Source organism: Nostoc sp. (assembly GCF_036917355.1).
Classification (GTDB): Bacteria; Cyanobacteriota; Cyanobacteriia; order Cyanobacteriales; family Nostocaceae; genus Nostoc.
Genome location: NZ_JBALDP010000106.1, coordinates 1 through 51,483, shown reverse-complemented (window position 1 = coordinate 51,483; position 51,483 = coordinate 1). Strand labels below are relative to the sequence as shown.

Annotated in this window: 43 protein-coding genes and 5 pseudogenes; 25 read left to right on the top strand and 23 right to left on the bottom strand. The window is 40.5% G+C overall.

Going from position 1 to position 51,483, the window contains the following annotated elements:
• Positions 1-111: 111 nt before the first annotated feature.
• Positions 112-273, bottom strand: a complete 162-nt coding sequence (locus tag V7K53_RS31635; protein ID WP_335201431.1) for a hypothetical protein — start codon at positions 271-273, stop codon at positions 112-114.
• 98 nt (positions 274-371) lie between these two features.
• On the opposite strand from V7K53_RS31635, the gene V7K53_RS31630 reads away from it, so the two are divergent.
• The 3 genes from V7K53_RS31630 to V7K53_RS31620 all read left to right on the top strand — a co-directional run bounded on the left by V7K53_RS31630 (position 372) and on the right by V7K53_RS31620 (position 1,166).
• Positions 372-527: a hypothetical protein gene (locus V7K53_RS31630; RefSeq protein ID WP_335201430.1), complete on the top strand. Its 156-nt coding sequence runs from the start codon at positions 372-374 to the stop codon at positions 525-527.
• 98 nt (positions 528-625) lie between these two features.
• Positions 626-769, top strand: coding sequence for an antibiotic biosynthesis monooxygenase family protein (locus V7K53_RS31625; protein WP_335201429.1), 144 nt, complete (start codon positions 626-628; stop codon positions 767-769).
• Positions 770-965: 196 nt separating this feature from the next.
• Positions 966-1,166 (top strand): hypothetical protein, encoded by a 201-nt coding sequence (locus tag V7K53_RS31620; RefSeq protein ID WP_335201428.1) that lies wholly within the window; start codon positions 966-968, stop codon positions 1,164-1,166.
• Between the two features lie 110 nt (positions 1,167-1,276).
• On the opposite strand, the gene V7K53_RS31615 is transcribed toward V7K53_RS31620, so the two are convergent.
• From V7K53_RS31615 to V7K53_RS31600, 4 genes and pseudogenes are all read right to left on the bottom strand, one after another.
• Positions 1,277-1,786: a GNAT family N-acetyltransferase gene (locus V7K53_RS31615; RefSeq protein WP_163937302.1), complete on the bottom strand. Its 510-nt coding sequence runs from the start codon at positions 1,784-1,786 to the stop codon at positions 1,277-1,279.
• Between the two features lie 108 nt (positions 1,787-1,894).
• Positions 1,895-2,131: a hypothetical protein gene (locus tag V7K53_RS31610; RefSeq protein ID WP_335201426.1), complete on the bottom strand. Its 237-nt coding sequence runs from the start codon at positions 2,129-2,131 to the stop codon at positions 1,895-1,897.
• Between the two features lie 312 nt (positions 2,132-2,443).
• Positions 2,444-3,001: pseudogene (locus V7K53_RS31605) on the bottom strand (Y-family DNA polymerase); the annotation flags it as partial.
• A 68-nt stretch (positions 3,002-3,069) separates the two neighbouring features.
• Positions 3,070-5,574 carry a PAS domain-containing sensor histidine kinase gene (locus tag V7K53_RS31600; protein WP_335201425.1) on the bottom strand — a complete coding sequence of 835 codons (2,505 nt, stop codon included), beginning with the start codon at positions 5,572-5,574 and terminating at the stop codon, positions 3,070-3,072.
• Positions 5,575-6,229: 655 nt separating this feature from the next.
• On the opposite strand from V7K53_RS31600, the gene V7K53_RS31595 reads away from it, so the two are divergent.
• The 3 genes from V7K53_RS31595 (at position 6,230) to V7K53_RS31585 (ending at position 10,793) form a co-directional block, all read left to right on the top strand.
• On the top strand, positions 6,230-6,400 hold the full coding sequence (locus V7K53_RS31595; RefSeq protein WP_335201435.1) for a CopG family transcriptional regulator: 171 nt from the start codon (positions 6,230-6,232) through the stop codon (positions 6,398-6,400).
• A gap of 198 nt (positions 6,401-6,598) precedes the next feature.
• Positions 6,599-7,711 (top strand): histidine decarboxylase, encoded by a 1,113-nt coding sequence (locus tag V7K53_RS31590; protein ID WP_335201424.1) that lies wholly within the window; start codon positions 6,599-6,601, stop codon positions 7,709-7,711.
• A gap of 250 nt (positions 7,712-7,961) precedes the next feature.
• The gene (locus V7K53_RS31585; RefSeq protein ID WP_335201423.1) at positions 7,962-10,793 is read left to right on the top strand and encodes an ATP-binding protein; all 2,832 of its coding nucleotides are present in this window, start codon (positions 7,962-7,964) and stop codon (positions 10,791-10,793) included.
• 248 nt (positions 10,794-11,041) lie between these two features.
• Here V7K53_RS31585 and V7K53_RS31580 read toward each other — a convergent pair whose 3' ends face one another.
• A complete protein-coding gene (locus V7K53_RS31580) occupies positions 11,042-11,530 on the bottom strand; it encodes a GNAT family N-acetyltransferase (RefSeq protein ID WP_335201434.1) in 489 nt (162 codons plus the stop codon).
• A gap of 41 nt (positions 11,531-11,571) precedes the next feature.
• Between V7K53_RS31580 and tnpC the strand changes: the two genes are divergently transcribed.
• The 3 genes from tnpC to V7K53_RS31565 all read left to right on the top strand — a co-directional run bounded on the left by tnpC (position 11,572) and on the right by V7K53_RS31565 (position 13,853).
• Complete coding sequence (gene tnpC, locus V7K53_RS31575) at positions 11,572-13,044, top strand: IS66 family transposase (RefSeq protein WP_335201421.1); 1,473 nt, start codon at positions 11,572-11,574, stop codon at positions 13,042-13,044.
• Positions 13,045-13,369: 325 nt separating this feature from the next.
• The gene (locus V7K53_RS31570) at positions 13,370-13,702 is read left to right on the top strand and encodes a hypothetical protein (RefSeq protein WP_335201436.1); all 333 of its coding nucleotides are present in this window, start codon (positions 13,370-13,372) and stop codon (positions 13,700-13,702) included.
• Positions 13,650-13,853 carry a CopG family transcriptional regulator gene (locus V7K53_RS31565; RefSeq protein WP_335201420.1) on the top strand — a complete coding sequence of 68 codons (204 nt, stop codon included), beginning with the start codon at positions 13,650-13,652 and terminating at the stop codon, positions 13,851-13,853. The genes V7K53_RS31570 and V7K53_RS31565 overlap by 53 nt, the downstream gene beginning before the upstream one ends.
• On the opposite strand, the gene dinB is transcribed toward V7K53_RS31565, so the two are convergent.
• The 3 genes from dinB to V7K53_RS31550 all read right to left on the bottom strand — a co-directional run bounded on the left by dinB (position 13,824) and on the right by V7K53_RS31550 (position 16,186).
• Positions 13,824-14,906: a DNA polymerase IV gene (gene dinB / locus V7K53_RS31560; RefSeq protein WP_335201419.1), complete on the bottom strand. Its 1,083-nt coding sequence runs from the start codon at positions 14,904-14,906 to the stop codon at positions 13,824-13,826. The two genes, V7K53_RS31565 and dinB, sit on opposite strands and share 30 nt — an antisense overlap.
• Before the next feature lie 390 nt (positions 14,907-15,296).
• The gene (locus V7K53_RS31555) at positions 15,297-15,782 is read right to left on the bottom strand and encodes a transposase family protein (RefSeq protein ID WP_335201418.1); all 486 of its coding nucleotides are present in this window, start codon (positions 15,780-15,782) and stop codon (positions 15,297-15,299) included.
• Positions 15,782-16,186 (bottom strand): helix-turn-helix domain-containing protein, encoded by a 405-nt coding sequence (locus V7K53_RS31550; protein ID WP_335201417.1) that lies wholly within the window; start codon positions 16,184-16,186, stop codon positions 15,782-15,784. Before V7K53_RS31550 ends, V7K53_RS31555 begins: the two co-directional genes overlap by 1 nt.
• A 61-nt stretch (positions 16,187-16,247) precedes the next feature.
• On the opposite strand from V7K53_RS31550, the gene V7K53_RS31545 reads away from it, so the two are divergent.
• Together V7K53_RS31545 and V7K53_RS31540 are read left to right on the top strand one after the other, a co-directional pair.
• Positions 16,248-16,694 carry a helix-turn-helix domain-containing protein gene (locus tag V7K53_RS31545; RefSeq protein ID WP_335201415.1) on the top strand — a complete coding sequence of 149 codons (447 nt, stop codon included), beginning with the start codon at positions 16,248-16,250 and terminating at the stop codon, positions 16,692-16,694.
• Positions 16,695-16,741: 47 nt separating this feature from the next.
• Positions 16,742-17,098: pseudogene (locus V7K53_RS31540) on the top strand (transposase); the annotation flags it as partial.
• Between the two features lie 347 nt (positions 17,099-17,445).
• Here V7K53_RS31540 and V7K53_RS31535 read toward each other — a convergent pair.
• Entirely contained in the window at positions 17,446-18,768 is a 1,323-nt protein-coding gene (locus tag V7K53_RS31535; protein WP_335201414.1) for a hybrid sensor histidine kinase/response regulator, read from the bottom strand.
• Between the two features lie 18 nt (positions 18,769-18,786).
• The gene (locus tag V7K53_RS31530) at positions 18,787-21,591 is read right to left on the bottom strand and encodes a hybrid sensor histidine kinase/response regulator (RefSeq protein WP_335201412.1); all 2,805 of its coding nucleotides are present in this window, start codon (positions 21,589-21,591) and stop codon (positions 18,787-18,789) included.
• Positions 21,592-21,908: 317 nt separating this feature from the next.
• On the opposite strand from V7K53_RS31530, the pseudogene V7K53_RS31525 reads away from it, so the two are divergent.
• Both V7K53_RS31525 and V7K53_RS31520 read left to right on the top strand, forming a co-directional pair.
• Positions 21,909-22,760, top strand: a pseudogene (locus V7K53_RS31525) (ISLre2-like element ISCst1 family transposase); the annotation flags it as partial.
• 140 nt (positions 22,761-22,900) lie between these two features.
• Complete coding sequence (locus V7K53_RS31520; protein ID WP_335201411.1) at positions 22,901-23,035, top strand: hypothetical protein; 135 nt, start codon at positions 22,901-22,903, stop codon at positions 23,033-23,035.
• 215 nt (positions 23,036-23,250) lie between these two features.
• Here the strand turns inward: V7K53_RS31520 and V7K53_RS31515 are convergent, their stop codons facing one another.
• From V7K53_RS31515 to V7K53_RS31505, 3 genes are all read right to left on the bottom strand, one after another.
• The gene (locus V7K53_RS31515) at positions 23,251-25,752 is read right to left on the bottom strand and encodes an S-layer family protein (RefSeq protein WP_335201410.1); all 2,502 of its coding nucleotides are present in this window, start codon (positions 25,750-25,752) and stop codon (positions 23,251-23,253) included.
• Positions 25,753-26,339: 587 nt separating this feature from the next.
• The gene (locus V7K53_RS31510; protein WP_335201408.1) at positions 26,340-26,510 is read right to left on the bottom strand and encodes a hypothetical protein; all 171 of its coding nucleotides are present in this window, start codon (positions 26,508-26,510) and stop codon (positions 26,340-26,342) included.
• Between the two features lie 359 nt (positions 26,511-26,869).
• Complete coding sequence (locus V7K53_RS31505; RefSeq protein ID WP_335201406.1) at positions 26,870-27,781, bottom strand: IS982 family transposase; 912 nt, start codon at positions 27,779-27,781, stop codon at positions 26,870-26,872.
• Positions 27,782-27,934: 153 nt separating this feature from the next.
• Between V7K53_RS31505 and V7K53_RS31500 the strand changes: the two genes are divergently transcribed.
• Positions 27,935-28,192 (top strand): transposase, encoded by a 258-nt coding sequence (locus V7K53_RS31500; protein ID WP_335201404.1) that lies wholly within the window; start codon positions 27,935-27,937, stop codon positions 28,190-28,192.
• Positions 28,193-28,365: 173 nt separating this feature from the next.
• Here V7K53_RS31500 and V7K53_RS31495 read toward each other — a convergent pair whose 3' ends face one another.
• From V7K53_RS31495 to V7K53_RS31485, 3 genes and pseudogenes are all read right to left on the bottom strand, one after another.
• A complete protein-coding gene (locus V7K53_RS31495) occupies positions 28,366-28,560 on the bottom strand; it encodes an IS4/Tn5 family transposase DNA-binding protein (RefSeq protein ID WP_335201402.1) in 195 nt (64 codons plus the stop codon).
• Positions 28,561-28,731: 171 nt separating this feature from the next.
• Positions 28,732-29,262, bottom strand: a pseudogene (locus V7K53_RS31490) (GTP-binding protein); the annotation flags it as partial.
• Between the two features lie 173 nt (positions 29,263-29,435).
• A complete protein-coding gene (locus V7K53_RS31485) occupies positions 29,436-32,387 on the bottom strand; it encodes an NHLP bacteriocin export ABC transporter permease/ATPase subunit (RefSeq protein WP_335201433.1) in 2,952 nt (983 codons plus the stop codon).
• A 359-nt stretch (positions 32,388-32,746) separates the two neighbouring features.
• On the opposite strand from V7K53_RS31485, the gene V7K53_RS31480 reads away from it, so the two are divergent.
• Positions 32,747-33,904 (top strand): FIST signal transduction protein, encoded by a 1,158-nt coding sequence (locus V7K53_RS31480; RefSeq protein ID WP_335201401.1) that lies wholly within the window; start codon positions 32,747-32,749, stop codon positions 33,902-33,904.
• A 7-nt stretch (positions 33,905-33,911) separates the two neighbouring features.
• Entirely contained in the window at positions 33,912-34,979 is a 1,068-nt protein-coding gene (locus V7K53_RS31475; RefSeq protein ID WP_335201400.1) for a sensor histidine kinase, read from the top strand.
• Positions 34,980-35,904: 925 nt separating this feature from the next.
• On the opposite strand, the gene V7K53_RS31470 is transcribed toward V7K53_RS31475, so the two are convergent.
• The gene (locus V7K53_RS31470) at positions 35,905-38,292 is read right to left on the bottom strand and encodes an EAL domain-containing protein (protein WP_335201399.1); all 2,388 of its coding nucleotides are present in this window, start codon (positions 38,290-38,292) and stop codon (positions 35,905-35,907) included.
• 626 nt (positions 38,293-38,918) lie between these two features.
• Between V7K53_RS31470 and V7K53_RS31465 the strand changes: the two genes are divergently transcribed.
• The 3 genes from V7K53_RS31465 to V7K53_RS31455 all read left to right on the top strand — a co-directional run bounded on the left by V7K53_RS31465 (position 38,919) and on the right by V7K53_RS31455 (position 41,622).
• Positions 38,919-39,473, top strand: coding sequence for a pentapeptide repeat-containing protein (locus V7K53_RS31465; RefSeq protein ID WP_335201398.1), 555 nt, complete (start codon positions 38,919-38,921; stop codon positions 39,471-39,473).
• A gap of 504 nt (positions 39,474-39,977) precedes the next feature.
• A complete protein-coding gene (locus V7K53_RS31460) occupies positions 39,978-41,033 on the top strand; it encodes a sensor histidine kinase (protein WP_335201397.1) in 1,056 nt (351 codons plus the stop codon).
• A 256-nt stretch (positions 41,034-41,289) separates the two neighbouring features.
• Entirely contained in the window at positions 41,290-41,622 is a 333-nt protein-coding gene (locus V7K53_RS31455; RefSeq protein WP_335201396.1) for a hypothetical protein, read from the top strand.
• 826 nt (positions 41,623-42,448) lie between these two features.
• On the opposite strand, the gene V7K53_RS31450 is transcribed toward V7K53_RS31455, so the two are convergent.
• Together V7K53_RS31450 and rpaB are read right to left on the bottom strand one after the other, a co-directional pair.
• Positions 42,449-43,105: a hypothetical protein gene (locus V7K53_RS31450; RefSeq protein ID WP_335201395.1), complete on the bottom strand. Its 657-nt coding sequence runs from the start codon at positions 43,103-43,105 to the stop codon at positions 42,449-42,451.
• A gap of 164 nt (positions 43,106-43,269) precedes the next feature.
• The gene (rpaB, locus tag V7K53_RS31445) at positions 43,270-44,037 is read right to left on the bottom strand and encodes a response regulator transcription factor RpaB (protein WP_335201394.1); all 768 of its coding nucleotides are present in this window, start codon (positions 44,035-44,037) and stop codon (positions 43,270-43,272) included.
• 297 nt (positions 44,038-44,334) lie between these two features.
• Here rpaB and V7K53_RS31440 point away from each other — a divergent pair, with 297 nt between their 5' ends.
• Positions 44,335-44,628 carry a hypothetical protein gene (locus V7K53_RS31440; protein WP_335201393.1) on the top strand — a complete coding sequence of 98 codons (294 nt, stop codon included), beginning with the start codon at positions 44,335-44,337 and terminating at the stop codon, positions 44,626-44,628.
• A gap of 20 nt (positions 44,629-44,648) precedes the next feature.
• Here V7K53_RS31440 and V7K53_RS31435 read toward each other — a convergent pair whose 3' ends face one another.
• Positions 44,649-46,295, bottom strand: a complete 1,647-nt coding sequence (locus V7K53_RS31435; protein WP_335201392.1) for a mechanosensitive ion channel family protein — start codon at positions 46,293-46,295, stop codon at positions 44,649-44,651.
• A 220-nt stretch (positions 46,296-46,515) separates the two neighbouring features.
• Between V7K53_RS31435 and V7K53_RS31430 the strand changes: the two genes are divergently transcribed.
• The 5 genes from V7K53_RS31430 (at position 46,516) to V7K53_RS31410 (ending at position 49,941) form a co-directional block, all read left to right on the top strand.
• Entirely contained in the window at positions 46,516-47,112 is a 597-nt protein-coding gene (locus V7K53_RS31430; protein ID WP_335201391.1) for a hypothetical protein, read from the top strand.
• Between the two features lie 392 nt (positions 47,113-47,504).
• Positions 47,505-47,747: a hypothetical protein gene (locus V7K53_RS31425; RefSeq protein ID WP_335201390.1), complete on the top strand. Its 243-nt coding sequence runs from the start codon at positions 47,505-47,507 to the stop codon at positions 47,745-47,747.
• A 2-nt stretch (positions 47,748-47,749) separates the two neighbouring features.
• Positions 47,750-48,769, top strand: a complete 1,020-nt coding sequence (locus tag V7K53_RS31420; RefSeq protein WP_335201432.1) for a tyrosine-type recombinase/integrase — start codon at positions 47,750-47,752, stop codon at positions 48,767-48,769.
• A 3-nt stretch (positions 48,770-48,772) separates the two neighbouring features.
• Positions 48,773-49,240, top strand: coding sequence for a hypothetical protein (locus V7K53_RS31415; protein ID WP_335201389.1), 468 nt, complete (start codon positions 48,773-48,775; stop codon positions 49,238-49,240).
• 2 nt (positions 49,241-49,242) lie between these two features.
• On the top strand, positions 49,243-49,941 hold the full coding sequence (locus V7K53_RS31410; protein ID WP_335201388.1) for a hypothetical protein: 699 nt from the start codon (positions 49,243-49,245) through the stop codon (positions 49,939-49,941).
• A 312-nt stretch (positions 49,942-50,253) separates the two neighbouring features.
• On the opposite strand, the gene V7K53_RS31405 is transcribed toward V7K53_RS31410, so the two are convergent.
• Together V7K53_RS31405 and V7K53_RS31400 are read right to left on the bottom strand one after the other, a co-directional pair.
• Positions 50,254-50,403: a hypothetical protein gene (locus V7K53_RS31405; RefSeq protein ID WP_335201387.1), complete on the bottom strand. Its 150-nt coding sequence runs from the start codon at positions 50,401-50,403 to the stop codon at positions 50,254-50,256.
• A 154-nt stretch (positions 50,404-50,557) separates the two neighbouring features.
• A pseudogene (locus V7K53_RS31400) lies at positions 50,558-51,376 on the bottom strand (IS1 family transposase).
• Between the last annotated feature and the right edge of the window lie 107 nt (positions 51,377-51,483).

Here is a 51,483-nt window from a genome sequence, read left to right as displayed (position 1 = left end):
ATACTGGACGAATACATTCTGGGATGCGAGTATCCATAGTCAATAAACCGCATTACCTTTATTTTTAGTCTTGCGCTCACATTTAATAATAAGACCACCTTCGTTAGCGGGCTATTCGGCATCGCGCTCCGCTCCCGTCCCTAAAAAGCAATCCACGCCCATACAACTAACTTTCTGGCAAAATGTCTCTGATTCGCTGGTAAGTTCTTGTATTCTGGGATATCCGTTCTTGGTAGAAAGCCGAATGATTCCTATAGATATGAAACGACTCATCAAAAAAAAACCCTAACCCAGTTCGCAAGAAAGCAGAAGTAACCCCACCACCGGCTGAACCCATTGAGATTTCTGAGAGCCAAAATATTCTTGAAACAGTGATTGAACCAAATCCACCTGTATACATTGAAGACTACGTTTCCGAATCCGAATATATTTCTGAACACTATCGCCCCCTACGCTCCGTGGGTAACTCCGGGTGGCAATCGTCTGATGTGTGGCGCGAGTTGAGAGTTGATGATTTTTGTCGGTGAGCAGCATCTAAAACTTGTATAATCTTACTATAAGTACATCCCAGCTTCTGTTTGAAAATGCTATCGTCTAGCATGAGAGAGTTTAAAAAACAGCCTTTATGGATTCACCTGTGGTACTGATCAATGTCTTCTCTGTTCTTCAAGGTTTGGAAGATGAGTTTCTTCAGAAATGGAATCAGACTGCTCAGTTGATGAAAAATGAGCCAGGGTTTATAGATACTTGCGTTACATCGCAGTCTTGACCCAACAGAGAGATTTCAATTTATTAATATTGCAAAATGGTCTAGTAAAGAAGCTTGGAAATTGGCATTCTCTAAACGCATTTCTCAAAATGAGATTTTTGAACAACAATTACCCATTGAAGCTAATCCTGCTCTTTATCAAATTGAAGCAGAGTATTAATCTCAAAACAGAATTTAGAGGAATCGTAATTCAGCTATGATTACTGAAAATGATGATTCAGTCGATGCAGTTAATGAACTGGTGAGAAAAATATCTATTAAAGAAACTCAGCTAAAAATAGCCCAAGAGTCGAATCTCATTCAGACTGCTGAAGCGTTAGAAAATCAACTATCCCAATTACAACAAGAATTGGGAGATAATTCAGACATACAATTGCAGTCATTGATGATCTTGTGAAATGCTTTTGACGGTAACTGAAATTAGCGGCATAACGGCTGCGGTCAGAGGTTGCTATAAAAGTCCAACTCAACACGAGTGGCTTTCTTAAATCCGCTGCACCATAGTTGTTAGACATCAGAAATGAACAAACTAACACTTTTACTATCATCAGATAGTTTAATCATTCGCTCAAAGCTTAGTCCTAGTTTTTTGAGCAGCTTTGCTGAACCATAATTGTCCGGTGTAGTGATAGCGACAATACGAGTTAAGCCGAAGGTTCTTCTCCCATACATGATGACAGCAGAAGCAGATTCATAGGCGTATCCTTTTCCCCGAAACTTAGGAAGAAAGGCAAACCCAACATCCACATCCTCCAAGGAATCTCTTTTTATCAAACCGCAAATTCCAATCGAGACGCTCTTTCCCTTTAGCTCAACCAAATACAATCCGAAACCGAGACGCTCATACATAGCAACCAGATTCTTCAAAATATATTCACGAGCATCATCAAGAGTTCTCACACCTTTATCACCAATAAAGCGCAACCACAAAGGGTCATTCAATATCTCAAGAATGAACTCGCTATCTTCAACTGTCAACCGACGAAGAACTAAACGCTCTGTTTCAAGAACTTTCATAGTCGAACACCAAGTTATTGATGTCTAACTATTTATTATGCTGATGAAATTGGGCTGATTGTTCCTATTGCTTCCTGGGTACTGCATGAAACTTGTTGTCAACTTAAACTAAATTTGATTTACAACAGCTTTCAAACGCTTTAAGCGCTGATTCTGTTCTGACCACTTTTTGCAAGCATCTTTAACGATTTCTATCTCTGAGGGTGATAAATGCTCATCCTTTTGCCCAGAAGCTATAATTTTAGCTGCTATAACCGCTTTTTCATACTCCACACCGTACTTAACTAGTTCTGTGCAAAATATTTTTTCTCTTTCTTGTATTGATGTAAAGTAACTACTTGGCATTGTTCAACAGATAATATAAGTCTTATTTTGAAACTACATTAACTAAAATAAGTTTCCGTTTAAAATCCTACAAATTTTATAAATTTATAAGTTCTACCTAAAGATACTTGAGAGGAAATAGTTAATTTGTATCTAGAGTAATAAGGGGCTGTGAGGGTTTGAGGGCATCAGCTAATGGGAATATTAAAAAATAATTAAAAAATTTTTCCAAGTCAGGGAAAAGTAAATAAATCGTTTTAGCAAGGCAATGAGTTATTCATCTCAATAGAATATATAAATTTATTGGCACTGCTCAATGGCAGCAATTGCAACCTAAGAGACAATCAACTTCTCATTTTCGCCTTTGTATACAGAGAAGAAAAAATGGTCGTTTTGAGCAACTATTACCTGAATGGGTGATTGGGGGGTATAGCGGTCGAGTTGTATCAATGCCAAATCAAACTGGCTCCCGTCCCTAAAAAGCAATCCACGCCCATACCACTTTCTGGCAAAATGTCTCTGATTCGCTGATAAGTTCCTGTATTCTGGGATATCCGTATTTTGACCGGATGCCATTTTTGCAAGAAACTTGTTAATTGACACACCTGCGGTTGCCGTCAACTGGGTTTCCTGGAAAATTGCAGTTTTGATGTGTCTTGCGATAGTAGAAGTGTAGGTGATGTTTTGCTTGTTCTCAGTAACATCCAGGTATGCTTCATCTAGTGCAACCCCTTCCACTAAACCACTGTAACGTTTAAAGATAGCGTGGATCGCTGCGGAAATCTCTCGGTAAACGTCGAATCTCGGTCTGACAAAGATAAGCCCAGGACATTTCGCAAAAGCGGTTACTGAAGGCATTGCGGAATAAATGCCAAACTTACGGGCTTCATAGCTGGCTGCTGCAACTACGCGTCGTTGATTGGGGCTGCCACCGACTACTAACGGTTTACCGGGGGTAGCTAGGGTTGTCTTTGTTGCCGGAGAGGAATCCGAATAATAAACTCAGTTCCTACTCCGGGGGTTGAGAAGCACTCCAGTTTGCCGCCATGTCTCTCTGTCACGATTTGATAGCTAATAGACATACCCATTCCGGTGCCTTTCCCAATCGGCTTGGTGGTGAAGAAAGGATCAAATATTCGGTGTTTAATCTGTTGAGGAATACCGACCCCATTATCCCTGAGTGCTACTTCTACCCACACAGCATCGATAACTGATGTCCGAATTGTAATTTGATTTGGATTTTTCTCAATCTGCTTATAAGTGCAATTAGCATTCCTCTCTTCTATCGCATCAATTGAATTGGTCAAGATATTCATAAATACTTGGTTGATCTGTCCGGCATAGCATTCTACGAGCGGTAGTGCCGCATAGTCTTTGATGATCTCAATTTCTGGTCGTTCGGGTCTGGCTTTGAGGCGATGTTGCAGAATCAGCAGTGTGCTGTCAATGCCTTCGTGAATATCAACCGCCTTGAATTCGGCTTCGTCCATCCGAGAGAAGTTCCGCAGCGACAGCACAATTTGGCGAATGCGTTCCGTTCCCAAGTTCATAGAAGCCAGTATTTTCGGTAAATCTTTCTGCAAAAACTCCAGATCGATATCGTCAGCAACAGCTTGAATCTCAGGGGCGAGGTTGGGGTTGTATTGCTGATACAACTGCACAAATCCTAATAAATCCTGAACGTATTCCTGCACATGAGCTAGGTTGCCGTGAATAAAGTTAACTGGATTATTAATTTCATGGGCTACACCAGCGACCAACTGCCCCAAAGACGACATTTTTTCATTTTGCACTAGCTGAGTCTGCATTCGCTTCACTTCTTCTAAAGTATTTTTTAGGGCGGTTGCTTGCTGGCGCAACTGGGCTTCTGACTGTCGTAAAGCTTCTTGGGCTTGTTTTCGATTACTAATATCACGAGCAATTTTAGAAATACCGATGATTCTACCTGTTGTATCTAAGACTGGAGAAATGGTTAGGGAAATATCAATCAGCGTTCCATCTTTGCGTTGACGCAAAGTTTCTAAGTGTTCAACCTGTTCTCCTCGCTTCAATTTCTTCAAAATTTGGGCTTCCTCATCAATGCACTCCGCCGGCACAAGCAGCGTCATAGGTTGACCGATTACTTCTTGCGCCTGATAGCCAAAGAGTTTTTCTGCTCCAGCATTCCAGCTAATAATCACTCCATCCAAGGTTTTGCTGATAATTGCATCTTCACAGAATTCCACAATTGCTGCCAAGCGAGACGAATCTGCTTCGGCTTGTTTACGCTCAGTAATATCACGACAGACAACAACCCCTCCTTGTAACACTCCACGAGCATCTATTAATGGTCTACCACTAACCAGTACCCATAACCCGTCAGGTACTTGAGCATGACGCACAAACATTTCTTGATTGTCTACTGTATCTCCTCGAACTGCCCGTGTTAATGGCAAGTCTTGAGCAGCAATTGGTGTTACTTGGTCTGGTAAAAAAAGTCCATATTGCTGTGACCAATCCTGACTTTTTGTATTGGTGGCACCACTTCCAAACATTCGTTTTGCCACCACGTTAAAGACGAGAAACTTCTCTTGTTCATCAGCAACAATCACTGCCTCACTCATTTGGTCAAGGATCATCTGCAAAATATTAGTTTGTTGTTGCAGAGAGTTTTCCATGAGTTTATACTCACTAATATCATGAAAAATTCCTTGAAAGCCTACAATACTTCCAATCTGACTCTTAATAGGTGAAATGTTGGTTTTAAACCAACAAAAACTTTTATCCTTCAGTTGGCATCTCAATTCTAGTCCTAACTTTTTCTCCCCAGTTTTCAGAAGGCAATTGAGGAAGCTATAACACTTGCGTAAATCATGGGGATGAATGAAACGAAAAAATGAGTCTCCTATCAAATCTGAGGTAGGATAACCAAAAACTTCAGTAAATTGGGGAGATAAATAAGTAATAATTCCTTGAATGTCAAAGGAGTAAATAATATCATTAGCATTTTCTACAAGATAGTGAAAATTGGTGGCACTGTTGACATCATGGACTTTGGGATTAGTAATAGGTATCAGTATACCGTTGAAAATAATCTTGTCAGTCAGTGCCTGGTCTATTTCAGAGATGGCTTGAAACCACTTCAATTCACCATTAGGTAAAGTTAGCCGTCCTGACCAATGCCAGTTCTGTAAAGAATGGATGGCGAAATTCAGTGAGTCCTGAAAACTCTTTTGGTCTTCTGGATGAATAATTGAAATTAATTTGTGAATATCCCCTTGCAGTTGGGATGATTTGATTGCTAGGATACTGTCACAATTTGGACTAATAAAGGTACAAGCATTAGCTCTTTGTTTGTCAGCAATAATTTGATATATTATGGCTGAGATTTTTTGACTAATTTGTTGGAGTTGTTTTTCAAGATACTCACTATCTGGCTGAATTGTCCCAGAAATAATTGAGTCAATCAATACCAAATCTTCCATAGAATATCAGTCCTAAATTAATGGCTAGTTTCCATACGCAAAATTTTGCTTATTAAATAATAATTGATAAATTAAATAATATTTATTTAATTTATAATTTAAGGATAAAATAATTATAAATAACACAGTAAAAGCACTGAAATTTAGGAGTTGCTTATCCTGGTTTTTAAAATATATGAATTAAATTCCACCATTAAGGAGAGCCAAAAAATAAAATGCCTAGCCGTCTCCAAAGGAGACACTAGCGCGAACGATGAAAGCCCTTCTCCGAAAGGGGGACGCACTCGTGTTCGGGGCGAAAGCGCCTATATACCTGCTTAGTGGTATGGTCAAGTCTTTGTCTAGTGATTGAAACTATAATAGATGATGATTTGGCTAATTAGTAGGAACACAGTGGCTATTAAGCTCTGGTATAGTTACCAAGTATTTCCACTGAATGATTAATTACAGAAAAACTTTTAGCTTATGCTCTATTCATAATTGTTATTTATAAAATACTTAAAATTCATAATTTAAGCTAGATTTTAACTCTTCACTTCGACTTCAAAGTTAGTAGTGTTTCCTTTACAGCTTCTTGAAGCTAATGTCATTAATTTTATCATTGTGATAACATCTCGAATGATTGATACTAAATAAGTAGTTTCAAGTAGAGTTAATTGAATCAGTGAATAAGAAATGGGCTATCAAACGCCTGACAATCAATCTGACATCAAGCGAAGCAGAGAGGTTAGAGAAATACTGCTCAATAACAGGACGACCAGCAACGGATATAATTCGAGAGTTAATCCGCTCTTTAACTGTTGAATCAACACCAAATGCAAACTGAAAAACATGGTTGTAGAGCAGAGTTACTCAGTAATTAAATGTACAAGTAAATGTTAACTTTCAAGAAGTCAATGTCCAAACTGGTGGTTTTGGTACAAAAGGTGCTGATGCAGAAATGCGCTTAGTGCTTCTACACCTACTTGAGATTATTTGAACACGTTTAAAAGAATTACTTAACAACAAAATTTGGGATAATAAAATGGATGTTGACTTTCTTTCTGAATATCAGCTAATTCTTAATGAAGCATCTGAGTTTCATTTAGGGTATCCCTATAACTTAAAACACGATCATACATTTTTATTACCTTTTCTTAAATACTCAATTAATAACCTTGGAGGAGATTGCTTTACTAAATCGCATTATCGAATTGATTCACGAGAATTTGAAAAGGAAGTGTTGCAATTTTTTGCAAATTTGTACCACCTTCAAGATTGGTGGGGATACGTAACTACCAGTGGAACTGAAGGTAACTTATACGGAATACTCTTAGGCAGAGAAAACTATCCTAATGCTATTTTGTATGCCTCAGATGCTTCACATTACTCTGTGAGTAAAGCAGCTAGTTTTTTTAGAGTTCCGTATTGCAAGATTGGTGTACAAACACCATCGGAAGAAATGGACTATAGTGATTTCTATAAGCAACTTGTACCTAATCTGCCTGCGATTATTTGCCTGAACCTGGGTACTACTTTTACAGGGGCAATAGACGATATTGAGCAGATTCTCAATGTTTTGGAGATGAAACAAGTCAGCCAATTTTATATTCATGTTGATGGCGCTTTAGGGGGAATGCTTCTTCCCTACTTGCGTTTGAACTGGATTGATTTCAACAGACCTATCAGTTCGCTGTCAATCTCAGGACATAAATTTATTGGTAGCCCTTTCCCTTGTGGCATTGTTATTACTAAAAAACATTTGGTTGAAGCTCTCACATCTGATATTGAGTATATCGGCGCTCAAGATATGACTATTGGAGGTAGCCGCAACGGACATACTTCACTTTGTTTATGGCATGAAATCTCTAAAAGGCGTTCAAACTTTGGATTAGAAGTAGCTGATTGTGTAGCCAAAGCAGAGCATTTGTATATACAACTGAAGTTAAGAGACTTCAATCCATTTCTCAACCCTTATTCAAATACAGTTGTTTTCAATAAACCCTCCGATAATCTGGTGAAAAAGTATCAACTTGCAGCCAGGGGAGATTATGCACACGCAATTATCATGCAAAATCACTACATTGAATTTCTAGATTATTTTGTTGAGGAACTTGTTACAGAAAAGTTTGATTTGGCAAAAATAGGTAAAGACTAAAGTAATTCGCCAGTAGCCGGAGTAGAAGTAATATACGATGCTATTGGCAAAGTTGACTTTTTTCTAAAAATCTGGAAAAGCCGAGAGGCGCTAAATCTAATAAGTTATTTATCAAATAAATCTTCAGATAAACCGGAATTTATTATTGATTCGCGGATAATTCATCTTCAATAAAAGTCTACCTTCAGAACAATTATGAGGTGGAAACTCTAGCTAATAAGGTTAACCAAAAAGCTTCGCATTGCCTATCATGCTCAAACAAGACAATACATCTGTAAGTCAATCTTCATACCCTCGCTTAACTAGAAGCCTAAGTGCTGTTGAAAGCTGGGGCTTCGGTTTGACAGCTCATATTTCATGGGTAGCATTAGTTCCTGCAATTCATGCTGCTCTTGGTTCACAAGCTATTTTTGTTTGGATACCTGCTGTAATTGTCGGGATGCTGATTAACTATCAGGTCAAGCGTTTAGGAATGCATTTTATTAATGTGGCAGGAGGAACGCCGAACTATGTCAGCCATCTGCTCAAACGCTACCCTGGACTAGCTCGCTATGCTGCTATTGGATACCTTCTTAACTGGGTTTCCTACTTATCAGTTAATACTCTTGTTCTTACTGATTTAATTAGAGTGAATTTAGAATCGCTAGGCATTGCCTGTCCTAAATTATGTTTGGACATTGGCTTTACGCTACTGCCGTTTGCAGTAGCGTTTAGTGGTACTCGTGCGCTGAGTATTTTGCATTTATTTTTTGCAATTCCAGCTTTTGGGCTACTAACTACCTTTTGTGTACAAGGTCTTGGTTGGTTAACTTTCTCTAGTGCTAGCCCTGGGTTTTTTCCTAACAGTTGGTCATCTTTGAGCTTCGTGGATTGGGGAAAGTGGTTCTTTTTCGTTTCCTACGCTACTTACAGTTGTGAAACGGCTTCTTCCTTTGTCGCAGATAGCCGTCATCCCAAGCAAACGCTGCGCTTTCTGGATATTGCTGCTTGGATGATGCCACTTATTTTTATCGGCGGGTCTTGGGTGATGATGCGATTAGCAACAGCGCCAGGTCTGGATGATAATGCTTTTTTGAATCTTGTGGCGGCTTCTAAACCCTTTTGGGGAAGCTGGGCCCAAATTAACATCACCTTTCTATTGGTGTCTGCCTCTCTGTTAGGTTCTGCAACAGTAGTTTCTAATTGCCCTAGAATTTTGTATCAACTTGCCTTAGATAACCATATCTCACCAGTCTTTTCTGCTGTGTCGCGTCGGGGCGTATTTGTGCCTGCTCTGAGCTTAACTTTGGTGCTTTGCTCCTTTTATCTGATTTGGGCAAATGTAACCCAAATTGTAGCAGTGGGAAATATCGGTTGGTTTGCCTCCTTTATGTTATTGCATTTAGGGCTTTGGTTGGGGCGCAATCGTCCAGAAGTTTTGTTTCCTCGAATATCCTTGGGCATTCTGCTGTTAGAAATTGTGGTTTTATTGGTGGGGGGGGTTGCCTGGGGTTGGATAAATTTCCTGATTGGTCTAGTATTTCCAATTGGGATTATCGGAATTGATGCGCTAATCCGCCACGTTAACTTCCCGCCTTTTCATTTAAGTTGGTGGAGGCGACATTACCGCACACGCTCTTCGGTAATTATTAAGGATTCTGTCATACTCCAGGTAAGCATCCTAATTATTTTAATATGCAGTGCAGTTACAACGGGCTGGTTATTTGGTGCTAACCTTAACACGGCGACAAAAGCTACAGATGAAAATTTATTCGTTGTGCTGCTGATGACAGCGGCATTTATAGGAGTAGCTGTGGCCTGTTGGACAACTTTACCCCAAGTAGTAGCCATTGCAGAGGCACGAGAAGCTGCCGAACACCTGTTTACTGTTGCCCAAGATGGTATTTTGGTCTTGGATGAGCAGGGTACTATCAGGCAGGCAAACCCAGCAACTGAATCTATTTTTGATATCAAACCATTTGAGTTGCTAGGAAATCACCTCAGCAAATGGATATTTGAATTTCCTGACTATCCACAGCAATGGACAAAGCGAAGTGAACACACCCTATTCCACAAAACTGATGTGCGAACTTTGGAAGTTTCTATTTCCGACCGACCGCATCAAGATTTTCAAGAATATGTCGTTATTCTCCACGATATTACTAAACGCAAACAAGCAGAGGAAAGATTACGACAATCACAAGCACAATTACAACAAGAAGCAAAGCTGCTAGCATCCCAACTGGTGCAGAGTGAAAAAATGTCTAGTTTGGGGCAGTTAGTGGCAGGTGTCGCTCACGAAATCAATAACCCCGTCAATTTTATCTATGGTAATTTAACCCCTGCCAATGAGTACACCCAAGATTTACTTGAACTGCTGCAACTATACCAGCAATACTATCCTAAACCAGTAGCCCAAATCCAAAAGCAAGCACAAGCCATAGATATTGATTTCTTAATAGAAGACCTACCAAAGTTACTAACTTCTATGAGAATTGGTGCTGAAAGAATTACAGAAATTGTACAATCTTTACGTAACTTTTCCCGCCTAGATCAGGCAGAGATGAAGGCGGTAAACATTCACGAGGGTATTGATAGTACCTTGATGCTCCTCGAGCATCGCCTCAAAGCTACAACTAATCATCCAGCGATTCAACTCATCAAGGAATACAGCAATTTACCATTGGTAGAATGTTATCCTGGACAACTTAATCAGGTGTTTATGAATCTTCTTGCAAATGCAATCGATGCTTTAGAAGAATCGATAGTCGGTGAAAAAACCACTAATAATCCTCAAATTTGCATTTGTACTAGTTTCATTGCTGACCAGAAGTTAGTAGTTATTTCTATTGCGGATAATGGTCGTGGTATCCCGGAAAATATTCAAAAGCAACTGTTTGACCCCTTTTTTACGACAAAACCAGTTGGAAAAGGCACAGGCTTAGGCTTATCTATTAGTTACCAAATAATTACTCAAAAACATCAGGGAACATTAGAATGTATTTCCTCTTTTAATAAAGGTACAGAATTTATAATTACAATTCCCCTAGAAGGTAGGGGAAGCAAGGTAGGGCGAACGCATCTAAATATTAAAGATCGTTGATCAAGGTTGAATTCCTCAACACTACACAAGGCTTTCAGAGAATTAGGTTCGTGACTTGGCTCTTTTAAGGTCAAAGGGGAAGATGGTACCCCCACGAAGTAAAATATTTGGGGCAGGGGAAAAGATTTTAAATCCCTTACCCTTTCCCCGCACAGATATTACATTACTGTGTTTCCTTGAAGACCGGGGATTCCTGCCCAATGGCATATCGCCCTTGCAGGAGATTGATCAGGTTGCACTTATGCTTATCAGCTTAAATCTGTTTTCAGTAATCCATATAAATAATCATCAATCAACTTGCCATCACGGTATAAGTGCTGGCGTTGAATGCCTTCTAGCTTAAAGCCATTTTTCTCTAGAACTCGACGCGATCCCCAGTTAAACTCAAATACTCGTGTCCAAAGACGAAGTAAACCGAGTTCTATGAAAGTATAGTGGAGGAAAACCTGAACGGTTTGTGTCATGATTCCCTGTCCCCAATACGAGGAGGCAAGCCAGTAACCAAGTTCGGCAACATGAGGATGTCTCTCATCAATTTCACCAATACCAATTGAGCCAATCAGTTGCCCTTGTGGATTGCGGATTGCTAATAGATGTGGTTTTCCGTATTGATTAGTGATGTCTCTATGGCGTTGAATCCAATGTAGTGCGTGTTCTTTAGTGTAAGGGTAAGGAATATTTTCAGTTGTCTGGTGAATAGCCGGATCGTTGAGATGCTGTAAGGATTCAGGTGACAGAGTATTGACAAAAGGAACACTTGAGGAGGACTATCACAGATATGAACGAAAACCTGCCTCAAGAATTAGACCGAGAAAGCTTGAACCAGTTATCAAAAGAAGAACTGGTAGAGATAATTATTGAGCAGGGCAAGATAATACGTGAGTTACAGAAAACAATCTTAGAACTACAGCAAGAAGTAGAACTTTTAAAAGTCAGCCGAGATTTGGATAGTTCTACCTCATCGAAACCACCATCTGGGGATATTCTGAAAAAGAGCGAAAACAAAAAAGCATCCTTGGACGGAGAATCAAATCATCCCAAAAGGAAACCAGGCGGACAACCAGGACATCAGGGAAAAACGCGCTCTGGTTTTGGCAGAGTAGATCGTTATGAAATCTTACGTCCAGAAGATTGTGTTTACTGCGGTCAAAAAGCATTTGCGACCGTGGCAGTAAAAATAGAAAAACAGTCTGTAGCACAATTAGTAGAACGTCCCATTGAAATAGTTGAGTATCAACGCCATACGTGCGTGTGTAAATGCTGTGGAAATATACAAACAGCCTCATGGTCGCCAGATATCGTTCCAGGGCAAGATTTAGGAGTTAGATTGCAGGCGTTTTTAGGATGGGTAAACAATTATGCACACATGCCCTACGAAAAACAGCAAGAAATGCTTTTGGAATTAGGACAGATTGAAATTGGGTTAGGCACTTTAGTAGCAACAAATGAACGAATCCAACAAGCGATTGAACCATGCATTATTGAATTAAGTAATTGGGTAAAACAGACACAACCTAACATCCATGTGGATGAAACACCTTGGTCAGTTAAAGGAGTCAAAGAATGGTTGTGGGTAGTTGCCAATTCTGATTTCTGCCTGTTTACTGCGGCTGACACTCGTTCACGAGCCGAATTAGAAACGATTTTAGGGGCTAAATATACAGGCGTACTCAGCAGTGACGATTTTAGTGTTTACAATGGCTATCAAGTTGTTGCCCAACAGAAATGTTTAGCTCATCTACGCCGTCACTTCAAAAAGTTAATCTTAATTCCAGGTCTTCACAACCAAGCTATTGGCGAAATGTTTGTTGATTTAATTGATGAAGCCTTTAGGAATCATGCACGATGGTTTGAGACTCTTGACTGCTTGAGTTATAACGATTGGGTCAATAAATTCAAATCCAAGTTGCAATCCTCTGTTGAGCAATGGATTAATCTTGCAGGAGCTACAGCCGGCCACCTTTTACGTTCTTTGCGCGATAAAGCAAATCAATGGTGGTATTTCCTTGATTACCCTGAAGTTCCTCCTGATAATAATCAGGCCGAACGCTCACTTCGTTTGGCTGTGACAAAACGTAAAGTTAGTGGCGGCTCCCGTTCGATGAACAGATTTAAACACACTGCCAATTTATTGACAGTAGTGCAAACTTGTCGTCGTCAAGGTAGAGCTGTGATTGATTTTTTTGCACAAGCACTGCTGGCTAATTCTAATAGTTATCTGTCTTGCCCATCACTGCTTCCTAAATATTAGACCTGAATCTTTACGAGATGCTCAACATACGTGAGCGCATCTGAGGATTGTAGCTGTGATAACCAAAAACTATTATTTTTTAGCAGCAGTTCGATCATCATGATGTTCAAATGTTTTTTAAGAGCTGATTGTAAAGAAAATCTAAATAGAACTAAATCTGCCTTGACTAAAGTTGTAGGCTAAATCAAGTTTAGTGATTTTATTGTCGATCAGCCGTCCAAGAGCAATTGAAAATCCGCATTGCAAAGTTAACGACCAGCTTGCTAGCAAACAAGGCTATTGAAAGGGCGATTGCATGTATGAAGATAAGGTTTACTAAATTCAGTTGACAACACTTGCTGATTATACGCCTCTTGCAAGGCTCACTTCGATTGCACTTTGCTTAACAATATTTACAAAAATACAAGCTCGTTTCAAATATTTTAAAGTTCATATAGATGATTTATCAGTGAAGTTTTGGATTATAGGTAAATACTCTGGGGAGGGATGTGCTAAAAATAGTTTTACGGCAAGTATGCTGTGCTTAACATCTATATATTTGTTAAGTATTGCACAAGGCATTTTAAGTCTAGATAATTCATTAAATTTGATCAATAGAGCAAGTCATGAACAAAAAATGGGCTGTCAAACGAATCACAATAAATCTTGCATCAGCTGAAAGCGAAAAACTTGAAAAATATTGTGCAAGTACAGGTAGACCTGCAACTGATGTAATTCGGGAGTTGATTCGCTCTCTCTCCATAACCGAGTTGTCAGCATCTGAACAGACTACATCTGCGCTAAAATATGATCTTCCCATTCTGAAATAGTGGCAATTGAATCGCTTGTAACTGTTTGGCATTATCCAAATTGGACAAGGAAATGCCCAGTAATCTAATGCTGCGATTCTCCAGATCAATCGACTCAAACAGCGCTTTGGCTATCTCAAAAATCATAGAAACTTCACTAATGGGAGCAAGCATTGTCTTACTGCGGGTTAACTGCTGATAGTCAGAGAACTTAACTTTCAGAGTTAATGTGCGTCCTCGCGTTTCATGCTGCTCTAACCGTTGCTCGACAATTTGGGCAATCTGTTCAAGTTCTTGTAACATTTCACTATGGTCACTTAAATCTCTAGCAAATGAGGTTTCTGCACCAATGGACTTGCGAACTCGATTTGCTTCAACTGGGCGGTCATCTTCTGCCCTGGCAATTTTGTAGTAATAATGACCAGCTTTCCCAAAGTGGTGTGTTAGCTCCAAGAGCGATGCCTTCGGCAACGTCTTCGACGAACGCTCTTTCAAATCTGCGCCAGTGTGAATGCCGAGTGAGTGCATCTTCGCCGCCGTAACTTCTCCAATGCCGTGGAACTTCTCAATCGGCAGCTGTTCTACAAAGGCGATCGCTTGTTCTGGCAAAATCACCGTTAGTCCGTTGGGCTTGTTCTGCCCTGATGCCATTTTTGCAAGAAACTTGTTAATCGACACGCCTGCGGTTGCCGTCAACTGGGTTTCTTGGAAAATTGCAGTTTTGATGTGTCTTGCGATAGTAGAAGCATAGGTGATATTCTGCTTGTTCTCAGTAACGTCCAAATATGCCTCATCTAGCGCAACCCCTTCCACTAAATCACTGTAGCGTTTGAAGATAGCGTGGATTGCTGCGGAAATCTCTCGGTAAACGTCGAATCTCGGTCTGACAAAGATAAGTGCGGGGCATTTAGCAATCGCAGTTATTGAAGGCATTGCTGAGTGAATACCAAATTTTCTAGCTTCATAACTGGCAGCTGCAACTACGCCTCGCTGATTCGGACTGCCACCGACTACTAACGGTTTACCGGGCGTAGCTAGGGTTGTCTCGCTGTTCCACCGATGCGTAGAAGGCATCCATATCTACGTGAACTATTTTTCTCGTTCTAGCGACAGATTCTTGTCCCAAGGGTAGCTCCACCACAAACAGTCTCGCTTTTCACACTATTTTCAAGCAAATTAAATCCTAAATTAGAAATCCTATAGTACACTAGCACTAGTTTGAGCCAAATTTTGTATATCTGCAAATTATTTAAAGCTTGCTTGAACTTTCTACTATCAGCCCCGATTGGTTTTTCTGTTAATAGACTTGTCCGAAAACTCCAAAGCCAGACTGTTCAAAGCTTTGAGACAAAACTTTGATATTTGCATCAAAACGTAGTTACAAGGGGTTGAGATAGTTAGTGAGAGTTTAGAGGCATAAAAATTAACTCCTAATTTCTCAAAATTTATAATTATTGCTAGTAACTAAGTTGGCAGAACTAAGCTACCGATTCTTAACCTAACTAATCCGCAAACTGTTAAAATAATTTGCTCATAAGTCTCAAGATTTAACCGAAACCTCTGTGAGGCAATCCGAAATATTTTGAGCAAGCAGATTAAATGCTCAATAAATATTCGATTACTGGACAAAGCAATATTATCATCTTTTTGCTGTTGAGTTAGTTCTTGTTTCGGTTTTCTTTTATGAGGCGTAGTGATGTTTTCGCCGCCTTGAAATCCTTTATCACCTGAAAAAGGTTGAGATTTATCAAATTTTTGCTGAGATTGACGAAACAATTTTATGTCTGCTGTTAGCCCAGGAACACCTACTTCTAGCTCAACAATATCTTTTCCTTCTGGCATTCCAATCATTTGGCTTTTCAAAGTATGTTGTCTTTTCTTCCCAGAACAATATTTTTGTTGTTCTTTTTGGTCGGAATGCCTATATATTGACTGTTCCAAGCTATCCACTAGTAGCCATTCGTTAATACTTCCTGAACAAATACTAAATCGCTCTCATTATTTGAGACTTTTTCTAATAAACTAGCTGGGAAAACATCTCGCAGTATTGGTATCCAGTAATGAAAAGTATCGTTGGCTTCTGTCTTAGATACCCTAAATAACATTCCTAATACTTGAAATGTTAGCATCTGCCTCAAATCAAACAGACATAAACAGATTTGTTCTTGGATGGATAACAATTCTTTACGACCACCACCAGCCGCATTAATTCTTATTTTCTGGCTTTGGAGTTTTGTTTTAATTTCTTGGTGCCGTTTTATCGCGCAATCCCACGGTGATTGTAACTGTTCATAACTAATCCCTAAAATTTGTTTTGTCCGGTGGGGATAGTTTTGTATATAATCAAAAACCATAACTACAGCAATTCCTGCTGTTATAGGGTACAGTTAATAAGAATAAAAATATTATCTTTTTATGAAAGCATATTCAATCGATCTACGCGAAAAAATAGTTGCAGCACATATTCAGGATAAAATATCAATTCGTCAAGTGGCAATCAGATTTGCTGTTAGCAAAAGTTTAGTGCAAAAGCTAGTAAAGCAACAACAAATCGAGGGAAATTTACAACCCAAACAACGAGGTAAACCCCAGTTTAGTCATCTCACAAATGTGGAAGTAGAGTTAAGAGAACTGGTTGTAGAGAATCAAGATGCAACAATAGTTGAGTTCTGTGAATTATTTGCATTGAAAACAGGAAATGGGGTGAGTCGAACTGCAATGTGCCGCGCCTTACAAAAATTGGGATTAAATCGTAAAAAAACATTGCGGAGTAGTCAAGCAGCAACTCCAAGAGTCCAAAAGCTGAGAGCAGAATATTGGGAAAAGGTTAGAGATATAGAGCCAGATAACTTAGTATTTTAGATGAGACAGGAGTAATACTGGGAATAGCTTGAACTCATGCACGTTCACAGTCGGGAACAAGAGTATACGAATTAAAACCATTTTATCGTGGTGGAAAAGTTACAGTTATTGGAGCCATTAGTATCAAAAAAGTTGTGCCATTAATGACGATGAATAATTCAATGGATAGCACAGCATTTAATGTATCTATTAAGAAGTTTTTAGCGCCTCAATTGTGGTCAGGAGCCGTAGTAGTTATGGATAATTTACCTGCACATAAACTAGCATTTATTGAACCAATGATTGAAGCTGTCGGTGCGAAAGTTCTTTGCTTATCCCCATACTCTCCCGATTTTAACCCCATCGAGTTATGGTGGTCACAACTCAAGTCTTTTTTCCGCAGCTTTGCTCCAACTACAACATAAATGATTGATAAACTCATCTCAGTTTCACTCGACTTAATAAATCCTCAACATTTAAAAAACTGGTTTACTAATTGCTGTTATTCTACCTCATAACAACGGGAAGTGCTGTATTAATACCCTTCATGAATTTTATAGGGTTTTTCTTGGGCGTTTAACAGTGATAGTTGCTATTCACTTTAGTATAAATTGCTAATCAGGGGCAAGTTGCTTCTTCTCTGCCCCCTCTCAAGAGATGTCGCCAAACTACCATTTGCCGACTTTTACGCCTTTACAATTATCTGCAACTATAAAAGTAAAAGAACGAAAAGTTTCTGTAATTCGTAATTCGTAATTAAGAACAGAACTTGTCATAAAGACACTGGAATCTTAATAACAAATTCTGTGCCCTCGCCCAAAATGGAGTTACAGATCAACTTACCATTATGGGTTTCTTCGACAATTTGACGAGCGATCGCTAATCCCAATCCTGTTCCCTTGCCAACGTCTTTAGTGGTAAACAAGTGGTCAAAGATATGTGCTTTAATATCCTCTGGCATTCCCGACCCGTTATCTTTGATTTTAATTACTACCGTATTTTGGTCGCTGGATACTTCAGTGCGAATTATAATTTGTTGAGAATTAGCTTGTAATTGGGCAAATGTTCGCCCAACGCTTTCTGTATCTAATACATCAATTGCATTGGCAAGGATATTCATAAATACTTGATTTAATTGTCCTAAAAAGCACTTAACAGGCGGTAATTTACCATAATCTGTAATTACCTCAATCGCTGGACGTTTTTGGGACGGTTTGAGGCGATACTTCAAAATTAACAGTGTACTCTCAATTCCTTCATGCAGGTCGCAAGCAACTTTTTCAGATGTATCGGCTCTGGAAAAGGTGCGGAGACTAGTGCTAATGTCCATAATACGTTCTGTTGCTACATGCATCGAACCTAGCAGCTTTGGTAAGTCCTCACTAAGAAATTCTAAGTCAATTTTCTCGGCAAGGTTGGTGACGGCCGGTGTCAGTTGGGGATAATGTTGCTGCACACATTGCACATACTTAAATAAATCTTGGATATACTCTTGGGCGTTATTCAGGCTACCTTTGATAAATCCAAGAGGGTTGTTAATTTCGTGCGCTACCCCTGCAACTAAGTTACCCAAGGTTGCCATTTTTTCACTTTGCACTAATTGCAATTGTGCGTTTTTAAAATTATCTAGCGCTTGCGAAAGCTCTGCGGTGCGTTCTTGTACCCGTTGTTCTGAAATATCCTTTTGTCGAGCTAATTCTAAATTTGCTTGTCGTAGTTTCAGGTGAATCCTAATGCGTGCAAGAACTTCTTCTTGTTGAAATGGCTTTGTAATATAATCGACAGCTCCTAAGGCTAAACCTTCGACTTTATCAGTTGTATCATTAAGAGCAGTCATGAAAATAATCGGAATCTCGCCGGTGATCTGTTGAGATTTTAATTGACGACAAGTTTCAAAGCCATCAATTTCTGGCATCATTACATCTAGTAAAATTAAATCAGGAGGGTAATTTTTTATCGTTTCGATACCGTGCAAACCATCCATTTCTACTAGGACTTTATAACCTGCTCGGTCGAGTGCATCATATAGCACTTCAATATTAGTTGGATTATCGTCAATAATCAGAATTGTTTGACTTGTACTATGAGTTGCCATTAGTTTTCAATCTCCTACCTAAATCTTTGTTGATTTCTGAGATTGGTTTATCGACTCTAGGAGAAAATGACGAACTGTCTGAATATTGAAGCCTTTAACCAATTCCCTGAGTTCTCGAATAAAGGGTTGATACTGCTCATCTAATTGAGCTAATCGATCCAATTCTTCTCGGATACCTCTAAAGTACCCAGTTTCAACATGTTCTAATAACCCTTTTAAATCAGAAATACTTGGACTTAAAATGGTTTTGGCGCTTGCATCTGTATCGATTGAGGATTCTGTACTAGTATTTTTATATACCCAATTTAATTGTAATTGCTTGGCTAATACAGCATAAAGTTCATGTGCTTGCACGGGTTTTGCCAAGAAATCGTTACCACCAGCATCTAAACTATTTTGGCGGTCAATCTCAAACACGCTGGCAGAAGAGACAATCACAATGGCATCACGTAAAGTTTGGGACTGACGCAATTGTTTGAGCATTTCCCAGCCATCCATGACGGGCATGGCTAAATCACAAATGATCATATCGGGGCGATGGCGTGTAATTTTTTCTAAACCCTCTTCTCCGTTGTTGGCTTCGAGAACCTCAAAACCAAGGGGTTCCAAAAGATTGACAATCACTGACCGATTTTCCCAACGATCATCGACAATTAGGATTTTTTTACGATTCTCTTTGATAGGGGTTGCGCCAACATATCCGACAATTCTCCCAGATGATGTTAGGGAATTTGTTTGTACCCAATCAGTTGCGATCGCACAGTTAATATTAAAGAAAAACTTACTACCAACCCCTAATTGGCTTTCAACCTGGATTTGACTGGCCATCAACTCAACAAATCGCTGGCTGATAGCAAGTCCTAATCCCGTTCCTTCGCTTTGACGTTTGCTATCCCCGACTTGCTCAAAGGGGAGGAAGATTTTCTCTAATTGCTGGGGACTCATGCCGATGCCCGTATCCTGAATATAGAAACGAAGATTAGTTATATCCCCTAACAGCACTTCCACTTTAAATGTGACACTGCCTTTGTCGGTAAACTTAATGGCATTTCCCAACAAGTTAATCAGAACTTGTCGCAGACGCTTCTCATCAGCAACAATACCAATTGCTGAATTCTTCGATGGCTGATAAATAAACTCAATACCCTTTTGTTCGGCTTTAATGCGGCAGATTTCCACAACACTTTGTAGAAACGCAGGTAAATAAAATGGAACCAGCTGTAGTTCTAGTTTGCGAGCTTCTATTTTAGATAAGTCGAGAATATCGTTAATTAAAGTCAGTAAATGCGAACCACATTGATAGATAATATCGATGCCACGCTGTTGTTTTTCGTCAGATGCAGTCCGGGCAAGAATTTGAGCATAGCCTAAAATGCCGTTGAGCGGTGTCCGCAGTTCATGGCTCATGTTTGCGAGAAAATCGCTCTTGGCATGATTGGCAGCATCTGCGGTAAGTTTCGCTTCCTTTAACTCGTGGGTACGTTCTTCTACGCGACTTTCTAATTCTTCGTTAGTTTTAGCTAATTGTTGATTGGTTTGCTCAATAGTGGTGAAAGAGTCCCGTAACTGCTGCGCCATGCGGTTGAAGGACTGCGCCAATCTACCCAATTCATCCACTGGCGGTACTTCTACCTGTTGGTTTAATTCACCTGCTGCAATCGATTCTGATGCTTGACTCAAGCGCAAAATAGGACGGGCAATCCAACGAGAGGTGTAGAAGCCTAAAATTGTTGCTAATGTTAATGCACCTAGACATAACAAAAGTGTTGTACGCGTGTTGGCATTAATTTGTCCCATAAAGTCCGATTCTGGAACCGCCACAACCACTAGCCAATCTAAACCCCATTCATCCCGCCAAGGTGCTACTTGAATAAAATGGCGCTGACCGTTAAGTTGAAATTCCAGCGACTGATTGTCTTTGATGGTTGATAAATTCTTAAAACGCTCAGTTAAATGTTTTGCAGTAGCTTGAATCAGTGGATCTTTACTGTCAGAGCCATGAAGCCTTTTAGCTTTGCTATTAACAAGTGTAAAAGATTGTTCTTTGTTGGAACTTGCAATTAACAATCCATTGCGTTCCAAAATAAAAGTTTTCCCAGATGGACTAACTTTTAGCTGCTGGAGAAAATCACTAATCTGCGTCAGTCGTTGGTCAACTCCAATAACACCAATTAAATTCTTGTTTTTGTCATAAACTGGACGATTGGCAGACACAGATACGGTGTAAGGCGGCGATTGCCATTGATAAAGCGTCCACATCGATTTGCCTGTCTTTGCTGGCTCTTCACACCAAGCTTCTTGCATCGCAATGTAAGGACCATTATCGATCGCCAGTTTAGCCCGATTTCCTAGTTTATCTGTGTTGTAGATATACCAATGTTGATTGCCATTGCGCTTGCGGGAAACTTCATCGACTGTAACGCGACCATCATCAAAGAAGCGTCCAGCACCTGCAAAATCTCCTGTCTGCAAGCAAAAACCAATATAGCCAACATTATGCAGTTGGAGTTGCTTCCAGAAAAACTGCCCAAGTTGCTGTGGATTGTTCGGGTCAAGTAATCCCATATCCATCGCACCGCCGTTAATTTCAGCTAGGTGACGACCTGTATTCAGGTAACTATCTAAATGCTGGTCAATGCGATCGCTAACTTCACGTTGCAATCGATTGGCTAAATCATTCACTGCTTGTTGTCCGTTGCGGAGAGATAAATAGCCTGTTAGACCTACTGCGGCGAAAATTTGCAAAACGAAAGGAAGCACAAGCACTAAGCGTAACGGTAGATTCCCCTTGTTAGGAGAATTTTTGTTATTTGATAGCATCATCTCAGATTGGCTCCCCTTTCATCCTGACGATTGTCATTGGTTATTTATAGGGTTCCCAAATTAACCTTGATGATTAAAGCGGCTCTGAGTTAAGTGCAATAGGGAGCTATGCGGTTTCGTCAGATCCAGTAAAAAACAAGCGATCGCTAAATCATTTTCCCAGTAGTACAAATAAATTTATACTTTTTAAACAGTATTAACACTTAAAAAAGAAAGATGAGTTTGACTCATAACTTGCAAGACTCTCTTTTTTGAGCCAAAAAAAAAGCTAGGATTCCCTTTGAGCAAGAATTTAGAGATAGGGATTATCTACCTTAATGGAAAAAAATATATGTGCAACTTTAGATTTGAGTAAATCATTATCAGACTTTTCTTCGCAGGTAACAAAATATTTAGAATTGACGAACATCACGGAATGGAATGGAAAAATTCTTAAAGAAAGAGAAGAAAAAATTAGAGAAATTGCACTTATTTTAGCTGGACAGTGTATTGCAATTTTGTTGTATAACCTCTCCCAATCTCAGTCAGCTAATCAAACAGCTATGATTCAAACAAGAAGCTGGTGGGATAGTACTATGCAAAAACATGGTTATAGGAAACGCCAAATCTTAACAGTTGGAAACGTTTTATTTACTCTATAATTACCATATATGGTAATAAAAAAGTCAACAAAGACCACAAATAAAATGTCTCTTCAGGGATTTTATCCCCTGTTAAAGTGGTTGGGGATGTCAGAAGGATTAACCCCGTTAGTATGGTCAACAGTTGCTCAATACGGTGCAATTACTAGCTCATTTGAAGCCGCCTGTACAACTTTAACTGGTTGGGGAATTAATCTTAGTTTAAAACGAATTGAGCGTTTGACATACAAATTTGGTCAAACTGGCATCAACTTACGGCAATCTAAAATATTAAATCGGCAGATGGGCATTTTACCTGAAGGTGATATTCTTAAAGATCAAAGAGTTGTTATAGCTGTAGATGGTGGTCGGAGTCGAATCCGAATTAATAAAAAGGGAAGAAAAAATTCCAAAACCAAGCGACACGGCTTTATTGGCAAATGGGTTTAGCCAAAGTTATTCACAATTTATGTTGTTGATGAGCAAGGTAAAAAAATAAATAGTTCTGAAATTCCTATTACAAATGATGGCACTTATGAAGGATATAAGGGACTGCCAGAAAATAAACTATTCCATTAACAATAATGATAATCATTTTAAGGGGAATGAAGGGGCTGCCGACAGCAGCCCCTTCATTCCCCTTTTGTAGTAATTTAAATAATGACGCTTGTTTTTGAGTGTGGTAACTGATGGCCATAATATTAACTGATTCTCTCAAAAAGTTGTTGATTGAAACTGCATTTCAATTAAAAGGTGTCTATTGGGGTTTCCAAACCAAAGATGCTCGCCGCAAAATGCAACGTTTATATCCAAATCCAACCTAGCAAAGTTGCCTTGGCAGACTACTAGCTTAAACAAACTCAAAGCTTGAATTTATTACTTCTACCCTTCCGACTTCTGCCCTATGCCCTCTGCCTTCTGCCTTCTGCCTTGCCCCAACCAAGATCACCAAAAGTTGCCAAGAACCACAATATCCTTTAAGTTACACACACAGGTGAGTTGCTACTAAGAGCAATCGCACTATTGAATTCCAATCACGTTAAATTTTTGGAACAGCAGTACAGGTTAATGCTGGTTGGATATTTACAGAAGATTTATCCGCAATTAGCTCAATTTTGCCCTGGGAATTCCGATGCCAGGATGTGGCTTGGACAAGGGTTTCTGAAGATGGGGGTATTTGTACTTGTAAAGCTTGTGTTTTGCGGAATGCAGAGATATCGCGGACATCAGACCAAGTGCGATCGCTCCAAACCTGTTGATTAGGATTTTGCGGTACACCACCTCGTCCTGTTGCCACAAAACTACTGCCAGTATTGTTAGAACAACCTGTAGCAATTTGTTGTGATGAATCAACCAAGTTTATGGGTAATTCTACTAAACTAGAAGTGAGGTCAATGCCAAAATTATTAATATCAACTGTACCGTTAATGCCAAATTCGGAACTAGCGGTGATGTCGTTTTCTGGAGTAAGGCGATCGCGGTATTCTAAGCCAAAAATTCCCTGAGTGGTGATTTGAATATTGCCCCCTCGTCCTTTGATTGCACTCGCAATAATGTCACTATTTTCCAGCCCCAATATAACTGGTGCATTGAGTCTAATGTTTCCACCATTGCCTGTACCCTCTGCTTGAGCAGAAATTTTAGTGCCATGACGCAGTAACAGCACATCCCGTGCTTGCAGCGAAATATCGCCTCCTTCACCAAGTTTTGTAGAAGCAGAGAGTAAGCCTTCATTGTTCAAAAAAACTGAGCCTGCATCAATTCGCAATCTCCCTCCGTTAGTAGGCCCATTATTTTGAACTGTGACTTTACCCTGCGACCGCACCGTTAAACGGTCTGTGAAAATGCTGATTGAGCCTGCATTTCCAGTGGGGTCACTAGTGAATCCGTTGAGTAGAGTACGGCTTTCAGCAGAAGTTGCCGAGGAGCTAATCAAGCCGCCATTGACATCTACAGATTCCGATGCATTGATGACCATCGTGCCAGCACTGCCCTTACCAACAGTAGTTCCATTGAGTCTTCCGCCTTCTCGAACCGTCACCGTGCGGGCATTAATAGTCAAATTGCCACCATTTCCTCCACTAAAACTGCCAACTCGTAAATCACTTGCACCTTTGAAAACCGGATCAACCCCCTGGATATCAACTGAATCAGCATTAAGTGTCAAATCTCCGCCCATTCCCGTACTAAAGGATGCGGTTGAAATAATCGCACCACCCGAAGCTGTAAATTTTGTTGTAGAAATGTTCAAATCTCCCGCATTTCCAGAAGACCCGCCATTGACACTGACAAAGATACCACTGAGAAACCGACGATTCAAAGGGGCTGAACCAATTGCTTGAAGGGACTCTGAGGCATTTATTTTGACATTGCCAGAGCCGCCAACACCAAAGGTGCGGGTGACAATTTGCCCTCCTTCGCGGAAGATGAGGTCTTTGGTGGCAACTCTAATTTCTCCGCTCATTCCAGAGTTAGTTGTTTCTGTAATTAATTGGCTACGAACTTTGCCATCAGTCGTCGTGCCAGCAAACTCTAATAGTCCTGATGCGCGAACGTTAATTGAACTGCCTTGCAAGGAGCCAGAGGATGCTAAGTTTTGTACGATTCCAACAGAACCATCGGTTAAACGGATATTATTTCCTGTTAGAGAGATGCCGCCACTGCTTGTAGAACCACTCGCGTCAAGAGCAGACTTGTGAGAAAGTTGAATATCTTGAAGGTCAGATACACTAGAATAGTCGAGCGCGTAGCCAGATGAATTTGAACTCAGCTTGACCAAGCCTGTACCGACACTGCCAAGATCAATTTGTCCCTGTTGTGCAACCAAATGCGCTCCATCTAACGAAATGCCCCCACCGACAAGGGCTAGTGTTCTTTGTGTCTGAACAGTTAAAGCCCCTGGATTTATGGCGCGTGTAAAAGGTGGAAATGCGTCTATGGGCGTTGGGATGATAGCAAGATTATGACCTGTTCCTGCCACCTGAATTGGTGCAGAATTTTGCCCCATCTGCAAACCGATTGGCACGTTCATTGTCAATAAAGGTTGAGCAGTTATATTTGTAGCACTAAACTCCACCTCATCGACAAACTTAATACTATTAGCTGTTGTCCCTATAAATGATCCACCAATATCTAAACGAGCATTTTGCCCAAACACAATCCCTGCTGGATTTATTAAAAATAAACTGACTGGATTATTACTATTTACTGTACGAATTAACCCATCAATATTAGAAATATTTCCACCCGTAACTCGACTAAATATAGTTGTAATATTTGGTATATTAACTAAATCGAAGGTTGCTGAACCACCTGTTGGTACAGAGAAATTGCTGAAGCTATGAAATAAATTACTACCTTTTTCTATTCCATTGAGAATGGTATAGTTATTCACACTTTGGGTGACAGTTGTGTTGGTAGTACCGTCAGATGTTACCTGAGCTATTGCTGGTAGTAACATCCCTGAAGCGAATAATCCTGTTGTGAGTAAATATATAACTGGATTAATCCCAAGGCTTGTTATTTTGTGAATCCCTTTCATACCATCAATACTCCTTAAACTCTTCAAAACGATATTTTTTGATTTAAAAATTCCTAAAACGGTGAATACTGCATCGAGAAGTATAACCCATTTTCTTGGAGCGATCGCTTTTTACCGTTTATCGATACAGCGCTTCCGGCTATTATGCAATATAGTTTTCTCCTTGCCCCTCTTTTATCATCGCTTTCAGCTTTTAGGATGTACCTCATAGCTGCCGGAAGTGCTGCATTAGTGGAATGCCCCAATCCAACCTAGCTTTGAAATTAATGGATTTTTTATAATTAACTTGTCAGGCTAGATAACTATTCGGCATAGCTAGCTATTTAGTTAAGTCTCGATACTTTAATGCAATGAGCGTTATATCATTCATATAAATATTCGCTTTTTTTACCAATGCCTTCAGTTAAAATACTTATTTTTCTAGCATAATCAAACAAGCTGCGAGAAATACAAACATAATTTCCTCAAAGCCCTGGCTCAAAAAATGCCTAAAAGAATGTTTGGAAAGTCGGTTGCATAGCCAACAGTTCACTCAATGCCGTCTGGCTCTAGCAAACTACACAGTACAACCAAAACTGTTTAGTGCGTTATCTATTGCTATACTCCGATTCCAGAAGAGTTAAAACTTTTTCTTCCACAGCACTCAAATAAGCCCGGTTCAGCTTCCCCAACGACTCCAAAAACCTCTGCACCGACTCCTCCAGTAAGTCTGAATACACCCGATGGATGCGATCAGCTACGCTGGGCGCTTGCGCCATCGCAAATCACCCGCATCTGCTCCTGACTTTTCACGGGATGTGGAAAAGGAGGAGAGGTTCGCGTAAATCCTCCACGAACTAACTTTTATGGTTGGCGATATTTAGAAGTTTCTTCGATTAAATCTTTCAACCCAAGGTTTAGGGACTCAATGGATCGATCTAAAGCTCAGGGGTGAGCAAAAACGTATTCGACAAAATAGACGACGTGGTAGGCGTATCAATATCTTCGGTATTTGGGAGCCAAAAGTTCGTTTTGATTATGCTTTGATGGTGGGAACGCTCAAAACACCAACCTATGTCCAGCTGATGAACTGGCAAGCTCAAACTGCTGCTACTGGCTTAACGTGAGTTCGACGGAGCTAAAAAACGGCAGGAGGTAGTGCAGGTAAATCTTTTGGGTAAATATCAATCGATGGTTTTTTGGGCAAATAGGTGTAAGCAGCCAGTCCAGCCATCAGATTGACCAAAAAGTTAAAGACACTACGATGTCGAGAATGTTCTATTTGACACATATTTTTGAGATAGTCATTGACAGATTCAATTACCGCCCGTTTGCGTAAAAGAATTTTGTCAATTAGTTTTACCAAACGGTTTTTCATCTTCTTTTTAGATTTGGTAACTAACTCTAAACCTCGCTGATATAACTCCTCAAATAATTTTTGTGAGATATATCCTCGGTCTCCAAACAGTTTACCAATTAAGTCTTTGGTCATATCAGGTACTGGCTTACGGTCATCTACATTAGCTGGGGTTAGCTTGAATGCCAGTAATTCTCCACAATCGTTAATAATCAAATGAAGTTTAAATCCGAAATGCCAGCCCACAGAATTTTTACCCCATTTCACTAACCCCTTAAAAACTTTATGGGCATGTGCGCGACAATTGTGACAAACATCTATCGGAGTAGAATCAATAAAACTAATCCCTGTAACCTCTCCTGTGCGTGTATGTAAAAAACAACACAACAACATTAAACACCAAGGCATCAGTTCCACAAACCTGGTGTAGCTCACCAAGTTGGGAAACGCTCCACGCCAACTTTGTAGCACGTGCAAGGTGTAGAACTCCTTGAAAGTTTTATAACCACTACCGTGAAATGCGATCGCAATTGTCATCACCTCTGATAAATGCATTTTTGATTTGCTGCGGCGCTCTCCCTTTGTGGATGGTAACTGTGGCACTTGTTGCCACAAGTTCTCCCACTGGTTGCAAAAATCATCTACGTCACAGAAGATTTGTACGATATCGAGGCGAGATACAATGGTAGACATAGCCGAGATCCTCATTTTTCTTAGATATTTTTAGTCTCGGCGTTTTTTTGTGCCTTTTTTGCTCATTCTCAATCAATCTTGGCGTAGGCGTAGCCCGCCGCAGGCATCGCACTTCGCCTGCCCAGTTAAGCAAATTCCTATCTAGCAAGCTTTTTGGGCTTTTCTATCCGTCGAACTCACGTTGGCTTAGTTGAAACTGGACAAATCACCGCGATCATTCATGATAATGCCTCTGTCCATAAAAGCTCTTTAGCTCGCCAGCAGCACCAACGTTGGCAACAACAAGGTTTGTACGTCTTTTTTCTTCCTCCCTATAGTCCCCAAATGAATCGGATTGAAGATGAATGGTTGCATCTAAAGCGTGACGAGCTTGCTGGTCAAGTTTTTGAGGATGAATATGAATTAGCGTAGGCGTAGCCCGCCGCAGGCATCGTTATTATTGATGGTATAAATAACCGAGCTAACCACGGACAGTATCAAGTTGAGCGTTTTACATTTAATTAGGTTGGTCTACTTATCTCCTACAGCTAGCACCACAGGAGTGCCGTTTATTTCTTGGGCTGTTTGTTTAAAGTAAGGTTGAGTCAACTTTTCAAAATTAGTTTTTGGATTAGCAAAAATTCGTAACCACGTTTGAGGTCGCTAGCAGTTTTAAATATTTTGGATAAAGGCTGACCATATTTTACCGATAAAAGTTCACCTATAAATGCTGCTCTTTGGGTTAAACGTTTGTCTCCAAAGTTACACTCCTCATACAGATTTTTCTCTAAGATTTTCATTTCCACTCATTGACACACTTACCACGACAATATCTAAAATCACGAGTCAATTCTCTCTTATTGGTTCGCGTATATCTTCCGCAAACCAATTTCCCTTTTCCACATCCCGTGAAAAGTCAGAATTTCTAACCGGAGAGAATTCGGTTTGGAAACCGGATTTTAACAAGGGACTTTCAACCGCAGACAATAGGTTTCTCCAACCTGAGTTGTACCCATCGGTGCATCTACTTGACCGACCATGCGTCCCATAATCGCATTAACTAGAGAAGTTTTGCCAGCACTCCCCGTACCAAATACCACTACTTGAATTTCACCCCGTGCGAGGTTGGCTTCAATTTCTCGCGAGCGACTTAATAAAGCCTGACGTGTGACTTCATCTTGAATTTGCGCTACCTGTTGCCGCATAGCCTGGAGAGTTGTAGAAGCTGCGTCAGATTTAGCAGCAGGAATTTGGGCCGCTGTTGCTCGCTTCGGGTTGCGACGCGATCGCTTTTCCCCGGATCTAATCACCAATACATAATAGACAAAAGCGGCAACCAAGGCTCCAATCAGGATAATCAGCAGCAACAGCAGTAAATTACCTAGCAACGGCGAATAGGATAATTGCCAATAGAGGCGTGATAGGGAATCAATGAGCCATAAGGCTAGCCCCAAAATGACAATCAGACCGACAATCAGCGTTACTATGCGTGACAGAGGCATGGCTGGGAAGGTTTAGTAAGTATTCAGTAGGCAGATGCTTCTAATCTTAATAGTTTCAGCATTTTTTACCAGAGTAGGAGACTTGCAAAGAATAAGTTACTCAAAAAATTACGAGAGCAAGCTTAAATAGGAGCGAAGTTAATTCAGTTACCTACTATCTTCCCAATACACAGTTAAAGCAACTGTTGCATCATGAGTTGTGCAAATAGCCCTGATTGATTTCCTAGTTCAACAAAACTACCCTGCTGCACTACTTTGCCATTTGCAAGTACGTAAATTCGGTCAGCGTTTTGAATAGTACTGAGGCGATGAGCGATCGCAACCCTAGTTACCTTAAGCTGTTGTAAACTTTCACTGACAATTGCCTGGGTTCTATTATCTAAAGCGCTAGTCGCCTCATCGAATAGCAAAATCCGGGGTTTCAACACCAACGCCCTAGCAATTAACAACCGCTGTCGTTGTCCACCAGAAAGATTGCTACCTCCTTCACTGACGATTGTATGCATCTGCATCGGCATCGCCGCTACATCATCTGCAAAACCTGCCATCTGGGCTGCTGACCAAGCTTCGTCCATCGTCACTAAGGCACCACTGGCAATATTCTCGAAAATAGAGGCCGACATCAACCGACTATTTTGCAATACCACACCCAATTGACGGCGTACAGCATGGACATCCAAAGAAGTTAAGTCTTGCCCGTCATAGTAAATCGTGCCAGATTTCGGGAATTCAAACCCCAAAAGTAACCTCAATAAAGTTGATTTACCGCTACCAGAAGGCCCGACAATGGCAATAAATTCTCCTGGTTCAGCACGAATATTGACATCATCCAGCGTCAAGGGACCATCATCGCGATAGCGGAAAGTTACCCGGTCTACAACTAATTTGCCCGATAACCTACCCGGATCTGCTTGAGCAGAAGTAATTTCCGGTTCAGCTTGCAAAATAGGTTGGGCCCGTTGCCACAAGGGTAAAACTTGCAAAACTTCCACAACTGTGCTGCTTAAGCTAGTGGCTCCGTTAATAAACGTCCCAAAAGCAACGTTGAATGCTAAGAAAGCGCCAGTGGATAAACCACCTCCTCCAGGAGTTTGGGACTGCCCAATTAAGCTAGTAGCAAACCAGAAAAGGGCAGCAGTCGTTAACACAGGTAATACTTGATTGATTACGGCGAGGCTGTCTTCAATGCCTTGGGTACTCAGCATTAATTTTAGTTGATGCGTATATTGTTTACCCCAGTAAGCAAAGGCGCGGGTTTCAGCTTTGGCGATTCGGAGTTTGGCAACTCCATTAATTAACTGCACGATCACACCAAAGATTTGTCCTTGTAGCTCTAGTAATGGGCAAACTTTACGGACAATAAGAACACCAGAGATGATAGTGACAGCAATATTTACCAGTGCCACTGCACAAGCTATGAGAGCTAAGGAAACATTGTAGTAAAACAATAGTCCCAGATTCAGGAGTGAGAACAAACTGGAGAAAATTGTTTTTAAAACTGTGTTACCCAGTCGCTGCCGGATTTGAGTAATAGCCGTGACTCTAGAATCCAAGTCACCAACTGAGAAAGAGCGAAAAAAGGAAACCTTCAAGTTTAACAATCGATCCCAAACTGCGGCTTGGGTGGAGGAATCGGCAAAAGTTTCCAGCCTAATCGTGGCAAACCCAAGGGCTAGTTGAAACAGCGTTCCGCCAAAGGCAGCAGCCACCAAAGCAATAGCAATTTGGCTCAACAAGCCTCGATTAGCATCTGGGATAGCTTTGTCGATTAGGATAGCCGTAGCTTGAGGTGTCAGCATTCCTAACAGACTGATGGTAATTCCCATTACTAAAACTATAATTAGTTCTTTGTAATGTCCTTGAAGGGCAAACTGAAGTAAATCAAAAGTTTTCAGCTTTTTATCAGGTAAAGGTCGATAGAATGCGTAGGCAGTCTTCGCTAGTGCTGCTGCTATTTGGGCATCGATAGAGATAGGCGTTCGTTCCCCAGGAAGGTAGAGTTTGTAACGTGTATCAGATACTGGTAGTAGTGCCACTGGCAGTTTATCAGCAAGCGTAAATGCCAACATCGGCCCGCAATCCTTTTGCCACCAGTTGTCCCGCAACTGAATTCGCCGCACGCGGATACGCGAAGCACGAGCGATCGCTTCTACAGGATCTTGGACTCGATTAGAATCTTCTGAAGCAGCTGGCGGACAAATCTTAATTCCTAATGCTTGTCCCACGGCACCAGCAGCAATTAGTAAGGCTTGGTTTGGGTCAGTTGCATCAAGATTACTACTGAATCCTAAACTATTATTTAGCCTGTCTGACTTTGGCTGTGGCAATACAGATGCTAATTCTGCTAACGTCTCTTGCATTACTTGGCTCTCAAGACGTTCTCTGGCTTGAAATCTCAGTAATTCTGCATCCATCTCCTGGCGTTGCAGCAGATTAATGCAGTGGAGAAAGTAAGTTTGTAGTTGGGACAAACCACTTAACAAAGAATCGATATCTTCTATGTCTGCGGTGTTAACACTTTTCAACTCCACAGTGTTATCTGCTTGTAACCACATATTTTCAGCCAAAGGCAACATTCCAGAGGCAGAAGTTAACGGCAGTTCTGCAAACCCCATCCATCTAGCCCGCCCTTGGAGAATTTGTACCCACGATATTTGATGCGGCTGGAAGATTTGGTCTTCGACTAAGGAGAACTGGCGGTTTTTTGGCAGCAATGTTGGTGTCGTTGGCGTAGTGATACCAGCAAGTACCGAACCTAATTGATAAATCCAGCGTTCTATCAGAGTTACTACTTCTTTATTAGCATCAGCAAACAACTGGTTAAAGTCTGCTCTGGATACTTTGAGAATTTCTGTCTCCTCAAGTGACACGGCTAAAATTTCTTGCTGCTTGCCCTCCAAACTTGGTGCGATCGCAAACATTGCCTGTCCAGCCGTGCTACTAAATAAATAGCGACGAGTGCCTTCGGGAACGCCATCATTAACTGCGATCGTAAATAGCGCCAAGTAACCAGATTTTACTAGCCAAATTGTCTCCGGGTCATCTAGCAGTAGCGATTCATTGCATTGAAAACGATAGTGTTGTCCTTTGAGGTTTGCAAAGGATAAGAGGGATGAGGGAGACACGGGGGACAAGGAAGTAATTTCTTCCCCTGCTCCCCCTGCTCCTCTGCTCCCCTGCTCCCCTGCTCCCTGCTCCCCTACCTCTTCTGTTTCCTCACTGCGAATTAATTGTAAATACGGCCCTTCAACTTGCTGCAATTCTGTATGGCTTCCCCGTTGGACTATCTTGCCAAGAAGTTGATTTTGTAGAAAATACTCCCAAAATTTTTCATGCAGTTTTTGTATCGTCAGATGAGGCGGAATAAAAACTCAGGTGAATTGAGATTTAGTTAAAGTAATTGGGAAGTCTAACTGTAAGTTGCTAGATGCTCCCATCCAAATTGGGTTAACACGCTTGTATTAAAACTTACGATGAGGTGCTTGTGTTTCAAGTTGTTGTTGGTCATAGTGACGATCCTGATTCTCAAAATGCGATCGCTGAAGTACTTCAAGAATGTAGCCGTTCTCTTGCAGGCTCCCTTCCCCAAGCTGGACTTTTATTCACTGCTATAGACTTTGACCATAGGTTAATTTTGCAACGCATCCAAGATGCTTTTCCCGGAATTGAGTTGATTGGTGGAACTACAAATGGAGAAATCTCCTCAATTCTGGAGTTTCAGCAAGATTCTCTAACCTTAATGCTGTTTGCTACCGATGAAGTGGAAATTTGGGCAGGTATTGGACGAGAAGCATCCAAAAATCCAGCCCTTGCAGCAGGGCAAGCGATCGCACAAGCAAAGGCAAAGAGTGCATCTGTACCACAACTGTGCCTTACCTTTCCTGATAGTCTAACGAGCAATGGGGTTTTAATTTTAGAAGGTTTAAAACAAAGCCTGGGAGAACATATTCCCATCATTGGGGGAATGGCTGCCGATGACTATGCCTTTGACAAAACTTACCAATTCTTCCAAGGTGAAGTATTGAGTGATTCAGTTCCAGTGCTGCTATTCTCTGGACAACTACTATTTTCCCACGGAGTTTCCAGTGGTTGGACTCCCATCAGCCAACGTAGCCGTGTAACTAAAGTCGATGGCAACGTAGTCTATGAAATTGATGGACAGCGTGCCTTAGATTTCTATCAGCACTATCTTGGTGAAGAAAGATTTGCATCCAACTATGCCATCCATGCCCTAGCAGTTTTTGAGGATCAAGATCATTTCTATTTGCGGGCACCTAATGGCTACGATCAACAGTCTGGTAGCGTGAAGTTCTTCTCAGATATTCCTGAACAGGCAGTTGTGCAAATTACTGATGCAACTCGTGACAATATTCTGTCAGCTTCTGAGACATCCTTGAAGAATGCTCTTGCTGATTATCCCGGCGTGGAGCCAATGGCAGCGTTACTTATTTCCTGTGCAGCTCGACGGCGAATTCTTGGAACTCTTGCAAGACTTGAATATCAGCTTGTCAAAACTCATTTACCAAAAGCATTACCTTGTTGTGGTTTCTATGCTTATGGTGAAATTGCTCCTCTAGTGGGCAAAGGCCAAACACAATTTCATAACAAAACCTTTGTCACACTGTTAATAGGGACAAAATGATTAGTGTATGGATAACCCTGACTTTTCCATACAGATTCAAGAGTTAGAAAAGACAAACCGCATATTGCACAAAAAGCTGGAACGCTGCCAAAATGAACGCCGCCAGTTAGAAACTGACATTGCAACAAAAGAGTTTTTACTTAAGAAAGTCATTTGTGAGTTAGAAGGCTCTCAAACAGACTTGCAGCAAAGAGGTCAAGAGTTAGAAAATACGTTAGATAGTTTGCATAAAATACAAGCTCAAATAATTCAAAGCGAAAAGATGTCTGCTCTTGGTCAAATGGTGGCTGGGATTGCTCATGAAATCAACAATCCCGTTAGCTTTATTTACGGAAATATCAGCCATATCAGCCAATACACCCATGACTTATTGCGACTTGTCCAGCTTTATCATCATTATTTTCCTAACCCACCCGTTGAAATTCAAACCGAACGCAAAACCATCGATTTAGACTTTCTAGAAAAAGACGCGATTATGGTATTGAACTCAATAAATATCGGGACAGAGCGTATCTGGGATATTGTGCTTTCACTGCGTAACTTCTCCCGCCTTGATGAAAGTGAGTATAAAGCGGTGGATATTCATGAAGGTATCGACAATAGTTTGATGATTTTGCAACACCGGCTCAAAGCCTCTGACAAAAGCCCAGAAATTCAGATCATCAAAGACTACAACAATTTATGCAATGTAGAATGCTACGCTGGACAGATCAACCAGGTGTTTATGAACATTCTAGTAAATGCACTTGATGCCCTCGAAGAACTCAATGCCAAACGAACTTATCAGGAAATTCGAGATAATCCTAGTAGCATCACTATTCGTACCTCTGCCATTGATTCACAGTGGGTGAAAATTACCTTTACTGACAATGGTTCTGGAATTCCCGAATCGATTCAAAAACAGATTTTCAATCCCTTCTTTACAACAAAACCTGTCGGTAAGGGAACAGGAATGGGAATGGCTATCAGCTATCAAATTATCACCGAAAAACATGGCGGCAAGTTAGAGTTTGTTTCGATACCTGGAAAAGGAACGGAGTTTGTGGTTCAAATTCCTATCCAGCAGCAAGTTTAGGAACTAATGTAACGTAACGCCTGCTTCTACGAGTAAACACTCTAATTCGAATGGCACTAAGAAAACGTGAAACCTAGTCAGGGCAGGGTGTAGGGGGTAGGGGGTAGGGGGTAGGGAACAAATCAAAAAAATGAACAACAAGTGCGAACATTAATAAACTTTTTCGTCACTACACCCAACACCCCACACCCAAAAGTCTTATGAATACTGGATTTGCTGATATCTTAGTGCCATTCCACTCTAACTCTGTTATGTCACTTGCGGAAAACAATAATCATAGCGAAACTTTGAAACTTTGATTAATAAGCTTTTGAGCTTTTCTTTTCTAACAGAAACTAAAATTTATAGCCAAAAACTGAGAATCAAGACTCTCAAGGGCTTTCAGGCATTGGCTTCTCCCAAAGTGACACAACAGGGCTAATTCAATTGCTACCAACGGCTACTTGACTCAACAGAGGCCACCAGTGCAATAAAAAACTGCTCTGTGGCAAGGAGTCCAGAGCAGCGCTTACAAAAAAAATAAATATGGGAGTTTTAAACTGTTTGGCGCGAGTTGAGGGTTAATGATTTTTGTCGAGGGTAGCTCCACTACAAGCAGTCTCGCTTTTCACACCATTTTCAAGCAAATTAAATCCTAAATTAAAAATCCTATAGTACACTAGCACTAGTTTGAGCCAAATTTTGTATATCTGCAAATTATTTAAAGCTTGCTTGAACTTTCTACTATCTCAAGTTGCTATCTAGCCTATACTCATGCGGGAGCAACAGCCAATTTCCATCTTTCTATGCGATCGCGAAAGCAACACTAATTGCTATCTAAGCGAACGGCGATCGCAGATGTGGTAATTGTCACTCCAGTGCAAGTCTACAACCTCGTCCTCCTGACAGTGGCAACTGGGAGTGGTGAAGCGTATTTAAAAAACACTCACCACAGAGGATTTGCAATAATTAATGCCGCTGCCGCCTGATTATCCAATGGTCTAGAGAAAAAATTTCCCTGCCCATATTCACATTTCATCGCTTTTAGGAGCGCTAGCTGTTCTGCCGTTTCTACCCCTTCGGCGATTACATCTACACCTAGTTTTTTGGACAGGATCACCATTGTTTCAACAATATCTAAATTTCCTTGAGCAACGCTGCCACCACTAACAAAGGAGCGGTCTATCTTCAACTGATTAATTGGAAAGTGGTGGAGACGACCTAATGAGGAATAGCCTGTACCAAAGTCGTCAATTGCTAACTTAATTCCTAATTTTCTCAGTTGTTTTAGCTTGATGGTCGCTTTGTCACTGTTTTCCATAATTACGGTTTCTGTAATCTCCAGCGTCAAACTTTGTGCATCTAGTCCAGTCTTCTGTAGAACTTGATTAATCTGCGGCAGCAAATTTTGTTGACTAAACTTAGTACTACAAAGATTGACGCTAATAGTCAAAGGGCGCTGCTCCAAATTTGACCACTGGGAAAATCGCTCTTGCCACTGCTGTGTCTGACGACATGCCTCATCCAACACCCACTCATCAATTCGGCTGATTAACCCGGTTGATTGGGCAGTTGACATAAAATACTCTGGCAAAACAATGCCAAGTTTTGGATGTAGCCAGCGCACAAGGGCTTCAAAACCAATTATCTTCCCAGTTTTTAGTAACACTATCGGTTGATAATAAATCCGAAACTCAAAACGCTCAATGGCTCGGCGCAAAGCATTCTCCAACTGCAATTGTGAGACTGCTTGAATGTGCATATCAGTGTTAAAAATCTCATAACACGCTTTGCCTTGTGCCTTAGCTCGGTACATGGCAATGTCAGCATCACGCAAAAATTCTTCTGGTTGGTTATAATTTGTACTGCTTAGGACAATGCCAATACTGACTGTAGTAAAGACTTCTTGCCCATCTAGCTCCACAGGAAGTGTTAGTTGATGTTGGATTCGCTCAGTAGCGTTGATCGCATCGTTAATATCTTTTATCCCTTCTAGCAGGATTATAAACTCGTCTCCTCCCAGTCTTGCACCTACATCTATAGAGCGCAAGCATTCTTGGAGCCTTTGAGCAATGACAAGTAATAATTGATCGCCAAATCTGTGTCCAAGGCTGTCGTTGATAGACTTAAAGCCATCTAGGTCTAGAAACAGGACAGCAAATAAATAATCTTCATGCCGTTTGGAATAATTGATCGCATGTTCAAGGCGTTTTATAAATGCACTACGGTTTGGCAGACCCGTCAGTGCATCGTGAAACGCAAGGTGCAGCAGTTGTAACTCCGCTCGTTTACGCTCTGTAATTTCAGTCTGCAATTCTTCATTTGCTTTTACCAGTTCCTCTGTCCGTTGCCTCACACGTTTTTCTAACTCATCTTTTGCTCGGTGCAACAATTCTTGGGCTTGTTTGCGTTCGCTGATATTGCACAGCAGCCAACGCCAGCCTACCTGCTGATGGGATGAGTTGTACACAATAGATGCTCTAATGCTAGCAGGGAAAGGTGTACCACCTCGTGGATATAGATAAATTTCCCAGTCTTGTAGCGGCTGCAAATTAGATATCTTGGCTCTAAATATCTGGCGGTCTTGTTGAGCTATAAACACAATTAATGGTTTCCCTACCAAAGATTTTTGGCTTACACAGAGCAAAGTTGCTGCTGCATTGTTAGCCTCTTGAATTATCCCGACACTATTAGTTACTAAATAACCATCTGGAGCAAACTCAAACAAATCTTGGTAACGTTGCTGCTGCAATTCTGACGTGTTACGGGCAGTAGTCAGCTCTTCATTTTGTTGGCGTAGTTCCTCGGACACGACTTGAAGTTCTTCAAGGGTTTGCTGAAGTTCCTCGTTAACTTTCTCTTGGTCAGTAAATTTTTCTTCCTCCAGTAAAAACAGCTCAAGTAAGCTAGTCTCAGTGACGATTCCTAGCAATTGCCCAACATTGTCCAAAATAGGTAAATGGCGAATTTGATGCTGATGCAATAACGACAAAGCTGTGAAAATATCTTGAGAATTTGATTGTGTGAGCGTAACAACTTGCTGCGTCATCACCTGAGCCATTTTCGCTCTGGATAAGTCCATCCCGGAGGTAACAAGTCTAACTACATCTTCATAAGTGAATATCCCTAATAGCTGCGTTCCCTCCATAACTAAGATGCAGCTAGATCCTTGCTGGCTTCCGATCTTTGATTCAAATGAAAAATTTAAGCTAGTCAGATCATCTTTTATATTTCGTTTCCGATTCATTAATCCAATAGCTTCAATTACAGTACTATCAGGACTAATTGTCCAAGGAAAACGATCAATAGCATCAGATAAATTAAGCAATCTCATTAGATAAATGCTAAATTTTATACATATTCTACACTCTTACTAATGAAAAAAAGAGTAGCAAAAGTTAGATATTTCATTGAGTTTTAAAGATTCAAGTTCTGCGATCGCTGATGCTGTTAACCTTTCTTGATAGGGCAGCCGCAGTTTTCAATTCATGGTTGTTAGAACTAGGTTTTGTTGGGTTGCAACAAGATAAGACGATTTCTCAAGGGCAGTGACTCTCAAAAAAATACTCTACTGGCTTACTCATCTCAATAGAGTATATAAAGTCACATTTATTGTCCCTCACTAAAGTTTATTTTGTATAATAATAGATATTTAGCCTCTGTATAAGTACTTAAAATATTGATTGTAGCGATCGCCAACTTTTCTTTTCCATTAATTCACCTCCACATAGTTAGTGGAGCGACAAATAAAAAAATGGTTAAACCAAAATATTTAGTTATTGAAGCCTATTCCGCAGATATAACCCAAGTTGCTAGTCATTTTTATGAGCGTAGGCGTAGCCCGCCGCAGGCATCGCTTTCAGACGATAATTGATAAATATTTACATTAGTTAACAATAAACTCATGGGTTAAATGATAATATTTACTTAACTTTCAAAAAGCAGTTATTGCTTTTTATTATGAAAACTCCAGAACTTCTGAGACGATACGCAGCAGGAGAACGGGACTTTAGTAACGTAAGCTTAATTCAGGTTTGTCTGACTAATGCAAATTTGATTGGGGTACACCTAAAGGGAGCAGACTTGATTGGTAAAGACTTAAAGGGAGCATATCTGACTGATGCACATATTAGTCAAGCGAAACTCAATCAGGCAACTTTTGCTGATTCACGAATGATTGAAGTATGCCTAATTAGTGCAGAAATGGTTGATGCAGACCTGAGTGGAACAGACTTGACAGGAGCAGATTTAAGTGGAGCTGATTTAAGCTATGTCAAGCTAGGTGGAGCCAACTTGAGGGGGGCAAACTTAGGTGAGACAGACCTCACCGGAGCGGATCTTAGGGGAGCGGAACTAAGTGAAGCTAACTTGAAAGGGGCAAAGCTAGCTGGGGCAGATATGGACGGGGCATATTTAGATAAGGCAGACCTGACTGGCGCAGATATGGACGGGGCAAATATGCGGAGAGTCGGATTAACTGGAACAAAAATGCCCGATGGAATAGTTCACGACTAAGTGACTTGAGTGATTTTTAACCTAAGTTTATACATCAAGGTAATAATGGGGCTGCGATGATAAATAATTACTGCCTGACAAATAAGTTGTTTATCCAAGGTTTGTTCAGGCAGTAATTAACACTATCTTAATGATGTTCATCATCCCATTATCCTCAGCAACATCTGGTATTGTAACACTAGCATTATTCAGCCTAGACAATGAAAAAATGTTGGTAGTGATAAATATATAGTAATAATAGAAATTTAGTATTTATACTCGGATAATTTAGTAACTATTTCCAGATTTTTATATTGCTTCTTATACTACAAAATAACATGCGGAATGTGGGTTAAATACTTAGCCTCGGCAAGGGGGTGTGTGCGATCGCTGTTCTAGCGATCGCCTGATGCTAGAATAAGTCTAAAATTAAGAACATTCATAATGTTACATGAATTTCTCTTAGCAGAACGTGACGAAATTCTCGCCTTGTGTTCAAAAAAGATCGCGCGTCTTGCTGATTCCATGAGTTCGAGCGACGAAATGGAAAGAGGATTACCTGTGTTCTACGATGAACTCATTGAGGTATTACGTGCTGATGCTGATATAGATGAATCTGGGGAAATAGATGAATCTGGGAAAGCACATAACAATTTTATAGAAAGTGTTCACAGAGCCGCAGCAGAGCGCCGGGGGAAAGAGTCGTTAAAACTTGGCTACAGCATTTCTCAGGTTGTTCATGGCTACGGCGCTCTTTGTCAATCTATCACTCAGTATATTCAGGAAAATAGTAGTGAAATAACATCCCCTCGTGAATTCAATCGATTAAATTTCTGCCTCGATATCGCTATCGCTGAAGCGGTTACAGAGTTTAATCGAGGTCAGCGCGAGAATGCAGAGCGGGATGAGGTTTTACGTCTGGGATTTCTAGCACATGAGTTGCGAAATGCGTTGACCTCTGCTAGTTTAGCTTCCCAACTTATAATCACAGGAAAAGTCGGAGCAAATGGAAGTACATCTCGTATTCTTGAAAATGCCCATAGGCGTATGAGAGACATTATTGATCGTTCACTTGTTGAGGTGCGACTGCGAAACGAATCAACCGGACAATATCAGAGATGTCGAGTTATTCACCTAGTCAGTGAAGTTGAGGCTACTGCATGGTTTGAAGCAAGTGCGAAATCAATTAAAGTGTGTGTTGAGGTAGGGCCTGAATTGGAGGTTTTAATAGATCGTCACCTAATAATATCTGCCTTATCGAATCTGGTTCAAAATGCCATTAAGTTCACGAAGCAGGGTGGGATTGTATGGATACGCGGTAAGGCTGTAGGTGGGCGTGTTTTGCTTGAAATAGAGGATCAATGTGGAGGACTCCCCCCTGGTGAGGCGGAAGAACTTTTTAAGGCTTTTTCTCAGATGGGAACAGATAGATCAGGATTAGGGATTGGGCTTACAATTTCACGACGCGCCGTATTGTTAAACAAAGGTATACTCTCAGTTCGCGATATCCCCCATCAAGGATGTGTCTTCTCAATTGATTTACCCAAAGCTTCCTCCCCTCTCCCCACTATAATCCTCTAGCTCCATCTTCGCTGCGCTCACTTATGTAAACTCCAACTATTTTAAAAGAGCCAAGTCATCTCTATGCTTATCAGTAATATGAATATCGACCGATTGCAAGAACTTAAGGCATTACGTAAAAATAAGTTGTACAAATTTAATCTAGGATAAGCTGTTAGGTTTACTTCGCAATCAAAAGTGTTCAAGTTATTTTTGCGCGGCTCCTAAGCAAAAACTGGCGAATGACGCAGACTTGTCCGATATTTGGCTATTTTATATGGATCATTTTGCGGATCTACCGGAATTCACTGACCTGGGTGAGCCTGCCTATAATGAATATCTAAATGCCGTCCTCCAAAAAACTTGTCAGCAGATGTTTGACAGGGCAATAAAGATTAGTGACTGTTTGGTGATCTACATAGCTCCATATCATTTATTTCATGGAGCTTTCTTTCTTAAAGGGAGTATTGGGGGCGTGATTTATTTCGAGGATATAAAAATTGGGTTAATTGCAGTGTCGGCAGATTATCCCCCTACCGATACGGTTAAGTATTCACGTTTTACTGAGATGATTCAACTGTCAGCTCCTAATAGCAATGACCGCAATTGAGAGAAACACAACTTATGGATGTTTCAAGAAGTGCGTAGGCTAGCAAGAACCGCAGGCATCACATTTCTTGACAGGGCAGCCGCAGTTTTCAATTCATAGTTATTAGAACGAGGTTTTGTTGGGTTGCAACAAGACAATTTCTTAAGGGCAGTGACTATCAAAAAAATACTCTACTGAGTTATTCATCTCAACAGAGTATATAAATTTATTCCCTCTCACTAAAATTTATTTTGTACAATAGTAGAAGGGTTGCAGATTTGAAAAACTCAAGAAAAATAGAAATAAGCGCGGACATTAAAAGCTTTTTCCTCACTACACTCTACACCCAAAAGCCTTATAGATAATCGATTTGCACTTATCAAGTCTACCATAACCAAATAGAAATTCTAATACTTTCTAGCTGATTACTCAACATGAGAAATGAAAAACGCAGATATTACAGTATAGCCAACAAAAAAAATCACAGTCGAAATCATAAAAAACTCCTTTTTTAGCCAAAGATTAACTAATATTTACCTCCTTTTAATTTATAGTTAATACTAAGTGTAAACATCTACTAAAAGACTACTCTATTAAATGTCTAGAGGATGACTCGGCTTAACAAAATTATCTTTCATAGTCAGGTGAAGTATATCTGAGTAATTACAGTCATTATTGATATATACAGAGCACTAACAAGTTAGTAAAATTATTCTGGTCTGAGCAGGGTTACTCACTTAAATACGAGTAAAGAAGAATATGCTGCTCAAATCACTATATCTGACAGCTAACAGTTCGTGAGCAGAAGCTCCTCTAGCTTAAGATTGCCTTTGAGCAACGCTAATTGTTATCTATTAGGGTTTTTATGCTTTGTGGGATCAACTAATCTATATGATTGGTCAGATTCACTCGTTGGAGGAAAGGGATTTCCGGCAGTTGATGTTATCTCTAACCCTGTGCCTTTTCCGTCAGAATTAATTACTTCGTACTGCCCACTGATGGGAGTACGTTCCCCTGGACTATGCAAAAAAGATTGAGCCGACTCTGATTGGCTTAACTGTGTAGTAACAGGACTGTAAACTATAGTAAACTGGCTTTTAATTTCAAAACCTGGAAGATAGCCACCGTGGAACGGGATATCTGACAACTGACTGAACGTGCTTTTAATTCCTGAGATTGGTTGAAGCAAGTTTTCGTTGTTTTGGCTCCATCTAATAATTTGTGCATCTAGCAATTCTTGAAACTCAAGAGCGTGTACTGCTGCCTCATCCGAGGGAGTTTGGCTATCCACAACAATTGATAACTTCAGAGTCAACAAAAGTATCGTTTGTATTTCTAAAGAATCGTCTACCGAGGTAACTTGTGTACAAGACTCGTCTACATAAAAACCAAATTGGCTTTTAAAAGGTGAAAAACTCTGTGTTTGAAGTTGTTGACTAAGATATGGTAGCAATCCGGTATCGGCATCTAATAGGATTTGGCGAACGATTGGTATTTGTATCATAAATACTCCACAAGCTTTAAATTAAACGTTTTCTTGACCAACAATTTCACTAGATTCAACACTTTAAGACATCCATCAAACTGACGAGAGTTAGCTCAATCCCTCTACCGATTTACTTAAAACATCTTTGATGCTGCAATATGCCAGATAATTGCTCGCATTCCTTATTCTGATTCAGCAATTCGTGGAAAAAAATAACCGTTACCTCTTGCTGTAATAATGAATTCTGGGTCGTTGGGGTCGGATTCTACCTTTGTCCGCAATCGTGAAATATGCACATCTACCACACGGGTGTCTGTATTCATCTCTGGTACAAAGCCCCACAATTGCTGTAATATTTCGACCCTTGAAAAAATCTTTCCCGAATGATTAACTAACAACTCTAATAAGCTAAATTCTATACCTGTCAATCGAATGCGTTGCTCATTTTTATGGACTTGCCGCTTACTTGTATCGATTTTTAGGTCGCCTGCATGAATTATCCCAGAGTTAGGAATAGTATTGATACTGGTTTTGTAGGAGCGCCGTTTTAGTACACAGGCAATTCGAGCTTCTAGTTCCTTGGGTGAGAAAGGTTTTGTCATGTAGTCATCAGCACCGAGTTCCAGCCCAGTGATTCGGTCTGCTACATCTGCCAAGGCTGTTAGCATGATAATTGGTACGTCTGATTGTTTCCGTAATTCTTGACAGACACCGTAGCCATCTAGCTTTGGCATCATTACATCTAGAACTATCAAATCAGGGGTCAACAGGCGAAAAGCTGACAAAGCTTCTTCACCATCACTAGCTGTAACTACACTGTAGCCAATCATTTCTAGACGCGTCTGTAAAATTCGACGGATGCTGGCTTCGTCATCGACTACTAGGATTGTGCCTTTATCACCTGATAAGTTTCTCAACGCTGTTCCTCCACAGCGAGAACTCTCAACCATCTATTATCTGCTCATTAGGAGTCAAAACCGCAAAACAATCTTGAGTTACAGTCATGAGTCAAGAAGCGATGCCTGCGGCGAGCTACGCTTACGCTTAATACTTGCATCTGTGCAACAGATTATGCTGGAACATCAACCCGAAAACAGATTTGTACACAATTAATAAATTATTCAGCAAGGGACTCGTATTTTCCAGAGTTTTGCAGTACAGTGTTTATTCTGTGCAATTATTAATACCTATCTTCTTATAACTTTACTCAGACAAATTTTAAGCCAATGCCTTCGAGGGAACAGCCAATGAATACTTCTAATGATACAGATACTAAGAAGATCATCAAAAAATCTGACAAGCTCACCCTGAGACAGATGAAGTTAATCGAGGAGGCTGAAGACCAACTTCTTAAAGCTAATACTGACAATTCTACTGTCCCTGTGGTTGAGGTTGAGGAGAAACCAGTAATCACTCAAAAGCCTAGAGTTCCTGACTATATTCCGCACCTTGACAATCCTCCAGTACAGTCTGTGGGAAACTCTGGCTGGCAGGTTTCTGATGTCTGGCGGGATATTCGGGTAGATGATTTTTGTGGGTAGACCCCATGATTACAGAGCGTTCATGCATCTATACCCTCTGTACCCCTTTCAATTGCATTGGTTGAATCTATGTATGACTCCTGATTTGATAATCCTTTAACCACCTGTATTAAAGCTAACTGCATTTCTGGCGTAAATTCCAACTTACCAGAACGCAGATGTAAATCTAACTGAGCAAAAGGAATTTCAATTTCTCGTTGCTTTAATACTTCGTAAATAATGTAGTATAAATCACTTTTGAGCAAAAATTGTTTATTAGGTTCCGCAGTCCAGACTAATAACTCAAAATTTAAGGTGTTGTTGCCAAACTCTTTAAACAGTACTAGAGGCAAAGGAGTCTGCAATACATTGGGATGCTTAGAAGCAGCCTCTAACAGAGCAGCTTGCACGGCTTGGGGATCTGAACTATAAGCAACGCCAACGGGGAGATGAAGGCGAGAAATCGGGTTGCGGTGGCTCCAGTTGATTACTTCTTTTTCTAGGAAGCGAGAGTTGGGTACAATAATTGAAACGTGGTCAAGGGTACGAATCTCGGTACTTCTGGCACCGATTCGCTCGACAATACCTGTATATTCCCCAACTTCCACAAAATCTCCAACCTGAATCGGACGCTCAAATACTAGTACTAAACCACTGCCAAAATTCTTAGCAATATCTTGTAAACCAAAGCCAATTCCAACGCTTAAAGCACTTACTAAAATTGTCAAAGAGCTAATGTCAAGCCCCCAGATTTGTAGCAGTACCAGTGTGCCAATAAAAATTAGACCATATTTTAAAAGTATTATAATCGCTTCTTGAGCGCCACGATTGATAACAGTAAAAGAGAGAATCCGAGAACGTAAAAAATTGGTTAAAGTTCCAGCAAAGATAACTAAGCCAAACAACAAACCAACCAAAACTATTAATTCAGTAAGGGAGTAAGGATTCTTTCCTAATGTCAGAATAGGTGAGGTAAAACTGGTAATTAGGATATTTGAAATTTGGTAGCTCCATTGACGAGTGAAAGGAAAGAGATTAGTAATATAAAGAATCGCACTCATCCAAAGTCCGATACGCATACTTGCCAACACTAATTTGAAAAATAATTCTAATACTTTAAGTGTTTCCGAATTAGGTATGGCATTGCTAGTAGTTAAGCGAAGTGAAGCTACTCGGATAAAGTGATGCTTAATCCATCCCAATAGCCAACTAAATCCCACAGTTATGAGTAAAATTGCTGCTGCTATAAAAGTTGTTTGTTGAAGATAGGTTTTAGTTCGCTCTAAATGAGCTTGCTGTAACGCTCCTTCAATTTCCTGCGCCCAAATGTTAGCCTGCTCATCAAGTGTACTACCTGGAACAGTATCTTGTTGTGTAACTGTTAACAGATAGCGGTCATTTAGCAAAATAGTAGGTAGCTGGTTGCGTTTTTCAATCTTAACTTGAATAGACTCAGAAGCGGAAATCACATTTTTTAGTTGTGAATTGATTAAATTTGCCCGTTCTTGAGCGCTATATTGACCAGAATCGCTGATCCCAAAAAGCTGTTGTCCATCCAAAATAACTGGAGCTTTAGTTAATGCTTGAGCAACGATAGGAGTGAACCAGGAAAATAAAACAAAAGTTAGTACTGTAATCAGAATATTAAAATATTTTGATGGTAATCGTAAACGATGAAAATCAAACATAAAGACTCTAAGCAGATGTTTTTACTTTAGCTAATTTATCTTAACTAAATTTCATCGCAATCAAATTATTTTTTTAATAGTTTCTCTTAGCATTACTTTTTATGGAGTAGAAACATTCACTTTTTCAGGTAGGATAGAAGACAAGATAATAAGAATGATCCTCTATAGCAGTTCAATGGGTAAACGAAAGAGAAAAAATCACAATATACCCTTCTTTTGGATGGTAGAAGAACAAGAAAATTTGTTCATTGCTCCTACTGGTAACGAAATAGTTACAGATGCTGGATGGGAGAAAATTTCCTTTGAAGAAGCCAGAAAACTGTTTAGTCCCGAAACTTTTCAAGAGTGGTACGAACTGTTCCTAGAAAATATAGATATCTCGGAAATACTTTCAGAATCTAACGTAGATATAGATGTAGATGATGAATCAGCAATAGATAACTTTTTACAAAGTAGCAATTGGACACCAAAACAAGCCAATTTAGTTGTAGCGAAGGCTATCTATAAAAATCATGCCTGGGTGAGAGGATTGCTGATTTCTACACCTGATGTTGAAGAACCCTATTTTCACAATTATGAAATGGAGGCAATTCGTTTAGGAATCCAATTGTGGAAATACATCTTTGAAGATATTCCAGTAATTAATGACTGCAAAGATGCTGTCAGACATTTACATGGGAGATACGCCCTCATTGGCTGGCAACCAAGAAATTGTGTCACAGCAGCTCACAACCTAAAAATATCTCAAGCTACTAAGGTTTACAATGAACTTCTCTGGGATGAAGATTGGGTAGGTGAAGAAGACGAAATTTATTAGTCAGGAACTATAAACTCTACAACACTGGAAAATATACTCCCCATTACTGATGACTGGATAATAATAGAGTTACCGAGAAATAAGACCAGAAATCTTTGAAGAGCCTAAGAGCGATGGCGTAACCTTAATGAGCCAGTGGCGATCGCTCTAATAATAACGTAGCGTCGGTGCGGCGTACAGGCTCTTTCAAGCGATTTATGGACGGATGCTTGGAGCGGGGTAAAGCACTTAACAGAAATTGTTGAACTTTTTTATTCCCATAGGCTAAGGCAACCGCCTGAGCAACTTTTGTAAACTATCTTTGCACTCAGTCAAAGTTATAGTTGCATTGTGCCTATAATAAGTTACGGCTAACTATAACTGGAAGTTAGCATCCTGTAAATGGTTATCGCTTGGATGACGCATCAAAGGCGATACCAAGACAAGCAAAATTTATCGGCAGCGTAATAGTTTATATTCCGTTGCCAACATGCACCCTCCGCGATCGCATGTTGGTGAAAGTGTTGTGTCTAGGGAAAAGTAGTTTTTATCGTAGTTTATATCGGATAAAAGATAAGGGTAGGTTATTTTGTCTTCACACCGCGATCGTGTATACTGAACTTTTAAATTCACAGCCACCGAGTGCGATCGCATAATTATTGTGAATAACCCTGAACTAAATAATTTACCTCCGATTAAACTCATTCCTCTGAACGCCCAAACAGCATTGCTGACTGGGCGCACGGCTAGTACAAGACCACCAACCGATATTCGGTGGGTAAAAGTTCTGGAATTTTTACGCAGCAACAATCTCGCACCAAACAGCCGCAAGCTTTACGAACGCGAACTGAAGCGGTTTTTGGCTTGGAGTGAGCTGCACTATCATGAACTGCGTCCACGTCATCTTGCGCTATATAAAGAATATCTCCGTGATGAAATACTGACTGATGCTGGCAAACGGCTTTCAAAAAGCAGCATCAATGCAGGAATTGCGGCTCTCAAAAGCTTTTTCAAATGGATGTCTTACACATATCCTGAAATTATTGCTACGAATCCCACACTGGGGATAAAACTGGAAAAAGTGCCACTGCCACCAGCCCAGAGTTTAACCCTAGAAGAGATGGAGCGGGTGTGGTCAGCGTTGGAATTATTGGGAGAAACAAAGCAACGAGATACAGCACTCGTCCACATTCTCAGTCATGGACTGCGGGCTGGGGAAGTTGTGCAGTTAAATGTTGGCTCATTTGATGGCAAGCTGCTGTTTTTACCAGATACTAAAACTAATGAACCGCGCCTAGTGCCACTGCGAAAAGAGAGTCGGGAAGTTTTAGCAGAGTATTTACAATTGCGCTCACAGCAAGGAGAGGTGTTGTCCAGCCTTAGCCCACTGATGATTTCACACCATGCTTCATACAAAGGTGAACGCTTGAGTTATCACGGTATTTACTTCGCTGTAGAAAAAATTGGTGAAATAGCTCATATTGAGGATTTGCACCCTCACTCCTTTCGCCACACCTATGCCACTGACTTATTGCTATTAGGAGTTGATCCCAGCCATGCCCGTAAGCTAACGGGACATCAAAGCGAGAAAGCGTTTCGGCGCTATACACTTCGCAGTGAGCAAGAAGCTGCGATCGCTGCTTACTATCGCGCCATTGGTGAGGACGAAGTGGAGTAGACTATGCCCAAACCATTAGATCCCAAGTGCCAGTTATGTGCCAAGTTGCCAACAGCTAAAGCCAAGGTGCTGCATGGGACAAATGGGGATGGATGCTGGAATCCTAAAGTTTGCCATAATCGCCGCTCCTTCTACCGTCGTCGAACCAATGATAATTCCGCGCAACTAGATGCCATCACCGTCGAACCGCCAGCAACATATTTTGCTGTGTTGTATTTGTATAAAGAACCAGGGGATAAGCCATTGCACGCCTTGGGCGCAGAACTCTGGCTGGGGCAACAGCCTATTTGTCGCTTAGAACCAATTCACTGCTTTGGGTTAACGGCGGGTAAAATACGCACTTATACAGATCAGGTGTTACAGGCTTTTGCATCTCAATATAGTGTTTCACTATATCAATATAAGGATATGTTTGAAATTACCTCAAGTTACTGCCCAGTTCGTCCTTGCCCGTTACATCCAGAATCCTAGAGATGGCCACATACCACCAATTAACAATCTGGGATCTGCTGGATGAGCTGTCCGAATCTCCACCAACTTCTTCTCTTGATGCTATGTGGGATTGTTTGGATGCCGAGCTAGAAAGTTTACCCTTGGAAGCACAGTTATTAACCGCAGCGCTTGCCTTCAGTCAAATTGCGGATATTCTCAAGTCTCGTGCCGAAGTGCTGTTGCAAGATACCCGCGATCGCAATAGTCTTTTGGGGCCAATTATTAGCACTGATCTATTTGCTGGTCTAGTACGGACAACAATGCACCTAGATTTAGATGATTTGATTGAACCGCAAACACCACAAACCTTTAAACCACACGGCCCACACCAATATTCATCTCCTACTGAGTTGGGTGATTCTGTAGCAGCACCTGTTGAAAAAGCGAATGTTTTGGCAATGCTCGATGAGGTGACAACTTTAGAAGATGTTCGCAATTTGGCATCAGACGAAAATGTGGAAAAATGGCAGAGCGCGATCGCTAACTACCTGATAAATGTCAAAGATGAGATTTCTTTAGTTAAACTGCAACGTGTGTTACAAATGCCGATGGTGGAGGTGTGGTTGGGATTATTGTTGGGTAATTTTACATTAGAACAGCGTGGTGATTTTTATCATAACCATAATGTCTGGGTGAAAAGCTCTCCGGATAATTCGCTACTCCTCACCCTGATCTGGTGAGATAGGTTTCTTAAATAGTGTTTTCAGTAGGACATTTCTTATCAAAGCTGTAGAAGCCAATCCAGCTTTCCTTAGTAATATCTCTAATGATGTTTTGGTTCAACAAATCGCTGATCTTAATCCTGAAGAACAGAAGCGGATGATAAACATTTACTTAGAGCGCGTTCGAGGCTAACAGTAACTTTGCTGATGATTTACAAGAATCTATTAACGGTGCTGCTTAAATTACACAAATAATTTAAGAGAGCGTTCTCATAATTGCTTTTGCTGAATCCTAGTAACTCTGCTAGGATTTAGCATTTAATGAGCAAACTAAAAACCAGAGGCTATCGGAGCGATCGCAGAAGGCAGTCTATGCAATATACTAAGCCCCACTACCACAGTGTAGTCACGATAATGCGATCGCGGGAAGCTGTTTTTTCCTGCTTTTTCTAAGTTGCGTAGCTTGCCCGCTGTAGGCATCGCAAGCCACATCTTCGTTTTGAGGGCTAAGGCTAGTGAGTTGCACCTCCCATTGAGGATTTGCGTTAATCATGTGGTGCATCATCACTACTGCATACTTGGCGTTGCTGAATCAAAATATGAATCAGGCGATCGCTGAAATAAAACTTGTAGCTCACATCGTGAGCGGTACTGAACCATACTTGAGATAATGTATAACCAGTCGAATAGAGTGTCTCAGCATTTCTTCTGACTTAGAATAAGAAAAAGTTTTACGATGTAGCCGAGCCAAGTAATGTCTAAAACCACTGTTTTCTCAGATCACGAGTGTCATATAGGTTTTACTAACAATATGGTCTTCGTCGCTAATAAAACAAGGATAAACGGGGTAGCCATCTGTGACGTAAAAATAAGAGTGCCAGCAGCTTATAGCCTGCCACAAAAGCTTAAAAGTGTTGGAACTGTGATCTCCTAAAACCCAAGCTATAACTCCGAGAATATGCTTATTTACTGCTGTCCACAACCAAATTTTGTTTTTTTCTAGCAATAAAGGTCTCTAACTCATCAATTTGGGTGATTTCTGATATTTCATCCTTTTGCGGTGTGTCAGGCAAAATATTAAGCTAAAAAACATTTAAATTGCATAATCTAATTAAATATAACTTTTGTAGGGTGGGCAAAATGAGCGCCCATATTATGCAATTTAAATGTGGAACAGCTTACCAACCTCTTTTACCCAATTGATGACAGTCGTATGATAGCGAAGCGTTAGCGAGTCCGCGAGCGTCTGCACTTTTTTCACTCGTTCTATTGCCCGAAAGCCAGAACCGTTGACATACATTTCTAAGCATTCGCGCTTGATTTCTTCTGAGTAACCTTTCGGTTCATAAGAATCAATAAACTGACGACTACATTTCACACAGATGTAATTTTGCTTACCTCTTTGTTTACCATTTTTGCGAATATGGGTTGATGCACACCTTGGACATTCCATAGCGATATCCCTCTTCTGTCACTCTCCGGAATGAGCAAGTAGTAACCAAGTGAAATTATCCAGAAGCATAATAGGGTTTAAATTGATTCATTGCACTAATTAATTGA

Coding starts and splice junctions, on each gene's coding strand:
- V7K53_RS31635 (WP_335201431.1), bottom strand. CDS start 273: ATGAGTCGTTTCATATCTATAGGAATCATTCGGCTTTCTACCAAGAAC.
- V7K53_RS31625 (WP_335201429.1), top strand. CDS start 626: ATGGATTCACCTGTGGTACTGATCAATGTCTTCTCTGTTCTTCAAGGT.
- V7K53_RS31620 (WP_335201428.1), top strand. CDS start 966: ATGATTACTGAAAATGATGATTCAGTCGATGCAGTTAATGAACTGGTG.
- V7K53_RS31615 (WP_163937302.1), bottom strand. CDS start 1,786: ATGAAAGTTCTTGAAACAGAGCGTTTAGTTCTTCGTCGGTTGACAGTT.
- V7K53_RS31610 (WP_335201426.1), bottom strand. CDS start 2,131: ATGCCAAGTAGTTACTTTACATCAATACAAGAAAGAGAAAAAATATTT.
- V7K53_RS31600 (WP_335201425.1), bottom strand. CDS start 5,574: ATGGAAGATTTGGTATTGATTGACTCAATTATTTCTGGGACAATTCAG.
- V7K53_RS31590 (WP_335201424.1), top strand. CDS start 6,599: ATGGATGTTGACTTTCTTTCTGAATATCAGCTAATTCTTAATGAAGCA.
- V7K53_RS31585 (WP_335201423.1), top strand. CDS start 7,962: ATGCTCAAACAAGACAATACATCTGTAAGTCAATCTTCATACCCTCGC.
- tnpC (WP_335201421.1), top strand. CDS start 11,572: ATGAACGAAAACCTGCCTCAAGAATTAGACCGAGAAAGCTTGAACCAG.
- V7K53_RS31565 (WP_335201420.1), top strand. CDS start 13,650: ATGAACAAAAAATGGGCTGTCAAACGAATCACAATAAATCTTGCATCA.
- dinB (WP_335201419.1), bottom strand. CDS start 14,906: ATGCCTTCTACGCATCGGTGGAACAGCGAGACAACCCTAGCTACGCCC.
- V7K53_RS31550 (WP_335201417.1), bottom strand. CDS start 16,186: ATGGTTTTTGATTATATACAAAACTATCCCCACCGGACAAAACAAATT.
- V7K53_RS31545 (WP_335201415.1), top strand. CDS start 16,248: ATGAAAGCATATTCAATCGATCTACGCGAAAAAATAGTTGCAGCACAT.
- V7K53_RS31535 (WP_335201414.1), bottom strand. CDS start 18,768: ATGGCAACTCATAGTACAAGTCAAACAATTCTGATTATTGACGATAAT.
- V7K53_RS31530 (WP_335201412.1), bottom strand. CDS start 21,591: ATGATGCTATCAAATAACAAAAATTCTCCTAACAAGGGGAATCTACCG.
- V7K53_RS31520 (WP_335201411.1), top strand. CDS start 22,901: ATGGCCATAATATTAACTGATTCTCTCAAAAAGTTGTTGATTGAAACT.
- V7K53_RS31515 (WP_335201410.1), bottom strand. CDS start 25,752: ATGAAAGGGATTCACAAAATAACAAGCCTTGGGATTAATCCAGTTATA.
- V7K53_RS31510 (WP_335201408.1), bottom strand. CDS start 26,510: ATGGCGCAAGCGCCCAGCGTAGCTGATCGCATCCATCGGGTGTATTCA.
- V7K53_RS31505 (WP_335201406.1), bottom strand. CDS start 27,781: ATGTCTACCATTGTATCTCGCCTCGATATCGTACAAATCTTCTGTGAC.
- V7K53_RS31495 (WP_335201402.1), bottom strand. CDS start 28,560: ATGAAAATCTTAGAGAAAAATCTGTATGAGGAGTGTAACTTTGGAGAC.
- V7K53_RS31475 (WP_335201400.1), top strand. CDS start 33,912: ATGGATAACCCTGACTTTTCCATACAGATTCAAGAGTTAGAAAAGACA.
- V7K53_RS31470 (WP_335201399.1), bottom strand. CDS start 38,292: ATGAGATTGCTTAATTTATCTGATGCTATTGATCGTTTTCCTTGGACA.
- V7K53_RS31465 (WP_335201398.1), top strand. CDS start 38,919: ATGAAAACTCCAGAACTTCTGAGACGATACGCAGCAGGAGAACGGGAC.
- V7K53_RS31460 (WP_335201397.1), top strand. CDS start 39,978: ATGAGTTCGAGCGACGAAATGGAAAGAGGATTACCTGTGTTCTACGAT.
- V7K53_RS31455 (WP_335201396.1), top strand. CDS start 41,290: ATGGATCATTTTGCGGATCTACCGGAATTCACTGACCTGGGTGAGCCT.
- V7K53_RS31450 (WP_335201395.1), bottom strand. CDS start 43,105: ATGATACAAATACCAATCGTTCGCCAAATCCTATTAGATGCCGATACC.
- rpaB (WP_335201394.1), bottom strand. CDS start 44,037: ATGGTTGAGAGTTCTCGCTGTGGAGGAACAGCGTTGAGAAACTTATCA.
- V7K53_RS31440 (WP_335201393.1), top strand. CDS start 44,335: ATGAATACTTCTAATGATACAGATACTAAGAAGATCATCAAAAAATCT.
- V7K53_RS31435 (WP_335201392.1), bottom strand. CDS start 46,295: ATGTTTGATTTTCATCGTTTACGATTACCATCAAAATATTTTAATATT.
- V7K53_RS31430 (WP_335201391.1), top strand. CDS start 46,516: ATGGTAGAAGAACAAGAAAATTTGTTCATTGCTCCTACTGGTAACGAA.
- V7K53_RS31415 (WP_335201389.1), top strand. CDS start 48,773: ATGCCCAAACCATTAGATCCCAAGTGCCAGTTATGTGCCAAGTTGCCA.
- V7K53_RS31410 (WP_335201388.1), top strand. CDS start 49,243: ATGGCCACATACCACCAATTAACAATCTGGGATCTGCTGGATGAGCTG.
- V7K53_RS31405 (WP_335201387.1), bottom strand. CDS start 50,403: ATGCCTACAGCGGGCAAGCTACGCAACTTAGAAAAAGCAGGAAAAAAC.